Below are 56,427 nucleotides of genomic sequence, written 5' to 3'. Positions count from 1 at the left end.
GAACGAGGCCTCCCTATCCCTGGGGACGGCAATCTCGGATTCACCAAAGGAAGTTTTTATTTTCTTCTTGGTGTGACCGTTGCGCACATTAGCGTCAGTAGACTTTTGGTACTTGTCGTAATCAAGGTGGCTATCGAGCTCACCTTCGAGCATCTTTTCGATACCACGTTTCTGGATCTGCTTCAAAAAGCCCGTGAGCTCTTCGTGGGTTTTGAACTGCTTCAGAAAATCATCTGAAATTAAATCATCTTTCTTCATAATGTGTAAAAATTTAAAATTAGTTAAAAAAATAGCGGGGGCCGGCCCCCGCTATTTTTTTAACTAACACACTTTATGAGATAGTCCCACATTATACATGAATTGGCAACCTTAAAACCGCCAATTAATTATAGATGCCCCAGCGGGGCATCTATTTTTACTACCACTTTAAAGTCATTCGTTTTTTAAATGCCTATCAAACCACTTTTGAATATAATTTGTAAGATGTAATTGATTCTCGGACTGCAACAGGGCATGTTCTTCATTCTCATAAATGAGCATTTCAACATCTATTTTTTGACGGCGTAGTGAAAGAAACATTGCCTCACTCTGATGCCAATTTACGTGATAGTCTTTATTTCCTGTCCATATTAGTGTGGGTGTGTTAATTTTATGGGCATATTCTAAAGGGGAATTGTTTTTATAAACTTTCTTATCTTCATAAAATGATTTACCTATTCTCCATTGCTGACTCTCAAAACGCCAATGATCTGGTCTCCCGGAATTCTTCCCGACGGTATGGTAAAAATCCACTATATCAAAGACCCCTGTTCCTACCACAGCTGCCGCAAACAAATTTGTCTGTGAAATAATAAATGCCGTTTCATATCCTCCAAAAGAATGACCAATTAGGCCTATGCCTTTCTTGTCTACAACATCTTTTTCCAAAACATTATTTACAGCAGTGATAACACAGTCTGTCGCAGAAATCCCAGGTTCACCCTTTTGGATTAAAATATCAGGTTGCAAAACAAAATACCCAGCAGCCGTAAAGTTTTTATAATTAAATCCATCTGCATTTTGAAGGCTAGGGTTAATATAGGATTGATAATGATGAGACAGCAATTCATAAATACGTACAACCATAGGATATTTTTTACCTTGCTCATAGTTATCTGGGTAATGTAGCAAGCCATGTAAATGCTCTCCTTGCTTATTTTTATATGAAATAAGCTCCGTTTTTCCTACACGGAATTTATAATGCTGTTTATTGGACTGTACAAGCATTTTAATTCTGTTACCTACCTTTGAATACAATGCTGGTGGTTCGTTATTTTTCTCTTTTATAAAAACATAGCTATTTGCATATTTCGCTTTTCGAAGATCACTAATCTTTCCTGTATTTTTTTGAATCGGAGTGATTGTTCCGTTTGAATTCTGAATAGCGAATCCATAATTAAATAGAGAATCGCGTGTAATAAAGACGTCATCCTCAACTGTTTTATAAGTACTATTAATGCCAAGTGCCCTTGTATTATAAAAGCCATCGTACAGAAAATTATAGGCTCTATATGAAATGCTTGAAGACCTTCCATTGGTAAGTATTTGCGGAGAACTGCCATCGGGGTTGATTTTCCAGATATCAAACTCATCATAAACCAACAGTTCCTTGTCTCTTGTCCATTTCATATAGCCATAAGGAATAACATCTACCGAATGTGGTGGATGCTTGTAGTTTAAGGGAAAAGGAATGCCAACTGATGCATTACGATGAATATTGTTTTTAATATCATATATCCACCAACTGTTTTCTTTAAAATAGGCTAAGTACCTCCCACTAGGTTCAATACTAAGATAACCCACTGCAGTATCGAGTTTTTCTACTAAGAGCTTATATTCGCCAGTTTCTAAGTTTGTAATATAAAAATCAGATTGTGGAAACTCTAGATTTTGAGGTTCGTAGGTTAGTATATTATAACTTATTGCAAACTTTTGGTCTCCGGTAAGAATAACCTCTGGTTGCTTGTTGGTTCCTATCTGTGACACTTTTTTATCTAGTGGCCACCATACTGCCATTTTATCTATTTTATTATACTCCCAATCTAGTTTTTGTCTGGGATAAATCCATTTATCTGTGCCTTTCCATACCTGTACTTTTACTGAATCAGCATCATTTTTATCTGAAATTTGTTGTCGCATGTGATTCCAAAAAAAGATTCGCTCCCCATCTTTCGAAAAAGACAGATCGAGTTTGCTAATTTCAACATCTCCTAATTCTTTTAGATCAATATCATCGAGCTCTTTTAGAACAGGAGTTTCCCCATCTTTAAAAAAATAGAGTCGTTGTTTAGAATCATTGGAGCTTACTAAAAAAACCAATGTTTTACCATTTTCGTGCCAAGTGGGATAAAGAACGTTTGAATTTTCACTACTCAAAATGATGGATTGCTGCATATTGTGTAATCGAATTAACTCCACCTGAACTTTTTTAGCCTTATTTATAACAAGCAGGGCTGTACTTCCTGTGGGATCAAAATTGAAGTTCTGTACATTTTGTATTATGGTTGTTTTATTTTTTTCAACATCAAACAATTTTAAATAACCATTTTGTTTCTGAAGATTGAAGACCGCCAAAAACTTACCATCACTTGAAAATTCAAATCGGTCTGCTTGCGAGACATACTCCGTAATACCACTAGACATATTTAAAACTCCTATACCCTTAGCATTGTGTTTAAATGCAAAAAGCTTTGGCTTTTCACTCGGCTCAAATTGTCCGTTATTGGCATTTGGAAGTTCATATATTATCTTACCGTTTATGTCAATCACGAACAAAGTATCCATGGCTTGCTCATAGTCCAACAGGTAAGAAGACCATTTTCCGTCTCCAGAAATTTGCGGGAATCTCAGGGTGTGCCACATACTATAATCTTTAGGTTGCACCACGGGTTTGCTAGGCTCACTCTGCCCCACAAGGGGGCAGGAAGCCATAACAAACAAACACAATAAAAGGAATTGGCTAATTGCAACATTGATTTTTGAGTTTGTTAAAGAGAATTTCATTAGTATCCTAGGTTTTGAGGGTTCAAGTTTGGATTGAGTAAAAGTTCTTTTTGGGGTAAAGGGAAAAGCACGTCTGTAGATTTCCATCCAGTTTTTATGGGACCTAAAGTTTGTGATGCCACTTCCATTCTCTTGAGATCAAACCATCGATTTCCTTGTTCGGTAAATAGTTCATATTTACGTTGGCGCATCAATTCACTTCTTAAATCTTCTAAACTACTGGCAGTGTTAGGTGATAGACCTGCACGGAGTCGAATTATATTTATATCTTCTTTTGCCTCTTGCAGATTGCCCAATTGCATTGCCGCCTCGGCTCTTATTAAGTATTGTTCAGCTAGTCGAAAAAGAATGGAGTATTCTGAACTATTACCACCAAACATTCCTTGCTTGTATTTATAGGGATGGAACCAAGTTTCTGTACCATCTGTAATTCCGTGAACCCAGATATCCTTACGAAGATCTCCTGTTTCAAAGCCTTGCATAAAGTTTTCTGTTAGGGCATAGAGATATGGAGGTCCAAAATCGAATATAAAGACCTCTCCTTCCTTGGTTGCTGCCCCCGCAAATTCAGGTTTTAATTGCCATATAGTTGATGGACTTTCTTTTAAGAATACATCTTGTAAATGAGGTTGCCAAGTATACATACCGCTTGTTATTAAATTGTCACTTTCACTAAAGGCCTTATCCCATTGTTTTGTATGGATATAGAATCTTGCTAGCATTGCTGTGGCAACACCAGGAGAAGCACGTAATCGTTCTCCACTACTATCCATTTCTGGCAATAAACTTCTTGCAGTAATTAAGTCTTGTTCCACATCGCTATATACTGTTTCCAAAGGCATTCGAGACACTGTGGCATTTATTGAATGATCGGTCGTTTTTATATAGGGTATACTCCCAAAAAGCTGTGTCAAGTAAAAATGTAAATAGGCTCTTAAAAAATAAGCTTCTCCAAGAAAATGTTCTTTTTCCGATTCTGATAGTGGGGAAGTTTCCAAACCTTCAACAATAGCATTGACACTATAAATGAGGGCGTAACTATTGTTCCAAAAGCTTGCTATAGCACCATTGTCTGGTAAAACAGCGTGGTTATAGAATGCATAATCAATTGGTGAGTCTGCACGATAGTAGTCAAGCTCGTCTGCGTAGAGACCGAGAATTACATTCATTCCATCCGTACTACCAGATACAGGACTATTATCTCGAAGCCCGGCATAAATATTCGCCATAGCAGCATTTACAGTTGAAGCATTTTCAAAAATAGCTTCGTCTGACAGCAGATAATCGGGGAATTCGGGTTCAATGGATTTTTCACAGCTACTCATTTGGAGCATTAAAACTGCCAAAATCAGGTATCTGACTATGCCGAAAGCGGGTTGTTTTTCGTTACGTTTTATAAGTGACTTCATTTTTGTTGTATTTTAAAAAGTTAGTGTTAAACCTGCACTCATCCACCGTAAAGCGGGGATAAAGCCTTGGTTTTGTTCTGGATCTTGTCCTTTATAAGCAGTCCAGGTGTAAAGGTTTTGACCTTGGATGAATATTTTGGCATTGGAAGATTTGGTGATGATATTTCGAAGGTTATAGGTAATAGAAATATTTTTGAGTCTTAGATAGGAGGCATCACTAAAAGCAGCATCGCTTTGCGCCAAGTTATAGGCAGCCATTGAGCGCTCAAAATTAGAACCTGTGGTAAAAGCTTGTATATTGGATTGGTCTCCTTCTTGCGTCCAAGCATCTAATACCTCAACAGGTTGATTTGCCATTACTCCTGGAGTGACTCCCAAAGAATATATATTTAATGCATTCTGTTTGCTGTATTGGAAAAAGACATGCATTTCCAAATTTCCAAAAGCTATAGTGTTTGAGATACCGCCATAAAATTTTGGAGCAGTATCAACAATAGCTTGACTATCTTCGGGTACACTTATTTTTCCATCACCGTTAAAATCTTCAAATGTATAAACTCCTGTTTCGGGGTCAACCCCTGTAAAGTGAAGCACCTTATTTATGGTTATTGGTTCGCCAATGACGTAGCTGTTTATATAGGTACTGCTCTCTAAGTTTGGAAAAGCAAGGAGTTCATTTTTAGGTATTGTAAGATTAAAGGAAGTATTCCACGTCCATTTACCTGTATCAAGGTTTATGGAATTCAATTCAAATTCCCACCCCCTATTTTCTACAAGGGCATCCAAATTTGCAAGAATACTCGAAAAGCCAGTTGTTCCTGGTAACGGGACTTCTACTAACTGATTTGAAGATCTGTTACGATAGTAGTTTATGGTAGTATTTATTCTACTATTAAAAAGACCTAGTTCGACCGCTAATTCTGCCTTACGGTTTTCTTCCCAACCAAAATCGGGATTATACAAAGCTGTTGGATATAGCCCAATGGTACCATTATAAGGAATGCCTGTGCTGGTATAAGAGTTAAGATAACGATAATCCCCAATTTGGTCGTTCCCTGTTGTGCCGAAACTGCCCCTCAGTTTACCATAGTTCAAGAATGGCAGTGCTTTTTTAACTCCTCCTTCTTCTGAAAAAGTCCAAGCTGCCCCAACCGCACCGAAATTTGCAAAACGGTTGTTGGGTCCAAAGCGGCTTGACCCATCTCTACGACCAGTTAGGTTTATTATATAGCGGCCGTCATAGTTATAATTGAGTCTTCCAAATACTGCTTGATATTTGTACAGCTGTTCGGTATCATTTGTTACCTGAATAAAATTGGCTGCGGTCAGGTTTAATATTTGGCTATTATTTGCAAATCCCTCTGCGTATTGTGAGAAAGTATCCGTTTTCTCGTTTTGCGCGGAATAGCCCATCAAGACTTCCAATTTACTTTTAGGCATTTTATAAACATAGCTCAACTGCGGTTCTACAATCCAAGAAGTTCGAGAACCATCATTGGTGTAGATAGCAGAAGCACGACTATCAAAGCCATATTGTGGTGGGAATCTAGTATGTGGATTGGTACGGTACTCCGCTAGGTTGGAATCTTGATATCCTAAATTAGCTTTTACTGCAAGGCCTTTTAGTATTTTGACTTCCACAAGGGCATTTGCCAAAAGACTATTTCGTTTGGAAAGAAGGTCACCTTCAAGCGCTGCCATTGGATTGTTAAAAGTTCCATCTTCCCAATTAAGTGTACCGTCTTCATTATAAAGGTTAGGAGCATTGGGAGGTAATGTAAGGGCTTGATAACTTAAATCGGCACCTGGGAGGTTATTATTTTCATGGGTGTACGCTGTAGAGAGTGATACTTTAAAGCCTTCGTTTGGGGAACTATGACTTATTTTTGCCAATCCATTCATACGTTTGTAACGATCATCTTCAGGGAATACGGTGGATTCATTATGAAAGCCTCCACTGAGAAAATAGGAAGTGCCACGATTACCCCCTGAAACGGAAGCCTGATATTCCTGGAAATATGCTGTACCTCCCAAAAGCTCTTTTTGCCAATCGGTATATCGATTAGGATCCCAAGTGCCATTTACATCATATTCGTAAAAGGGATATTCGCTAATCCCATCATTACTAAAAGCCTGTGCTCTCATTTTCAAATATTGCTGCGTATTTAGGAGTTTTTGAGTATTCGCAATTTGTCCGATTCCGCTTTTTGCTGTAACTGCATATTTGGTTGCACCTATTCGATCTTTTTTGGTAGTTATTAGTACAACTCCATTGGCGCCTCGTGACCCATAAATAGCAGTAGCATCTGCATCTTTCAACACTTCAATACTTTCAATATCGGAAGGGTTTAAAAAGCTGAAGGGACTAAAATTACCGCCAGGTAAGATACCTCCTGAGACGTCTCTTGAACTGAGACTTTGAGACATAAAGGGGACGCCGTCAATCACATAAAGAGGATTATTACCCGCTGCAATGCTATTTTTACCTCTAATTTTTACATCAAAGCCACTCCCAGCAACTCCAGAGTTTTGGATGACCTGAACTCCTGCCATCCGTCCTTGCAAAGCTGCAAGGGGGTTGGAGACGGGTTGGTTTTCTATTTCGACAGCCGTAATGCGAGCAATACTTCCTGTTTTCTCTTTATCGGATACTTTATAATAGCCTGCGTTGATTACCACTTGGTCCAGGGCGGTGGCATCGGGTTGCATTACCACATTTATGATGGTTTGGCTTTCCACCGCTATTTCCTGAGATTTGAATCCCATATAAGTAAACACCAATGTATCGGAAGGATGTGCGATTATAGTGTACTGCCCATCCAAATCGCTCTGTGTGCCTTTGGTGCTGTTTTTTATGAGGATGTTTACACCAGCCATGCCAATACCTAGAGAGTCTGTTACGACTCCCTTTATATTACCTTGTGGAAAGGCTTTGCTAATTCGGAGGGTAATGGTAATGTAGTTCTCTTTTGTTGTGATAATATTAAAATTGGATAGTGGAAGGCAATGCTCTAATAGCTCATTTACCTTGATGATGCCTTTTTTAAGCTCTATTTTAGGCAAGCCTTTAAAAATATCTGATTGGTATATAAATGTACAATCTGTCTGATTTCCTATTATTTCAAAAACTTCATAGATAGTAACTTTCCTATCTTGATCAATCGTAATTTTTGGGTTTTGAGAAACCAGCGGATTTGATGCGAAGGCAAAAACGGTGGCACAACTAAAGAATAGTATGGTACACACTATTATTTTCGGGAGGTGGCTTGCTTGAATTGCAAGCATCTTTATTAATTTAATTTTCATAAATTTGTGAATTGATTGGTTAATATTCCAATTATAAAGGGAGTTGAGGTTTATACTTTCCAGGTAGTGACTCTTCTCCCTTCTTTTTTTATTTGATTGTAATGGATTTGTTTTTTATCTCATAGGCATTTATACTGTTAGTGTTTTGTATTCCGTTCAATATTTCTTCAATTGTTTGTTTTTTGCTTAGCAACCCGCTGAATTTTACTTTCTGTAGTTCGGGTAAATCGAAGGAAATCTGTACATCGTACCATCTGGAAAGGACTTGCATAATCTCTTTTAACGGCTTGTTCTCGAAGTAGAAATATCCCCTAACCCATGCAGTTGCATGACTTACCTCTACCAAAGACTTTGATAGTTGGTTTGTGTTATGGTTCCAAACAGATTGTTCTCCTGGGTGTAATTCTGCAAATTTATCTTCAGTAGCTATATGGACCTTGCCTTCGACCAAAGTGGTGTATATTTTTTCTTCATCGTTATAGGCTTTTAAATTGAATGTAGTGCCGATTACATTTACCTCTTGTCCTTTCGCAAGAATCTTAAATGTATCTCCTTGGTGTTTAGAGCTTGGGGAAACAAGCAAATAAGCTTCGCCATATAGCAGTTCTACTGTACGGGTCTCCCCTCTTTGAAAGGCGACGGGATATTTTATTTTGGTATCTGCATTTAACCATATTTCAGTACCATCTGCAAGCTTTATTTGGTATTGCCCTCCTTTAGGCACTACCAAATAATTAAAAACTGTATGGAGCTGAGCGTTCACAGGTTTATATTCTATTCTATCTCCCTTACTTTGGGCAACTTTATTTTTGAACGAAGTTTCAGGGTTTAGTGTTACTTGTTTGCCATCTTCTAGAATTAGCAACGCCTTATCTGTTCCTGGTTCAATGACGAACTGTACAGAAGTTTTTTGCTCAGATTTTTGAAGATGGTTGTAGGTGAAAAATGAGAATGAAAACAATAATAAGGCTATGGCGGCAGCCTTATATAACCTAGGTATTAGAGTTTTGGTTGGTTTCTGTAACCTTGTAGCCACTTTGCCCCAGTCCTTCTCAACATCAATTTCTTTCAATTTTCCCAGTTGCTCTTCTACGACCGGCTTGGATAGATTGTTTTGAATACGTTGCGTAGTTTCCTTACTCAAATAGTCTGCTTCCTTTAAGGCGGCGGTTCCTTCACTATTGAAAAGGGCTTTGGCTAATTTGTTTGCTAAGGCAAAAATGCGGTTGTAGATTGTCATTGAGATGCTTTTATACCTCTATAACAACAGAAATGGGAAAGTGTCTAAAATTAAATTGGAAAAAAACCCTGGCTTAAATAAAATTTTGCAAAAATATTCAAAATCCTAAAATTGATTGAAGTTCTTTCTTTTTTGCATTGCCCAAAAAAGAAACAAAAAAGTCTAGGCTGACGAAACTTTACCTAAATTTATCATTCGGCAGCTAAATTTTAGGAACTCGCTTGAATATTTTTAGTTAGCTATAAAAATTTTGAATGCTCAAACAGCCTAAAATTTTTAACGCTGCTCTCATTTCAAATTTTACGATAAATTTTCGATAGGCCACTCCTTGATTCGATTTAAAATTTTAACCCATTTAAACATTTACCTCCAGAAATAATAATAAAATGAGGTGTTTTGCAGAGATTAATAAAATTGTTTAGGACGCTATTGAATTTAATTACTAAATGTTTGACCTGATTTATCAGTTTATTTTCTTCGTTTACCCCATCCCTAAAGGGTGCGAAGAAAATAAACTTCATCCGTTTCATCCCTTTCAAAAACGTAACAAACTGTTGATTAGTTGAATATGTAAGGTTGGGCGATACATTGAGTATTCATAAAAATGAAAGAAGATATTTTAAAGGTGTCAATAGACCTTTAAGTTTTTGATATGCCAGGCTTTTTTGGGTTCTAACCGTGCTGGGGGTGATATTGAGTTCTTCGGCAATTTCATTGGTGGTATACTTGTTTAGGGAAAGCGTGATGACTTTTGCAGATTTTTTTGGTAGTGTTTCTATTGCTTTATACAGTTGGGCATAAGTTTCTGCGGTAACTATTTCTGAAAAAAAATAGTCTTCGGTCTTTAGTATCGACAAGTCTATTGTGGCAGCCTTGTCTATAGTTTTATAGTGCTTACTTTTTAGGTAATTAAGGCAATGGTTTTTGACGGTGGTGTAAAAGTAGGCTTTGGTAGTGTTGTGGTTTGTAAATATTGGTTGCTTCTCCCATATTTTTATAAACACCTCTTGAACGACGTCTTTGGAGGTATCCATATCGTTGAGGTATTTGTTGGCAAATAGGCACAGCGGTGGATAGAGCGCATCAAAGAGCGATCTATATTCCGTCAATTTCTTGATATGTGATTTACCATAAGGCATAGCATTGCGGTTTTTAAGGGAATGAATTTTCCCAGCGCTATCTGCACCGTTTTGTTTTTTTTAACAAGGCAGTTGAATCAAGCTACACCACAATACTCTCTGGCATTAAAAACCTGTAGAAAAAAGTAGGCGCGGAACTCAACTTACCGACTTGGGGTACTGGTATACCTGACAACGATAAGAGAGCCCACGCCCGGGTCGTGAGCAATCTGCTTATCATCTCGTTGTCTAAAAATTACCAGTTTTCAAGTCGAGATTCAAAGCGAAAGCTTCTAGTATTTTGCTCTTAGAAGAATCGCAAATATATGTTATTGTGACAAATATAATAAAAGTTTCCTTATGTAGTGTTTTAACACTACAATTTTTTAATCCAATTATTTGATATTCCTGCTTTAATACAGTTTTAATGGAGGAAAATCAGAAAAAAACTATTTTATGCATCCTAGGTGAAAACATAAAGAAATATCGGGAATCTAAGGGTTTTAGTTATAGAGAATTAGCACAATTATGTGATGTTGACCACAGCCAGATAAGTAAAATTGAAAAAGGACAGATTAGTTTAGAAGTGATTACTTTATGTGATATAGCCAATGGCCTTGGAGTTCATCCTAAGGAATTGTTGGATATTGAAATCAATATCCAACAATAAATTATTTCAAATCTGTCAATATCCAATATCTCTCCAAAAGTTTTCCTTCCTCAAAAGCAATCAGATTAATTATTTTATTCTTAGTTCTATTATACTCTACTTCAACAAAAAATTTAAATAATGAATATAATGTAAATGACATGTTGTATTTTTCAATGAGATTTTAGAAAGAATAGATATTGATAAAAAACATTATATTTGTAGGCTATCCAAGATTAAGCCCGTTCAATGTAATTTTATTGGGTAAATTTCGTCTGATAATTAACCTATTAAATACAATTAATTTTATAATATTCCAATAAAAATCTTTTTATATGAGTAAAATGGCATTTGAAGTTGATTCGAAAAAAGCTTCGGATATTGATGAGATTCGAATTAAAAACGGATCGATTGGAGCTACCTTAAATATTTTGACAGGAATGCAAGGGGAGTATTTTCTGCATTATTGTCCCTCATTGGAGATTTCTGGCTATGGTAAGACAGAGGATGAAGCCTTAGAATTATTGAGAAATGAATTGGAGGTATTTTGTGAAGATCTATTTGAAATGAACCAAAAGGAAAGAGAACATTATCTTATTTCTTTAGGCTTTAAAAAGCAGAAGTTTCATAATAAAAATTTCTCTAAAGCATATGTTGATGAAAATGGACGACTAAGGGATTTTGACGAAGGCACCGTTAAAAGAGAGCTTCTAGAAACTGCATGATTATGGGTGATTTTAGACCCATAAAAATGAAATTATTTCTCAAATTTCTAGAGCATCACGGTTGTTACCGTCACGGCGATCCAAAAGGTTCGCATTTTTTTTGGAAAAAACCTGGTTTGACCAGAAGAATTGTGGTAAGAGAAAAAGATAAAGACATTCCCCCATTCCACATTAAAACGAATCTTGCAACATTAGGGTTGTCTTTTGAGGATTTAGAAAATTTTATAAATAAAAATTCTAAAAAGAAAAAGGACAATTAAATGCTTTGTAGATTTCTGAAATTGATTTCTCCACCTCTAAGCCGTTTTTTTTCTTTTAATACGAAGTCGAGTTTCACGCATCAATTGATTCAAGTGATATTAATAAGATTGAACTTGGACAGAAAAATATTACTTTAAAACCTTTTTTGAAGATCGCTAATGGATTGAAAATACATCCTGAGGACTTAATTGATTTTGAAAATTAAAAAGATCATTTATAAGCTAGAAAACATATAACCATTTTTTCGTCGGAAAGGGAATCTAGGTATTCTGATGAAATGGTATAATTTTAAATCCTTGTTGTACGTACTTAAATTACACAAATGGCAGATACCTATAGAGTATTATTGCCTAATACCGTTTTAATTATTCGTATTCCTCCCAGTATTCTTCTAACCATAATTTATCACTTTCATTCAAATTGTATTTTAAACTTTCGGATATTAATGAAAAAATTCCTTTTATGCGTAAGTTGATTTTCACTCTATCGATTTTGTTGAGATTTTCATATAACTTTCCAATATTATGAAAAGCTTCTGGCTCTTTTTTTAATTTATTTTTCCAAAATTCAATTAAAAATGGAATTACTAAATAAGTTTCTATACTTCCTCCGTAAATTTTTAATTCTGGGAACAATTTAAAGTGAAATTCAATTGCTTCTTTGCTGTTCATACTAAGTGGACATATTAAATAAGCGACTGATTGAATATAACCAAAAATTGCTGGATTTGTTCTATTGACATGGTCTAGTAAGCTTTTAGATTCTTCACTATTATTAGGAAAGTTTTTTATAATATAATTTAACTCTTTATATAATTCTTTATTCGTAAAAATTTCTGAATATTTTCTTATGGTTTCCAAATACAATTGAACCAAATCAGAAATTTTTATTTCTTCTCTTAATAGCTGTTTAAGTAAATAAAATAACACTGGTACCACAGAAAACATTATCAAATCAAAATCTGAATCTTTTTTTGAAAGTCTAATCTTTTTTTGAAAACTTTCAACCAAATCCTTTTCAATTTGATTCTCAATCGTTTCTAAATCTCTTTTTAATAATTCTTGATTTAAATAAATATTTTCTTTTTGTAGCTCGAAGGCAGTATTTAATTCACCATTCATGATTTCATAGCCAATTAAATTGTTTAACATTCTATAAAATATTCCAATTCCATATTTATCTTTTAAATCAAAAATCTTTTGAGCCCAGTGCTTAGCTTTCACTTCATCATCAATCTTTTCAAAGAACTGAATAATTATAAATATATTTAGAAGTAATTTTTCGGAAAAATAAAGATCATTTAAATCTTTATTGTTGCTTATAAATCCTAAATAAGGTTTGGTGAAGTTATCTTCTGGAACTAAACCTGTTTCTGTCATCTTAGAGATATAACCAATGGCGTTGCCATATCTAACTTGTGTATTAATGTAAAAAGAGTTTTCTTGAAAAGAATTCAGCAATAGTTCATAACCTTCTATAAATTTTAAAATGGCTTCGTCATTTTTATTTAATAGAAATAATGAAGTAGCATACTCTCCAATATATTGAATATAGGAAATTTCATCAATAAAAATATTATCGGTCATAAAACCAAGACCTCTTTCAATAAATAAATGAGCTTTTTCAATATTTTTATCGCCATTTATTTTTCCAAGAGTTAAAAAGGTGTCAGCTTTTACAGTCACAAATTTTTCAACTTCTATATTTACAACTTCCGATAAATATTTTTCAGCATTTTCATTATTTTGATGATAGTGAAACTGTCTTCCTATTTCATCAGTAATAAGAAAATATGCTAGTTCTTGTTGAAGTGAATCTTTGAACTCGAGATAAAGTTTTTCAGCACTACTTATGTCGTGAAGCATTTCAGAAAGGATTATTATTTGCTCCTTAATGGCGAAAGCTTTTAATATTAAGATATCGAGTTCAAGAGATTTATTATAGATATAAGAAAAAATTTCTAAAACTCCATTCCAATCAGGTGTTAGTGATTTTTTTTCTTTAACTATAAAATTATGAAAAAGTTTTTCAGAAAATAAGTAAGCTTGCTCACTATCTATGTCATTGATGGACTTATCCATTTGCCCAACATTTTCAAACCATTTTTTAAGACTTTTGACATCATCAACTTTGTATAATAAAAGCCAAACCACATTTTTATCGAATTTAAGAATTTCGCTTTCTTCATTAATTTGCATTTCTGGCAATTGCCCATAGGCATAACTGTTTACATAAAGAGAAAAGTATTTAATGGCTTCTGAACTTTCTTCCTTAATATATGTGGTGGAAAGTATTAACGCAGGAAAATAAACATCAACCTTTTCTTTAAGTGCTTCATCAACTAATAATATTAGATCTTTTCTAAGAAAGTTTAAGTCTTTATCGTTGTCTCTTAATTTATTAAATTCAAAATTAACTTGAAGACTCCGAATAAGTAAACGAAGTATAAGATTCATTTCCTTCGGAATTGGATTAAAATACCACGTATAAAGTTCAAAATTAGAGTCAAAAAATTGATTTGGCTGAGATAAACAATGTTGCATAAACTTTAGAATTATAAATCCAGCATCATCATATTTTTTTGAGCTTATAAAATGCATAATGGCATCTTGAACATCGAATTGCGAAACCTTTTGTTTTGATAGTATAGATTTTCCTAAATTATAATTGATATTACACAATAATGCTTTAGATATATGTTTATCGCCAAGTCTTTTAAAAAGTGGAGAAATGAAATATTTATTTCCATCTCTCTGAACCCAACTACCAGTTACTCCTAATATTTTTTCAAAAGGTTTATCTATTTTCGGTTTACATTGTGCAACTACATTTATCTTACTCTCTGTCACATCACCTTTAATAACATTTAGTCTATAAAGAAGTTCTCGAGTATTTTCATCTTCAACTTTTAAAATAAATTTTGAAAGAGTTTCATCTGTTAAATCAGAAAAAAGTTGTCCAGTAAAGAAATCAAAAAGTTGTTCTTCCTTAATAACCCAGTTTGTATTTTGTAAATATCTACAGATAACTTGAAAGTACAGAGGATGTCCATTCGTAATGGCATGAAGAGCTTTTGTACTATTAAAATGAATGCTATTTGGATATGTTTTTATTATGTCATTACATTCCTTCAGATTTAAAAAAGGGATTTGTTTTTCAAAAACATTATTATTATGAACAGATTTTATGGAACTTGGAAGTGTATAATGTGAAGTTGAAATTATGATTATATTATATTCTACACAGTTGGAGATAAAAGAATTAAAACTATTATCGACACTGTTATGAATACCAAAAGTTGGTAAATTGTCAAGTATTAAAAGGTGTTTTTTTTCTTTAAAGAGTTTATCTAGCTTACTTTTTAATTCTATATCGGTATTAACTTCAAATGTCTTAAATATTTTTTCAAGAATAGATTTTCCATCACTATCATTAAAGCTTATCCATATTGTTTCTATCTCTAAATATTGAGCAATCAATATTGCTAATTGTGTTTTACCTGTACCATACATCCCATTAAGCATTATCCACTTTTTTTCTGTTTCCCTTAATAAGGTTTTTATAGTTTTAGAACGTTTTGAAATATTTGATGAAAGTTGTGGAATACTATCTCTGGTATATAATTGGTTTTCAAATTTGGGCAATGCTAAACCGAGCTTATTACCTATTCTATCAGTAATATGTGCAATAGACTCTTCACTAATATGTGATGTAATTAGAGGATTTTTTTTAGGCGTTTTTTTTAAAATATCCAGTGTTAAATCAATAATTGATTTCAGTACGATGGAGTCATTGTTTTCTGGTATAAGTATACTAAAATGGTCATCATCCGAATATACGACTTCTTCCTTTCTTCCAGAATAACCAATCGACGACTGATTTGAAACAATATTATCATTTTTTCCTTGAAAATAAATAGTTTCGGGTAAAGCATCCTTAACAGAATACTCAATCCAATCACGACTTATTTTATCAATAATTTTATTTAGTGGAGTGAGTTCATTTATATTGGGATTATTTAAGATTAATTTACCTAGATTAGCTAAGTTCGAGCCATTATGTGGTACTGCAAGAGAAATAAAAAGATCGATTTGCTTTTTATTTTCTACTGATAATTTGAGGATTGCTGACTTTGTAATGATGCCTCCCATACTATGGGCTATTATTACAATTTTGTCATATCTTTTAAAGAAATCAATTAATGTTGAAAATAAAATATCCTTTATGTCGTCAATTGAAAGGTTCTGCTTAAATTTTTTCTTTGAGCCTGTTATTAACCCAAAAAGCCATTTTATTTTTTCAATTTTATCAGTGAATTTTGTGAAATATTCGAAGTATGCAATATCATAGTTTAATTTTATGTCTTCATCTTCTTTAAGGTAATCAGGTATTCTATTCACTCCTTTTTCGACCCATGTTTCTTTTCCCCCAGTAAAACCATGAACTAAAAGAATTAAATTCTTATTTCCTTTTTTTAGTAAAAATTCTTTCATTGATTATGTTGAGAATGTTTATAACAAATTTACTTATATAATTTCGTAAATCAATCAGTGAATAAGACCAGTGAGTTGTCCACAATATGAGTTAATGCCAAATTTCGTTGCTCAAAGATAGCTCGGAGCGCGTGCCCCCCGTTAGTGTACTCCCCACACTTCGGGAGTATCTTGTTTCCTTTACCTCCTCTGAATACCGTAACAGATTAATAGTGAATATATCGAAGCAAGATGAACTCGTTATTCGCTAATCTGGTCCGATTAGTGCCAGTGATTCCGGTTTTATAGTGCCAGACAATTTTGGTTCAAAACTGTGGTACGTCTAGAGCTGTCCCCACCCAAAACTGCCGGAAAAGGCAGTTTTGACCTCCCCGGAGGGGAGGTAGTTGGGAAGTTTAAAGCGAAATGGGTATCGTGCTCTATTAAGGAGTTTTGGGGGGATGGATAAACTGGGGCGGTCGTTTGATTGAAAGTTGGGTAAATCGGTTCGATTTGCACCAGACATTCCGGTCCGAACTGTGCCAACGGTTTAATTTGTGCCACTTTCCAAAACAGTTGATTCAATTTGAGTTTGATTCGTGTCTTGACTTCGTCAATTACCTCGTTTTGAAAGATCAATTCTACGTGTCCACATTTTAAAAAGACAACCTATAGCAAATTCCCTTCATCTATATCTTACAAAGGTATAGGCTATTAAATTATTTCAGTACCTCCACTCTATCGCCCATTTAAAAGAAAAACATATATTTGGTGTTCTCCCCTATATAAACCCCCATCCGTTCGGTTTTTCATAATGGGAGGGTTTGAGTTGGTTTTATATTTGGAAATTTTAATATCTTAGGCATACCGACCAACCCGATGAAAGGTTTAAGCCTAATAACGTTAAAATATAAACCATTAGGGCATAATTTGAGAAAATTGGCGAAAAAAAGTATAAATAAAAAAATTAGAACTAGAGAACACGTCATCGCTGATTTTAGTGCTAATCATATAGAATACTATTCACTTAAAAATAATTTTTCTGTTGAGCACTTTGAAAAGGATTATGGGTATGATGTCAACATTTACACCTACAATGATGATGGTGAATTTGAAAATGGAACAATCTTTATCCAACTAAAAGCAACTGATTCACCCAAATTTGTCCGAAAAAATAAATACATCAGTTTTCCTATCGATAAAAGAGATTTAAATCTATGGTTATTTGAACCTTATCCCTGCATTTTTGTTTTATATGACGCTAAAATAGAAAAATCATATTGGATTTATATTCAAGCATATTTTGAGAAAATAATTGATTTTGATATTAATTCTGTAAAAAAATCATATAGTGTGAATATTCCAATTAGTAACACAATTAATGAAAATGTGATTAAAAATTTTCAAACGTATAAAAATAATATTTTAGACCAAATAGAAGGAAAAATTGAACATCTTGAATAGAAAAATTAAACATAAAGAACTGATTCAGTTATTGAAAAATATCGGATTTATTTACAAGCGCAATAATGGTCAACACTTGGTGTATTCTTATGATAAGTACAATGCAATTATAGTTTTACGACAGATTAAGCCTAACGATGAGGTTCCTGAATTCCACTTTGCTATGGTTAGAAAAACAATTATTGGAAAAGGAATATTGACAAAGGAACAATTTGAATCTGAACTAAGGAAAATATAAGCTTTTCCCTACTGGTACGCTTTTAGAAAGAGTGTCTATTTATAGTTCCATTTGTAATGCAATTTTTGAAACCGACAAATCATTATATTTGGTATTTCCGAATTAAAATGCTCACTCTTATGATTTTACGTAATGGGTAAGTTTATATTTGTTATATATTTTGAATCTTGGCGAAAGAAATTTTTAAAAAATTGAGTTTATTCAAAACTATTGACGTGAGAAGCCGAATAAAGTTGATGGTATAAACAAGTTAGTAACTCTCCCCTAAAAATTCGCATTAAACATGAAAATCCTCTATAACCATCAAGGTAAGATGTCAGAATCCAAACAATTCAAAATGTTTGAGAAGGACTTTGATCAAAACATTGAATTTTTAGATGACTTTACTAATTTAATAAACCTAAGTGGAAGAATAATTGCCTTTATTTCAGACAAGAATTTTCATATTGTAAATGCGAGGTTATTAGACAATTCCGTTCAAACTTTAAGGAGCATAAAGCTCTGTTGCTCCATTGGTAGCTTTTCCGATGCCAACACATTAGTTAGAAAACTTCGCGATGATTTATTACTGTACACTTATATTTTAACCGTTGTAAATAAGAGAAAACCTTTTACAGAAGAATCATTAGAGAATTTTAGTATGGAAAACCAAGAAGAGTTTCTAAAAAGCTTTTCCAATTTGCAATTTAATACAACATTGAACGATGATGAAAAGGCAGTTACTGCATGGCTCGAAAATAAGGTGTTGGAATTACCACGGAAAATTAGAATGAAGTTGAGCTTTGAAAATTATATGAAAGTTTTGCAAACAGACCCTAAAATTTCGCAAATACTCATTAATTATAAGCTTGGAAATTATTGGGAAATTTTGCGATCCAAACTCAATAATTATGTTCACAACAACGGCAGCCAATTTTCATCACATAATTTAATACAAATCCATAATCAACATTTAGAAATCTATTTTGGAAACGTGAACGTTAGAACATCATATATAATTACATTATTTTTAGTTTTAATTACTATGATTGAATCAGCTTTAATTTCTTCAGGTGATATGATTGATTATCTTGATTGTGGAATGGAACCGCCGGAAGATTGTCAATATGAAATTGCTGCTTTTATTCAATCATATATAGATAATAAGGTTGTTAAAATCCACCCAGAACTAAAACAATTTCTAAAAGATAATAATATAAACGGAATGAAAATAATATAGCCTCAGCCATTGGCATGGTACACACCCAATACCTTCTTTTTAGCTTCATCGGTAGCTATTTCAAGTGAGTTGACTTTAAGTCGATATTAAGTTGTATGTAAAAGTTAGGCCAAATAGCTCATAGATTATGAATCAAAAATGTTGGATATGTGGAAGTAATAGTGATTCTGGAGAGCATAAATTTAAAGCTTCTGATTTAAAACGAAACTATGGTAAAAAATTTAAGAAACATAATCTAACGTATATTTCTGGAAATGATGAGCCAATAAATCTTCAATCATATAAACCTAAGGAACTCATTTTTCCAAAAGTAATTTGTGTGAATTGTAATGTCAAAGTTACTTGTCCACATGATACAGCATATGATATTTTCGTTAAGTACATAGAAAGTAATTATAATCTGATGTTTACACAAAAAAGTATTGATTTTGAAAAAGTTTATGGCAGAAAGTGGTTGGATGGAAAAAAAGATTTATATCGATATTTTGCAAAACATGCAGGGTGTAAAGTCGTCACTGCTGGAACTCCATATGATTTAGGAGACTTAGCTGATTTTATTTTAGGGAAATCGCATTCGGACAATTTAAAAATTCATTTTCAATTGAAAGAGGGATTATACTTTTTAGTAAAAAGATTAAATGAAAATATTAAATACGCTCATGCCTATAATGGTTCAACAAGCTATTTTGGCGACAATATAAATGCTCTAAGCTACTGTGGGTGGTCGTCGTATCAGTGGGTTTCAACAAACTGGATATTGAGCCATAATATTAACAAATCCTCTAATGACTATAGCAATAATATTCAACCTTTAGAAATCAAGTATTTTGGACATTGTAAGCCATTTAATGAAAACATGAAATTTGATGAATTGTTGAAAAATGTTGAATATCAAGGCATAGAACGTTGGAGAAAAAAATCAGATATTTTATAAAGCTTATAAAATAGATCCCGATCTTGCTGAAGGCTCGCCCGTATCCTCGTCTGTCAATTAAAGTAGCATTAGTAGTATGCTTCATAGATTTTTTAAATAAGTAAAATTATTCAATTTGGTATTCTCCCCAATTTAAAAGCCCACTCTTATGGTTTTCCGTAATTGGTGGGTTTCAGTTTTTTTATATGTGCCCCCCCGCTGGGGCGCGATTGCATCGCGTTCCCTTTCTCACCGCAAAACACCTTGCCATATTAATAGTGGCTATTCCGGATCAAGCTGACCCACTTATTCGCTAATTCGATTCTATTTGTGCCAGTGATTTCGGTTTCATAGAGCCAGACAATTTTGGTTCAAACTGTGGTACGGCTAGAGCTGTCCCCACCCAAAACTGCCGGAAAAGGCAGTTTTGACCTCCCCGGAGGGGAGGTAGTTGGGAAGTTTAAGTTAACTTTTTGATGGGGAGGGTATTGGGAGATTTTAGATGATGATTTGTTGGGAGAATAGTGCGGATCTCATACGAACTGTTAAAAATCAAGTAGGGTTTTATTAAACGATTTTGAAGTGGCAATTTCGAAGCCTATTTTAGCTGCTTCTTTATGATTTCCTGTTTAAAATAATTTTCTAAAATATAATTGTTCATTTACTTATTTAAATAGGGATGCTTTAAATTTTCGAATGCTATTTTTCTGAATTCTAAAGTCTCGGGGGTTGGATATTTATTAAGATAATTGTAAACCACAATAGCACTATGTTTCAAAAATCTGTTGTATTTTTTTTTAGGCACGAAATACAGTTTTCTTGAACTATTTGTTTTAAAAATAATTCCTTGAAAAGACAAATGTTCTCCTTTCCATTTATAGGCTTGGAAAAAAGAGTCTGTACAGGAATGAATTTCCGTAATGGGCAGAAAACCATCTGCCATAGCATTTAAATCGACATTTTCTCTAATCTTTATTCTTTTACCTCGTCCTTTCAGGTGGAGTAGTTTACTTTCTACAATAGAATCTGGTACATGAAAAAACATAAAACCATGCTTTTTTAATTTACCGAGATTTACTTCTGAGTCCCTAATCATTTTTAAATGATGGAAATTATAAAGCTTTTCAAATCTATTTATGAAAAGAAAAAATCTAAAGGATGACATTACCAATATAAATTTTCTTCGTATTGAGCCTACTTCCTTAATATTGTCATCGGTAAAATGGATATTGAATTCCTTTCTCTTATTGCTATAGGCAATTGACAAATGCACGTTTTCTTTAAAAGCAGGTATATTGCAAATGAATCCTTTTTCCTCAGTGTAATTAAAACGTAGAAAGAATTTTCTTAAACTCTGTGCCATATCCAAACTTACATTACTTATTCAAAAAACACAACATAACATAAAAAAAGGTTATCTATTTAAGACAACCTTCTTTTAAAATGAATGATATAGAAGTGTTACAGCCTAATAGACTGAAGTTCTTGACCTAATGAATGTAACTCTCTTTCAATTTTTTTAGCTCTTTCTTCCGATATATAAATATCTTTATTTACAGAATATTGTCTCAAAAGACTTGGACTTATCCCTATTCTATTAGCAAAGGCAGATTTATTAATCACTTTTAGTTTGTTAAATAACTCTGACAATTCCAAGTGATATTCAAAACTAATCCCTTCTGATAATAATTGCAAGATTTTTTTATCATCAATATCTTGAGCTGTTTCAAGATATAATTCTAAAGCTTCTTTTAAATTTTCTTTTAATGCGTTTAAATCTTTTCCATCCGCAGTTACTACTCCCGGAATATTTTGAGTGGTGCCCCAATATACTCCGTCAGCAGATTTCTCTACTTTGACTTTGATTCCCATCTTTTCTCTCTTTTTAATTACTGCCAACGTGTTTGTACATTGTTAGTGTGACTAAGAACACACCTTTTTATTTTTTCCTTTGGAAAATCTGAAATTATAGATAATTTTAAAATCTTTGATACAAGTAGGGCTTACTTTACTTCAGCCCCGCTTGTTTTAAAATCGAACTAGTTGTTCCAACCGGTATATCCTTTTTAGGATGAGGAACAACAACTATTCCATTTTTTGTTAGATGAATAAATACATGGTGAGACCCTTTAATTCTATCTAGTTCCCAACCATCTTTTTTAAGCATCTTTATCAAAGATTTACTATCCATACTTCATATATCATTCATTTAGATCGCAAAGATATAACATTTATGAAACATATAACGTTTACGCAATACATTTTAATAAAATATTTCCTTTATATATACAAGTTAACTTCGCTTTATTTCGTAAGGATCGTTATATTTGATATTCTCCCCAATTAATAAGCCTGCCCATTCGGTTATCTGCGATGGGTGGGCTTATGATTAATCTGCTTTTGGAAAAATATTTTAATCCAACTTCTATTTGTTTCACATATTATGGACGAGTGTTATTTATTAGCTTGTTAGAGGTATTGATAAATAACAAAACAAATAATCTGAATTATGACAAAATTTAGAATTTCTTGAATATGGAAAAATAAAGATCATGTACTAACAAATTATGCATTTCATACCGTTGGAGAAAGTTCTATATCAAGAGTAAGTAAGAAGACAAAAAAGGAGGTAATCAGATTGTTGGAAACGTTAAGCGATGCTGCTACAACTTTGGTATGGAATTACAAACAATCAAAGGGGATTATTTGCGAAGATGTTGAAGTTTTAAAAGGAAGCCCTGGAAAATATGTAAGGTTAAGTCATAATAATAGAATAACCGATAACTTAGGGCAACTTATTGACTATGAATGGTCACCTCAATAATAAAATTAAGAGCGTAGTCCAAAAGAAGAATTGTTTTGAGATATTTGTTTGTCGGCATTGAAAGACATATTGTAAATGAAGAAAAAGGTCATTGAAACCCGATTTGCCTTCGCTTGTAAACAGGCTCTACCTCAGGTGACTATTGTTAGTAGGGATAAGGTATTACAACTAAACAAAGTTGGAAAAATGAAAATGCAAGGAAAGCAGAAAGCTATATATGAAGGTCTTAAAAGCATCGGCAAAGAAGTATCCAGTCTATATGCAGACGCTATTCTTATAAAACAAACAGATGAAATTGTATCCAAGTCTTATTTAATCGCGCATATTGCTCGAGAAATTGATGCAGGCCTTAGAGATGTATTAGCTCCTGAGGAAGCCCAACAAGAAAAACGAGAGGTTACTAAACACAAAGATAAAAATCATTTGGTGTCTATTCTGACAGCGCTAGACCTCCCAGATGATGACTTATTTGCAAAAGAATACTTCGGAGTCGCCAAGAAGTTTCCAAAATATGCTCATAAAAAGGGAGCATATGGAGAGCCTAGAAAACTCACAGAGTTTCTTTCATTATGGAATGATTATGAAGATATCCTTTCGAAGCTTATTGGAAGTTTTATTAATCAACTCAAGAGGATTGAACGGCTTGTTCAATATGAAGTGCCCAGCAAGCAAATACTATTGACTTTGCCGAATCTTTTAAATGATTTACAAAAGGAAAGGCATTTTTATACACAATTAAAAAAGGCCAGTTGGTTTGAGCCACTATATAAAAATGGATTCTTTTCACCAATAACTATAAGAGAAGATCAGTATTGGAATCAAACCGAATATTTAGAATATCTATCAATTGAGGTTAATAAGGGAACGCTACCTAAAGAATTTGGTAAGGTGTTGGTTAATTTAGTGGATGAAATTTTAACTTATTCGATAACTGTAGATTACGTGCATAATTACAGAATAAGGTATACTCTACTATTAATTCTAACGAACATTCCTAAAGAATATATTTCCGATAGGATTATGAGTTTAATTCCTCATTGTCTCCAAACCAAATATGAGAACATATTAGAAAGCAATCAAATTTTCCAATTTTATTATTCATTTCTTCAAGAACCCATTGTTCCAAACATCCAAGGCTTTTTAGACAAATTGACGAGAATAATATTTTCTCTTACAAAGGAGGAGCACTTTAGAGATAAGAGCAGTTATGAGAGCGGGAAGTATTTTTCTTTAGTTAGAGCGTATAGACTAAAGGAAGCCTGTGACAATCCTATATTATCTCAGGCTATTGCGGCTCATTGTTCAAATGATACCATACTTTACATAGCAGATAATTTGGAGAAATACCTAAAAGCATCTCCAGACTATTCTGCCACAAGTGTATTTGGAGCTACGAATTTTAATGATTACGCTTATTCGATAAAAACTAATTTCTCTATAATTCTAAAAAACACATTAATCGAGATGGCTAAAGCCTCTCCCGAACGGTTAATCGATATTCTTAAAACCCTCCTAAGCGAAAGATATAAGAATAATCATCAAATAATATCTATCACTCTTTATGTTATATCTAAAACTTGGTTCTCAACTAAAGCCATTTTCTTCGATTATCTGTCCAACCAAGATGAAAACAAATTATTTTCCACCTATTTGGTTAGTGATGATTTATACTTTTTTCTGGAAGAAATAGCAGAACGATTAGAGAAAGAAGATATTTCCATCATTAAGGAAGTTATTGATGCTGGATCCCAAGAGAATAGTTTTTTTAACAATGGGGGAAAGTACTACGATGACTTTAGGTTAAAATGGTATTCTGCACTTTCTGAAAATGAGTTTATAAAGACAGACTATAAAAGGTTGGCTACGGAACAATCACAGACTAAAGAGGACTTTCACCCAAAACGAAATGAATATGTAACTTGGGGAAGCATCTCACCGCTGACTAAAAAGGAAATCGAAGAAATGTCCATTGAACCCCTTATCAATTATCTTAAGTTTTTTGATCCGGAGAGGGCTTTCAGAAGCGCAAGCGTTGATGGCCTGGAGGGAAGTTTTGAAAAAGCTATCAAAAATAAACCTTCAATATTTATGGATAACACCATAAAATTTTTGGAAGTGCCCTATAGGTATATTTCCATAATATTCTATGCTCTCATTGATTTAAATAGGGAGAAACAAGAAATCCATTGGGATAACATTATTTTATTTATTAAAAAATATACTTCGCAACCAAATTTTGGCACTGATAACTTATCATTAAAAAATGTCTCTTTTCCGTATGATCCAACCCATCTAATAATAAGCATGTGCCGTTTACTTGATGAAGGTTTGAGAAACGATACCACTCCCCTTTCGGGGGATTCACTTTCTGAAATTTTTAAAATTCTGGTGAGATTTTGCAATCAATATGTCACGAATGAACTTCCTAAGAAACAGCAGAATAAGCTTGGTTCCGCGAATCAAGTGGTTAATTCGACCACTGGAGTAATAATTAGTTCATTGTTAAACTATTCGTTTAAAAATGCTAAGGTCACTCATAATACAAATACACCAAACAAATGGTCAAATGAAGAAAAGAAAATATATGACTCATTTGTAAAGAGAGAGGTCCAAGAGTTTTTTGTGATATTTGGTTGGCATCTTGGGAATTTCTTCTATTTGGATAAGGAATGGTCAAAACAACTCTTAAGCGTTATTCCGTCAATGAATGTGCAAACAAGAATGTCCTATTTTGGAGGACATATTATAAATCCTAATAGCTCAAGGTTTGAATATAATATCCTAAAACCTATTTATGAAGAGGCGATTATAAATAATTGGAAGATTGTTGATTCGACAATGGGAAATTCCCCTTTTGAAACTCATTTGCTTATTTTCTACTTATTTAACTATGAAAATTTAGAGGATGGAAGCCTTTTGGTTAGATCTTTGGAAAAGAAAGGCTTAGAATCGATAAGAGGATTAGTCCACTCTCTTTCATTTAGTTTCGAAAAGTACTACTTAGATCTTGATGTAAAAGAAAAAGAGAAGTTTATATCCAAAACCAAAAGACTTTGGGCTTATATTCTAAATATTCTCGAGAATAATAAAAATAAAGAGAGCCCTTCTAGAGAAAAAAGTTCTAAGGATTTTGGTGTTCTTTTAAATCTTTCTAAATACATTACAATTCTCGACGAAGTTACGACAGACCTTCTTATTCGTAGTAGCCAATACATAACCCGAGGCATAAACATTGAAATAATAATAGAAACCTTAAACAGATTAAAAGACAAGGGAAACAAGGATAAAAGCCTTAACCAAGCGAGTCAAATATTTGAGGTGTTAATATTAAAAGATGTTCGCTATGCCTCTACACTAGAGGATGAAATAACTGACTTTGTGGAGACTTTATATAAGTCTAATCTACCTGATTTGATAAATCGAGCGAACTTTTTGTGCAACGAGTTTGCAATTAATGGTCAGTTTACATTAAGAAAACTATATGAAAAATACAATCCTTAGACGGATTGGATTATAGTACTCCACTATCATTTAAACCACATTCAAGATGATTTAAGTTTTACTTGTTATCAAAAATGTGTGTTAATTTTTGATACCTGGTAAATTCGATTCTATTTATGCCAGTAATTTTGGTTTCATAGTACCAGTTCGCTTGTGTGAGAAAGCTTAAAACTTTTTGTTTTATGTTACTTTCTGGAGGGGGAGTTTTGTTGATCTGTGGGGGATGATTGGGGATTGGTTAATTTGGGATTGGTAAATTTGGGATTGGTTGATTTGGGATTTGGGGGATTATACACTTTACTAAATGGGGGGACGGTGGGGACTTTGGGGACGGGGGGAATTGGGGATGGTTCATTTGGGATTGGGAATTTGATTGGGATTGCTGAATGCATAATTATAAGAACTCCACTCTAGCATTTGTTCTGCTAAAGGGTCTATGCTCAACCAGATACTCCACTTAGGGTCATAATACCGCGCGCCATAATAATAATTCCCCGTCTCTGCATCCAGCTCCTTGGCGTTGAATTTGTATGGCGAGTTGTTGCTGTTCAGGTGTTCTTCCACTAAGGTCTCTCCAAAAGGCAAATACTTCATGTGCTGGGTAATCTCACCCGCTAAGTTAGTGATATAACTTGAGCTGCCCATCCCGATAGCTATCGGGAGGTCTGGGTGGTACCAGAAGGCGGCATAGTCCTCGGGTACGTGTACACCACTACAGTTATACCTTCCGCTACTGAAAAGAAACGGCGGCGGAAGTGGATCGGGGTTAAAGAGAGGATATCATTAAATTTTAATCCTAATCGAATAATATGTAATTTGATATTCTAAATATAAATCCTAAGAAACCTAAAATAACAAAAACCCACCAATACCTTTTAATTTCTTTATTTTGGTTTAATTTTGAGTATTTTATTATTAATCCAAAAACAACTCCTAATAAAGGTACGAAGATTTTAAAATATTCATTCATATTTAATTTATACTCATTTTAAGCTTAAGCATTTAGATACTTGAATGTTGAATATAAGAAAATAATAAAAATCATCAATAGCACACCTATAATTCTAATTATAGATTGAAAATTAGAGGCAAGTAATTTACCCTTATTATTGTTTTTTTTTCTTTTAATCCAATTTATCAAATGTAAAACTTGCAGAACTAAAGCAATAAGTGATACGATGCTAATTAATAATGTAATCATAGTTTATTTTTGAGAATTATCATATCCTCGTTCTATAAGTATTGGTTTTACTGTGGTAAAATTTGTTTCTAAAATTTGGTAAGCATCTTTTGAAATATCGGGAGTTGGGCCAGGGAGTATTCTATCAAAAGTCATATCTATAGCCTCTCCCCCTAAATAAAACCCTAAGTTTTTCCCCGCAGATTTATGATCTCCAGTCATTAAATTAATTCCAAACTCCAAAGCTGAACCAAATGTACTAACACCTTCTCCAATACCAGCAATTGCAGCACCCGGGGTAGCACCAACACCGCCAACACCAGCTCCAACAATAGCAGCACCGTAACCGACTATGGCAATACCATCTCCAGCAGTTTGTAAATCATTTGCAAAGGTCAATAGTTCCATTTTATTATGTTTAACCCAAGTTTGTGCTTCTTCAAAAAATGACCCATTAGATTGGATAAAAAAACCAGTCTCACCAACGGCTAATTCATCTCCCTTACCATAAGTTTGTCCTGTATTATTATCGGTAAAAACACCATTGTCCTGTAAAGAATATCCTTTACCAACTGCAACATCAGTAGCTTTTCCTAAATTCCAGTATCCTGCTTTTTCCGCAGACCCGTCGTGCCATTCATAATTACCATTTTCTAAATTTAAATACCAATCAACTTTACTCTTTCCTGTAGGATCTATGTATCTCAGAGGGGTGTTACTTACATAGGTATAGGCTTCCATAGTTTGCTCCCCTAACGGGTCAACACTTAACCAGATACTTCACTTAGGGTCGTAATACCGCGCCTCGTAATAGTAATTGCCTGTCTCCGCATCCAGCTCCTTGGCGTTGAACTTGTATGGCGAGTTGTTGCTGTTCAGGTGTTCTTCCACTAAGGTCTCTCCAAAAGGCAAATATTCCATGTGCTGGGTAATCTCACCAGCTAAGTTAGTAATATAACTTGAGCTGCCCATCCCGATAGCTATCGGGAGGTCGGGATGGTACCAGAAGGCGGTATAGTCCTCGGGTACGTGTACACCACTACAGTTATACCTTCCGCTACTGAAAAGAAACGGCCGCGGCAGGGTTATGGTTTTTTCAAAGTGGGCAAAAGCTTCCTGCACCGCTGTGCCGGCAGCATCTACTTTAATTTCCATGGCCTCTAAGGAGACCGAGGGGTTATCAGAGAAACAATAGGCACCAAGACCACGCTTGGAACCTATGACGCTTGCGATACGTTCGGTGCCAATGCCTGTGCTGAGCGGAGTCGAAGCATAATAGTGTTTGGTATACGAAATTAGTTTAGGATCCTTGACATCGCGCAACATTTCAGGAACAGGGAGCGTTTTGGCACTCAACTAGGGGCTGGGGTACAATATGGACTCCAGCCTATCGGCCTTTCCGGATTCCTTGGTGCTGTAACGGGGTATAGTTCCAACCATTAATTATGAGGAGACCACACGATGCAATCGTGCGGGAGCGGGGTATAATCGCCTGACCTACCGTTTGCAGTATTTAATGCAGCCGCATTATTAAAAACAGAACTCCTTCTTGTAACAGCTCCTGACCAAGAACTAGGATGATACATTCTATCGGAATACAACCAATGACCTTGTTTCCACATATCTTGTCTTAATAAAGCACTACTCCCTAAGACTTTCTTATAAGCTGCATAAGATGGGTATTCAGTTCTTCCATCAGGGTCAATATAATAGATAGGATTATTTAGAACATAAGCGTAAGGGCTTGCTTCTGGATGACGTTCTGCCAACGGGGTTGAATCTCGTGCCTTGATTTCTCCAAAAGAAAGGTACTCCATATGTTGGTTCACTTCGCCATCACGGGATTCGCGCGCCAGGGAGGGAAATCCAAAATCATATTTACAAAATTAATCACATCCTCTGTTTAGTATTTCAATTATTTCTTTATTTGGCTGTGAAACATTGTAGAGTTTTGCCTGTCTTGGAGATTTCACCAATATAGTCCTACCATCATCAGTTTTAACTTCAATGATATTATTATTGCATCCAATACAAACTTCTTGACCAATCTCATAGCCTTTAAAGCTGTCAATAAAAACAAGGTGCTCTTCTGATTGAACAGCAAAATAGACTCCCAAAGGACTTTTAATGAAATATTCTGTCATATTTGTTGACTCGATTTTAACAGTTATAAAATATTTAAAAGTACCCTCACCTTTCACAACATTGCAAATTTTTCCTTTTGTACGCAATGAGAACTCATTAAAATACGAGTCTTCAATTTGATTATTGTTTGCCTCGCAATTTTTAGCTATGAAAATAAACAAGAAAAATACCATTGCCAAAAAAGAGAAAGCACCTATAATTTTTTTATTAATTTCCATTTATAAAAGGATTGAAAGGGTTTTTGAATATTTGATTGGTGATTATATCAGTCCAAGATCTCTCCCGGGTAGGTTTAACTTGGTTCATCACTCTAGTAGTTCCAAAACCTCCACTTCCAAAAGCACTTGGACCTGGAACCATATCAATACTGCCTGCTACGCCAAATTCAAATACAGACCAGTCATCTCCTCTCGAATATTGTACAAATGCATCAGCTCCCAATAAGAAATCCCCACCTACGGTTGCAGATCCAAATCCGTATCTACCCTGAAAACCTTCAGGGCCGAAAGTGCCGTCTTCATTTCTAATACCAATAAGTAAACTTGCTTCCGAACTTAATGATATTGTGGCGTTCATTCCCAAATCAGCACTACCTTCAACACCGATGAATTCATTCCAATAACCGCCATATTCTTCGTCAAAAAACATTACGTTACTCTTTGTAATACTTGCTGTACCTCCATATCCAAGTCCACCCGAAGCCGAACCAGCCTTTTGCACACCTATTGCTATATCGCTAAGATTACAAATGCCCAAATCTTTAGTTTCATTTCCTCCAAAGTCGATATCAACATTAAATTTCACATCGGATCCAGGCGCTAAAATAGTTAAGGATGATCCATTTTTACCATTAAGTATAATATTATCCTCCACAAACATCCCCGTAGGATCCACAAATCGTACTGGATTTTGCAATGTACAAGCAAAGGGAGAAATTCCTGGATACTTCTCCGCCAACGGGTCAACGCTCAACCAAATACTAAACTTAGGGTCATAATACCTAGCGCCATAATAATAGTTGCCCATCTCCGCATCAAACTCTTTGGCATTGAGACGATTCGAAATTTTAATGAGTATTACATTTCAGTTTCGGAGGGTCGTAATATCCAAAAGCTTTATTGGTAATCTTTTTCTTGTATTTTTCTATATTTTTTTTACAAATGAAATAATTGACACTTTTCAAGCGGTCATCGAAAGTTATTACCCTTGTATCCTCAAAATCATTTGGTAATAAACCTAATTCTCTTTTTACATCCACTGAATCTAAAACACCATATTTATCCATCACATTTAAAACATCCTTTTGTAAAGGGGTAATACTATCATTCCAAAGAAATAAATTTTCATTTTCTATTGTATATCTGTTTGGGAAATAACTTCTTGGAACTTTGCCTAAACTATCTTCCACACGTAATGATATATCTCCATATTCAGGTAGAATTGACAATACAAAGGTGCTTTTGTTTAAATGTTTTTCTCTAATCAAAACAAAAACTTCAAAAGGTTTACCTTCTCTTTTCTTTAAGTAATATCGGGGGGTTTTATATGTATTTACAAAATCTGTGATAGCGTTCACTCGCGCATACTCTATCCCTTTTTCTCCTTTATACATAGCACTTTTATAACTGGTGCAATTAAAAGAAAAAACAAACAACGTCCCTATAATAATATTTCTAATACTTTTCTTCATTTCCTCCTGCTATTATAAAAAATGGTAAACTTGGATATGCTCCTTTGGCTCTTTTATCACGTTCAGAAGGAGTATGATCATTGTAAGGATGTGTATGAAAATGAGATTTTAACTCACCTCGGGTAAACCAACTTCTAGGCGTTTGAGATTCCGTCCTGGTACTTTTTCATATTTATAAGTAAGCACCCTATCAACATCATTACTGTTTTTATCTCTTCCTAATCGCACCCCTGCGATTTCTTTACCTATATAATCAGAAAACTCTGATATGAAAGTATCAAACTCCTTTAAAGTAGGTTGCCCCTCTCCGTTAACATCAAAGCTGCCGTTATTCTCTTTCAAGTTCAATCCGTCTTTGAGTATCCCTTTGCTGATTTTATCAACGGCAACTTTTTCTTTTCCTCTTTCAGATTTAGGAACTAAAAACCCTAAAAATCCTTCCCCTTTTATTTTTGCATTTCCATCACTGTCCGTCTTTACAATCCTATCAAAATCATCATCAGTCTTTTTAACCAATGTTATATTCCCTTTTTTATCCAACCCATAATCATTACAGGGCTTTCAGCCGTCATCCCCGTAGGGTCAACATATTTAACGGGGTTCTGCAAAGTATAAGCATAAGGACTGAACGAGGGATATTTATCGTACATCTGGTCTACCGACAGCATTATGCTCCACTTAGGGTCATAATACCTAGCGCCATAATAATAGTTGCCCGTCTCCGCATCATATTCTTTGGCATTAAACTTATATGGCGAGTTGTTGGAGTTCAAATGCTCCTCAACAAGCGTTTAACTCCACTTTTATATTTTTAATTGGACTCGTTGAATCTCGTTCCTCGATTTCGCCAAACGGCAAATATTCCATATGCTGCGTAATCTCTCCCGCTAAGTTAGTGATATAACTTGAACTGCCCAACCCGATAGCTATCGGGAGGTCGGGGTGGTACCAGAAGACGGCATAGTCCTCTGGCACTTGCACACTACTGCAGTTATACCTTCCACTGCTGAAAAGAAACGGCTGCGGCAGGGTTATGGTTTTTTGAAAGTGGGCAAAAGCTTCCTGCACCGCTATGCCGGCAGCATCTACTTTAATTTCCATGGCCTCCAAGGAAACGGAGGGTTCATCAAGCGGACAATGAGCACCAAGACCACGTTTGGAGCCTATGACGCTTGCGATACGTTCGGTGCCAATGCCTGTGCTGAGCGGAGTCGAAGCATAATAGTGTTTGGTATACGAAATTAGTTTTGGGTCTTTTTTATTCTCCATATTCTCCGGTATGGGGAGCGTTTTGGCACTCAACAAGGGGCTGGGGTACAATATGGACTCCAACCTATCGGCCTTTCCGGCTTCCTTGGTGCTGTAACGGGGTATAGTTCCAACCATTAATTATGAGGAGACCACACGATGCAATCGTGCGGGAGCGGGGGAAGCAAATTGATACCTACCATTCTATTATTGGTAAATATGAACGTGATGAAGTAAAGCCGACTATTGATGTGGTTAAGCGATTAGCCAATGTATTGGAAACTACCGTAGGTTATCTACTTGGCGAGACAGAAGAAAGAGAGCTGTTAAAAGACCCTACAATGCTCAGACGCTTGAATGATATTGCTAAATTTCCAGAGAATGACAAAAACTGTATTCTCTACACCATTGATGCAATGATTAATAATGTGAAGCTAAAAGGATTGAATGTGTAATAAAAAAGCCTTACCAGCTTACAGGGTGTTGGATTTCTATTTTTTTAAACTACACGTAAGTACTTTTCCCTGACCAATATATGCCGTCATCCGTTCGTCTTTGTAGAAAGATGCTGGTTTTAAATATAACGCTTCATTAAGTGGGTGGTTAATCCAAGTCAAGCCATTATCTTTTGATAGGTACATTACAGGTTTTGTGCCGCCAAAACCTCCAAGCATATTTTTATCAATTCGGGATGCAAGAACTACAATAACATCATTATATTTATACAACTGGTCGGGTGAGAATTTGGCATCATCTGAAAAGGCTTTTATTTCACTTGTCTTTCCGTCTTTATAGTGTTGCAATACTGTCTTATCGCCATCTTTTCCCAATAGCCAAAAATCTCTTTTTTCGCCAACTGCAAAATCTGTAATATTCAAATCCAATTGTAAGGAATCTATCTTATTGCTTCTATTGTCAATTGAATAAATCCAATCCATTTTGTCATTTCGCTTGTAGGAAAGAAAATAAAGGTTGTTATTTACTGATTCAACCTTTGCTATGGGCTTGCCCAATTTCAAGGTATCCCAACTCAAGCCACCATCTTGAGTTTTTAAAAATCCTCCATCACGAGCATATTTTGAAAATCTCCCCAATGCATAACCGACTGAATCATTCTCGAAAATCAAATCTTTAACAAGTAAATTTCCCATATCAAAAACTTTCTCCAATTCGTTAGTGTCGATATTCAACTTGTATAGAATAGATTTAGAGCTTGAAAATGATAATTTTTTGGTAAATACCTCATTGACAATATAGATATGATTACCCGAAATTGTGGCTACTCGATTTTCCCCTTTTATTCTTGTGCTCAACAATTCAAAATCACTATCAACTACACGCTTATAAATTATAGTCTCTTTTGTTCTATAATCTTGGGAATCGCCAACAGTACCTAAAATAAAACTACTTTGACCATTATCAATAATTGATTTATAATGCTCGAATACAGGGTCAATAGAACTGGTCTCACAATTCACCTCTTTACTTGTTGAGCAAGAGTAGTTTGCAACGAAAATGAATACATACAGTAAAAACATTATTCCTTTTATCATTTACACATACGTTTTATTACCACTCAAATGGTCTTGCCTTTCTTGCTTCATTGTATTTTCGAGCTCCATTATATTTGCCCATCATATCCACAATTTTTAATGCTTGTTTAACCCCAAGCGGACTAAATAAGTCTTTAAAATCTGGTGTAAGCCCAATATTCATTTTGTCTCCATCAGTAAGGTTATATAGCAAACTACCTTTTGTATATGCTGGAATGTGAGATTCAAATGCAAACTTTTGAAAAGTTCCGTTATCAAGTTCAATACTCGGATTATCTCGCAACCCAGTCTCCATTAAAACTTGAAGTTCAACAGATGTTTGGTCTAACCATTTTTTCCCCGCCTCTGATAAATTCCCTTTTGTTTCGTTATTAAATCTAACATTGTATTTATGTCCATATCCCAAATAATAATCTGGCGGTCGGGTATTATATTTATCAATATGTTCGGCATACCTATTTTCATAATATGCTGCACTTCCATCAGGCGTTTGCTCAGTATAATTAGCATCAACAGTACTTGGGTCTGCTCCATTGGTTAGCTGCCAACCATTACTTTCTGACATCGTCCAATCGTGACCAAAAGCTCCTGTTGTAGTCGAGCCTACATCAGCTTGGTCACAAGGAACGTACTCTTCGCCTACTTTCTGAAAACACCTACCATCAGGGTCTACATACATTATCGGATTGTTGGCAAATGCAGAATATGGCGAATAACCAATCTGTTTAGGAATATCTGCCAACGGGTCAACACTCAACCAAATACTCCATTATGGATCTTTTTTTAACCTTTTGTCCCTAATTTGGGCAGCTGCCTCTTTTGACATAGTTCAGACCTTTCAAATTTTTAGTACTATAAACGCTATAATCATCTTCTGTACTCCATATAGTCTTACCTTCGATAATCAAAGATGTTGGGATATCACTAACATTAACAGGAAGCTCCTGCATCCATTTGTGTTTTAACAATTGAAAACAGTAGCTTTCAGAAAGAAGAATCTTACGCTGTGGCTTCATTGGCTTCTTTAATGAAACAATTAAAAATTTTCTGTGGTTTCTTTCAACGGAAATCAAATAATAATTTTCAGTTGAGTCAATATTTATCACTCTGTAAGAATGACATTGTTGTGAATAAACTTGACCATTCGATATGATCAAAAAAAATAAAAATCCAAAAACCAAGCCTTTAAAGTTCATAATAATCAACCTTCTATAAAATTAGTCAAAAAGTGTTCTTTGTCCCCCTGGTTTTACCAATAATACCCTCACTCCTGAAAACGGCAGTCTAATTATTTCTCTTCTAATGGACTTTTTCTCTGCAATTTTACGATAGCCACCAGCAGGATAAATAACATTAGTTTCGTTGTGAGCCCTCAGGTACGCATCTTTTTGTTGCGGATAAGCCCCGGGGTCGTTCTTTGCGCCCAAATAAGCCTCTAATACAGAATGTTTTGCAATACTTCCTTCGGGCATTTCTGCAAACTCCTCTATTATTTTTGCTTGGTTCGGATTAAGTGTTTGTTTCGCTATAACATCTCCGTTTTTCTTTTGTCTACTTCCATTAAATACATCTCCAAAAATAAAGCTTCCACCTTCTTTGTTTCTTTCTGTAGCTTTTATTTTCACTGTTCTTTTTTCATCCTTAATGGCCTCAAGCAATAATTGGTCGGATTTTGTCTCTGCTTCCCCAGTGGCCGAGAGTTTTCCTGTTTTTTTGTCTCTAGTAATTTCTAGACTTGTTGAGGCATTTAATTGTTCAGTTGCTTTATCTGCCAATTTCCCTTTTATTATAACATCATCCGCTGACATCCCTGTAGGATCTATATACCTTAATGGATTGTTATGAGCGTAATGGTACGGCGTCCAGCTCGGATACTCCTCCGCCAGCGGGTCTACACTCAACCAAATACTAAACTTAGGGTCATAATACCGCGCCCCGTAATAGTAATTGCCTGTCTCCGCATCAAACTCTTTGGCATTGAACTTATAAGGAGAATTGTTACTGTTCAAATGCTCCTCGACTAGCGTTTAACTCCACTTTTATATTTTTAATTGGACTCGTTGAATCTCGTTCCTCGATTTCGCCAAATGGCAAATACTCCACCCTTCGACCAAGCTCAGGACAGGTATGTTCGTTGATTTCTCCAGCTAAGTTAGTAATATAACTTGAGCTTCCCATTATTAAAATTTATGTCATTATTTTTCTTGGGCAGTGACTTTATTATGCCAAGGATTGTCCGGGAGGAAGTTCATTGAGGAACACGGGCGGGACGCCCGCGCCAGCGGGGGCTTCTTATTTAGTTAATCAACGATATACTTAACTTTTAAGTCTCCATTGGGCCCTCTTTTTTCTCTAATCAATATTCCGCCACAACTCTTTCCCGTATACCCTTCCGAAGTTGGTTGTCCATAATCTCCTAAAGGTTGGGAATATAAATATTTCGTAGGGTCTAACTTATTTTCAACAACTCTTGCATACGCACTTGCAATTTTCCATTTATAACCATTTTCACCCCAACAAACTGAAAAGCCATCACCCAATCGGTCTACTTTAGACAAATCCAATAAAAGATAATTATCATCAGAAATATCTTTGTGTTTTCCATTCATAATATATCGCTTTTCCCCTTTTGTTATTACGGTAACAACTTGAGAGCCATCTAATGGTGAAATTTCGATATGATGCCATTCTTCCTGTCTTTTTTCCTGACCACAAGAGACAAGTATTACAGTAAACAAAACCAAACTAAAATATTTTTCTTTAATTGTCATTTTTTCTATTCTTTAGGTCCTGTAGGCCAGGGATTAGTAGCCTTTTTATATTCTCTTTTTCTATAATCTTGCCAAAACAGCTTATCGCCCATATTAAGTCCTATTTGTTGAGCTTTTGCACTTACTGGCGGTTCTTGTCCTCCCTGAAGTTCATTAAATTTCATTTTCGCAATCCAATGAGGTACACCTGCTCTCGCAGCCACAATACCTGCCGCCATATTTCCAAAGTCTCTTGCCGAAGCCATTTTCCTGTCAGATGTCATACTTCCTCTAGTTCTGTATATTAAAGCTTCTTGTACGCTAGCCTCTTCATCCAAACCTCTTGACTTAAAATCGTAGTGTTCATTTAGTGTTGCATTGTCTCTGTAATGAAAGACATTAGGGTCGTCTGCTATTATTTCATTGTCGATAAAATTTTGCCCTTCATTTGAGCGTGTATCTATAACAGCACCAACTACTGGGTCATTCTTTTCATTTACAAAAGAATGTGTAGTTAATGACTCTCCTACCTTTGTACCATCTTCTAAAACAACATCTGTACTACCATCATCAACCCAGTCTTTTACAGTATAAGTTCCGTTCCCGTTGTCTCCCACAATCGTAGTTTGTCCGTGCCTTCCATCTGGGTCAATAAACTTCAAAGGATTATTCCAAACGTAAGCATATGGACTTGTTCCTATGTTTGCAGGTGCATCCGCCAACGGGTCAACACTCAAACAAATACTAAACTTAGGGTCATAATACCGCGCCCCGTAATAGTAATTGCCTGTCTCCGCATCAAGCTCCTTGGCGTTGAACTTGTATGGCGAGTTGTTACTGTTCAAATGCTCCTCGACTAGCGTTTAACTCCACTTTTATATTTTTAATTGGACTCGTTGAATCTCGTTCCTCGATTTTGCCAAAAGGCAGGTATTCCACCCTTCGACCAAGCTCAGGACAGGTATGTTCGTTGATTTCTCCAGCTAAGTTAGTGATATAACTTGAGCTGCCCATCCCGATAGCTATCGGGAGGTCGGGATGGTACCAGAAGGCGGCATAGTCCTCGGGCACTTGTACACTACTGCAGTTATACCTTCTGCTACTGAAAAGAAACGGCTGCGGCAGGGTTATGGTTTTTCAAAGTGGGCAAAAGCTTCCTGAATTATTGAAACGCGGAATTTTCTTTACGGAAGAGTATAAGGAATATTAGAACTTCCTGAAAAAAGAAGCGCAGCGAATAAATTGTAATGTAGGAGATTTGGAAATTGATGACGACCATTTTGATTATGAAAAAGTAAAATGGTAAAATTACAAGTGAATTTTGGAGTGGGGATAAGCATTTTAATACTTTTTGCATTCTTTTCCTGCAGGAAGGATTTGAAGTTTGATAGCGAAAAATGAAAAAATGCGGGCGGAGAAAATATTGTGCTAGATATGAGAGCAAATATGGTAGCCGACTTGATTGAAAGTGGAATTCTTCTAAATAAAAGCGAGTCTGAAATAATTGAACTTATAGATAGCCCTTCCAGATTAAACAATAGAGAATCTGAAAACATAAAGTATTTTCCAGTTCAAGAAAAATACGGAACGGACATTGACCCAGAGGAAATGATTTTCTTGGAGATAAAATTTAACGAAAACGGAGAGTCAAATTTAGTTGAATTATTTTCGACAAAGTGATTTAGAAAAATATTGATCCCGAAAGCATAGAATATGTATTAATTGCACAACCCCATAAATTTTGAAAACCGAACTAATATAAGCCGCTTTGAACGGCTTTGTTTTTTTGGAGCCTTCTAAAAATGAAATAGACAGCGGTTCTATTTAACAAAAAACTTTATATTTGGTATTCTCCCTGATTAAAATGCAGTTTGTTACGGTTTTCCGTAATCAAATAATACTGCGTTGCATTATATTTGAAGTTGACAAACAAAAATAGCGTGAGGTATAAGTGCTATATATGTTGACTAGTAATATACCAACTGACTTTAAAATATAAATTATGAACTACCAAAAATGTCCAAATTGTGATAAATCATTAAATGGATTTTTTAGTGCAGATTTACTTCTTGAATCAAAAGTAAATTTCATTAATAAACATTTAAATCAGGATAAAGGAGCGTATTGTTCGAGTTGTTCAAAGCCCTTGTTAAATAGAATTGCAGATACATTTAGAAAGCAAAAAGCAGAAATTGAAAGTCGTCTGCAGCAAATAATACATTTTATTCCGGTAATGACCTGTCCTACACCAGTAAATTGGGAATATGAAGTTTTAGGAATGGTATCAGCGCAAACAACATCTGGAACTGGATTCGCTACTGAATTATCAAGGTCATTTAATGATTTTTTCGGCTCAGGTTCACAGACTACAAATAGAAAAATTGAAAGAGCCACCAATTTATGTAAGTCAGATTTACGTGTACAATGTGTAAGACAGGGTGGAAATGCAGTTATTTCAACTGATATTGATTTCAATGAAATTGGTGCAGGAAGTACTAATATGCTAATGGTTTGTATGGCAGGAACAGCAATCAGAGTTACTAATATGGAGAATTTTAGCACAAAAAACAGAGATACAATTATTGAGGTAATTGAATTAACCGAAAAATTGGAAGCGATATCTATTGAAATTAAATAGTGTATTTAGCCCTTTATTAAAATTTTACAATATTAAAACTCAAATTAAATGAAAGATACTATCCAAAAGATTATTCAAACAGCTATTCCAAAAGAATGCGTCTTTGATGCTCATTCAATTATTAATTTTCTAATCAAATATCATCCTGATATTTATTTATCTTCTTATAAACAAAATTGGACAACCGCATATTATCATAGTGAAATAAGTAAATTGATCGCCACGTATGAAACTGATTTGCTAAAAAGAATAGGTGAAAGTTGGTCCCAACATATTAATGGGGAATTCAGTAAGAATAAATGTTGGATAAAATTATAGAACAGTAAATGTATGTTTATTCCTTCTGGCGCGCTTTTAGAAAGAGTGTCTCTTTATCGTTGCATTTGCAATGCAATTCAGGAATTTATAATCCTACAAAAATCTTATATTTGGTATTCTTCCTGAATAAAACGCAGGCCATTATCTATTATATTTGGTATAAATCCAATCTATAAATTGTTTTAATATATTTTAAAGTGAAAAACCAACTGGAATTTTATAGAGAAATTCACGCTAATGAATTATTAAGAAAAAATGAAATTGATGCTTCAATTGGTTTTCCTACCACCTTATTAACTTTACTTATCGGTGGAGGGTTTTTCATTTTTAAGGATGAAAATTTTCACCCACATTACACTGACAATGAAATTATATTAATCGTTATCACGGTCTGTACAATATTGTTCATTCTCACCATTTTAATAGCTATGACCTTTTTGATTAGAATGTATCTAAACCGTTTTCGGAAATACAAATACCTACCTTGTTCGTTGGATTTGATAAATCGAGAAGACGAGCTTTTTAAACATTACTTAGCATTCTTTAAAAATAATGGAGACAAAAAGGCAAAGAAAAAAGCGATAAGTTATGCCACAGCTGCGTTTGAAAAGGATTTATTAAAATATTATGTTGAATTTGCAACCGATAATCAGTTAGTAAATGATGGTAGAATTAAGGACTATTATTGGTCAAGGAAAATATTAATAGGATCCATTGTTTTAATAACTATAATTGGAATATTAATTTTAATAAAATAAAAAATGTCAAATCAAAAGCCACCACCACCGCCACCGCCACCGCCAGGAAGAGAATTGGGCCAACCACCAATTTCACCCAGGACGCCAAGGCCACTTCCGCCTCGTCCAAAGCGGTAAGCATCAAAAATTATAACTAACTTTGTAACATGGTTACTACGGAAAAATACACTTTAAATCAGTTACGTGACTATTCCTCTTTGTTTAGCAGAAGTGAGGTTGAGCAATGGGCGACAGGTAATTTTTTTTCAATTAACAAAAAAATTAATCGCTATGATACTAACTGGATTTCCTATAAAAACGCTACTTATCTAAGCTATCTAAAGCATTTATATAAAATTCTTGAACTTCATTATCCCAATGAATATATTTATAAAAACTCATTCTTAAACGAATGGTTACTACAAGAATTAGGAAAGTCCAACTCTAAAGTATTTAATGAATTTCGTGTTGGCAATGCCATTGCTGATTTGGTTATGTTCAATGGGCACTCCAAGGTATTCGAGGTAAAATCTGAATTGGACTCAGATAATAGATTGGAGCTTCAATTAGAAAATTACCATCAGGCTTTCAACCAAGTATTCATTATAGTTCCTGAATCTAAGCTTGCTACTTATTTGAAGTATAATGAAAAGGTTGGAATAATTACTTACAATAATTTAAGAGGAAATAAATTTGAGCTAGTCCGTGATGCAGTCTTAGACTTTCAGATTAATCCTGAAGTAATTATGAATATTTTGCGAACAGCAGAGTATAAATCGCTGGTGCAATCATATTATGGGATGCTGCCTAAAATGACAAGTTTTAGTCAATATGATATTTGTAAAAAGCTAATTAAGGAGATACCTGTTCCTAAATTGAATGATCTGTTTATACAGACAATGAAGAGTAGAGTTTTTAAACCTGAGGTTTCGAAAAAAAACTACAAAGAACTAAATCAGATTAATCTTTCCTTAAAATTAAATAAAAAACAAAAGGAACGGATGATTCTCAATCTGAAGTCACCATTAAATATGTAAAGTATGTATTATCCAGTTTTAAGGGCTCGGCAATTTGAACTAATTATGTTACGGGAATTGGCAAGGGAAAGGGTGCTAAAAGATTATATTCTTCCAATCCTTGAACCTGTTAAAGAAAGTTATAATAACTTAAATCTTGCTTTACGAGAATTCGAGCAATCTAATCAGCATGCTTATTTAATATTAAATCCTGAGTTTGGTCAAAAGATTGGGGATACTCTTTACTATCTCGATTATATCCACGACCTTGAACTAGATCTTTTTATTCCGGCATTTCATTACAGGAATAATCGCGATTATATTATTGAGAATATTAAAAAATTTGATCTAAAGGATATCATGTTACTTTGTGGAAATGACATCAGTATGGAAGATGAAGAATTTAAACATCTTGCAGAAATGCCCCAAATATCTTCAATTACAATGAACGATCCACAAAGAAATCGTTCGTTGGATCGCTATATTAAAACTCTTCGCAAAACATATATTCGACTGGATGATTTATTTGAGAAACAAGTGCGAAATAGTGATTTCTTGGATATTCAGGAACACAGGTTTTCTGAAGAACATTTGTTTTATGATGAGGAAAAATATAATGGATTTGCGGATTATACTGTTTTACCGAGTGAATTTATTGATGGCGGCAGTACTCCTAGAGCTGTTGTTATTCATCTTACCTATATGAAAGAAAATGGTCAGATTTGGATCCGACATTTTACTTCTGAAACCAACGATTCTATTGCCAACGTTCAAGGTAAGTTTGCAGAAGCTGCAAAAAAGGCTGTTGAATTTTGCAGGGAAAACGAATTAACCAACTCTGCCATCGCAGAATTAGAAGATTATTATGACCGGGAGCATTACCCAGGATTAGGCGTTGTGAAAAAAATCGGGATTAAAAATCACCTTCTTGTAGTTCAGAAGTATTTAAAAAGTAAGTAGATGAAAGTTTGCGCCAACTGTTTTGCGGATAAAGAGATTAAAGGTTTTATATCTTCCTTCCAAACTATTGGTGAATGTAAAATTTGTCTTTCTAGTGCTGTACATCTAATAGACCTAAAAGAGCTTTTGGATTTTTTCCAAGAATTAATTGACAATTTCGAAAAATCGGAGAACGGCGAGCCATTACGATCTAAGATTCAAGCCAATTGGAGTTTCTTTAGTTCTCAGAAAACCGCGACAGAAATTCTTAATAGAATCCTTCCTGAAATTAATACGGAGATAATAAGTTCTGATGATTTAGTGGAATACTCTACCGAGATTACTGATAATTATAATCATTGGGAAACCGTAAAGGAGGAGTTGAAATGGACAAAAAGATTTTTTATAAATATTGAAGACTTGGGATGGGATGGTTTTTTCAACACCCAATATAAACTAAAACAAAGTGACAGACTATTTCGCGCGCGAGTGCATCACACCAGCGATCAACCAGCTATTGATACAACTAATATGCTAAGTCCTCCACGTCAAAGCACTTTAGGTGGTCGTGCGAACCCGATGGGAATCCCCTATTTATATTTAAGTGATAATGAAGAAACCGTATTATATGAGGTTAGGGCATCCTACTTGGATGAACTAAGTATTGGCACATTTCAACTTAAACCTGAATTTGAAAGTTTAAAAATTGTAGATTTTACTGAAGACACCTCTCTATTTCAACCAAGAACGGTGAGAGAAACAATTATGGCTAGGTTATTCAGGGATCGTATAAGTATTGATCTTTCCAAACCAATGCGCCGATATGATAGCGAGATTGAATATATTCCTACTCAATTTATCTGCGAATTTATAAAGGTTTTCACTGGAGCTGGAGGTATTCGATTTAGAAGTTCACTTCACCCTGATGGGAAAAACATTGTTTTATTTGAAGATAGCAAAGTGAACTGTGTTTCAGTGAAAAAGATAAAAATTACAAGTTTGAGGCTGAGGGCGGTAGAGCTTAAAGAAGAACTATAGGACTATCTCATAAAGTGTGTTAGTGTCTTAATCCATAATCTCAGGTATAATGCAATTGAATTGAGTAATAGAATTTTTACTTCACAGTTATTTTTTAACTAACCAATGTTTGCAAGATTCTAAAAGAGTTTAGCTCTAAAGTCATTAATCCAAATTAACCAGTTTCTAAAATTATTATATATTCCTAAATGTCTAAATCCTGATCATTAATTTTAGTTTGAAACTCTTCTAAAAACCATTCGAGAGATTTATTTTTCCTTCCAAGTTCCCTTCTTAAAAAATTCTCGTGCCCGCTTATAGAACTCTTCTTGGCGTTGAGCATCTTTGTAATCGTGTCCCACGCGTTCTGCTTCCAGTACATACTTAATTCGTTTGGGAAATCGGTTGGGGGAACTTCTGATTTCTTCAAGAAATTCTTCAAAAATTGCTCCTTCAGGTCGTTGTTCTTCTTTAATAAGGAGAGCCTCCTCTCTTCCAAAACTTTCTTGTTCTTCTTTTTCAAGCTTTCCAAACGTTCGAGATATGGCTTGCTCTTTAATTCGTAATCCTGCAACAATTCGTTCTTCGTCGTTATAAGCTTCTGATAGTTTTTCCTTTCTATCTCTAAATTTTCCTCTAATTCGTTCTGTAATTTCTCTATTTCTTCTTGTAAAGTTTTCAAATTCTTCTGCTTCAAGTTTTCTATGGTTTGCAGCAAGCTCGTCTTGTTCTTGTAATAATTCTCCGATAGAGTTTTCTCTTGTTCTGATAAGTTGTCCAAATTCGCTTGAAAGTTTTTCAAACTCAACTCGTAATTGTTCGCTATCTTTTCTAAATCTTTCTCTAACAGCTTCCTCAGTCCATCCATTTTCGAGCTCCTCTCTTTTATCGCTTTCAATTCTTGATTGCGTTGTCTCAAGTTCTGATTTCTTTGATTTATATCGTCTTTCCAAATCGTTATACTTGCGTCTAAGTTCTTCTTCTCGTGTTGTAGTTTCTCCTTCCGCTTTTCTAAGCTCAATATGTCGCTTTGTAAATTGTGCTCGTACTTCTTTATCAATTCCAACTTCCAACTCTTCCAATCTCTTTTGCTCTCCTCTTGTAGCTTTCTCAATTCTTGATATTTCAGATTCAAGGTGTTGTTCAGTTCTTCTGTACGATTCTGATTGAAGGAATTTTTTAATAGATCGTAACGTGTTATTAAGTCTTGCCTTGCGGCAACTGATGTCTTCTTCAAAAATTCGTCTTTGGTCTTCATCAAGTTCCAATATTCCTTCTGAAGTTCTAGAGGAAACTTTTTTATAGTTGGTGTTTGCTTCGATTTCATTGTATTCCCACTTTACACGTTTAGTTGACTTAAAATTATCTTCTATCTCTTGTTCTGAGGACTTAGGAACGATAATGCTAACAGTATCAATTCCTAATCGTCGTAGCTTAATTTTCTTTTCTTGATTTACTTTATGAGTAATTACCAATTCTATCAATAAAATTGGTTCCCCATTGGCATCAAAGAAAACAACATCAGGCCTTATTAATAAATATCTATCTTCTCCATCTGGGTTTTTGCCAAATAGTACTGCACCTTCCTTATCTTCATAAAAAATAAGTTGGGATTTTACTTTATGTGCATTTATAAATTTTGGTTTTTCAAGAAGCATTGGTATCCCGTCCTCTCCTTTAGGTGGGTATTTATAAACACCGGGCACTTTGATGGTTTTTAACCTTTGTAGTATATCTGTGGCTAATAGCTCTCTGTATTTTCTATTACTAAATGTACAGGGAGTTTCGTCTTTTGTAATATCTACCGGAACATGTCTAAAAAAAGATCTATGATTAAGGTTCTTTTTCATTTTGACAGCCTCCATTTCTTTATCGCAACCTATACAGAAATACCCTTTACGACCACTAATAGCATGGTCGATATAAAGATGATTTCCTTTTACATCCTTTGCCCAATCATTATTGGTTTCAATATCATATTTTTTTTCTTCTAAAGGCATTACTCCATTAAGGTTGTATTTGCAATTAAGGATTAAGATTCATTAATATCATTAATTGTATAATCCCCTACCCTATTCCCTCTATTTATATCAATTTCCCTTATAACTTCCGTATATTCATTCACAAATTTAATTACTTGTGAAACTGTCTCTTCAAGTAAATCTTTAAAGGTCTGGGAGTTCTCATCATTTAATTTTAGAAGTAAATCACCGCTATTTAAATGAAGTGGATTGTTCTTAGGTGTTTTAATTAATCTGATAACTGGCCAATATTTACTTAGATATTTATCAATTGACTCATCTGCAAAATCAATGTTAATCTCTTGGGTTAGTCTGTCAAAAATTCCAATAAAAATCCTACCATTTTCATTTCCTTTGCCACTGAATGATTCAATTCCAAAACGCATGGTCAAATCTTTGGAATTATCTAACTCGATCCAAATTTGCGAAAAATGAAAATCTGCTGCGTTTCCACTCACTACCCTATAATTGCTATCAATCAACTTATTTCGTAAATTTCCTATTACAGCTTGCCTAAATGATTCTCGGACATTATATATAAGTTTATCGAAATTACTGTGTACATACTGGGCAGCTTCATAATTGTTTAGAATGCTTTTGGTAAATTCCATTTCGTGCGTTTTATCCATGGTGTTGGTTAGTTTTTTAAGTAGTAGAATATATTTCTTTATTGATATTGATAATATTGAGTCAGGTTGTAAATGCTGTTGACAAACACTGAGCCACTCAATTATATCTTCTTTATAACTAATCTTTCGAATATTTTTTAATTCTAAACTTTGGTAGCTATATTCACTAGGATCCGTTCCATACAGAGTTAAATAACACAATTGAGTTTTTGACTCATTGTGTTTACTGTATCTATATAATTGTTTTCTTTGATCTTTTGCATAAATCTTATTTTCAATGGCAAGAGTATGTCCTGAATCAAAAATTATAAGTATATCTATAAAACCACCTCGCTCATAATCCGCATCAATAGAACCAATGTGATATTCTTTGATTACTCTTGTATTATTCAAATCTCTTCCCTTAAATTCATAACCTATCTTTTCTAAGAACTTTTCTAGAAATAAACTTTTGGCATAATGATTATATGCTGGATCTAGTAAGGCGGCAAGAATTGCAGAATGAGTATGAGTTTCATTAGACTCCATTCCCATTACACTAAACAGGTTAAAATCCTCTCCTTTTTCTCTTAATTTCTCTTTATGTCGTTTCGTTATTGTTCTAACTTCCTGTAAAAAAGGATCGACATTTTGTTTAATCGTAGTTTCGTTCATATATTATCTTTGTTAGTTTTTAAGCACTCCACTCCCCAAACTGCCCCTCTGCTTGAAGCATTATCTCCTGCAAAATCTCATTCAACTGAGAAATAGAAATTTTACCACGCAGCTCTTTTTTAACCGCCAAGCGTATTGCAGCCTTAGCATTTTCCTTTTTTGTCCAATCCAGTTGCAGATTTTTCTTCACGGCTTTTACCACGCCGTGAACAATGTCTTGAATTGGGCCTTCTTCTTTAATAATGTCCTTTTTAGCAGCGAGTATATCGTAAAACGCCAATTCCTCATCTGTAAGTCCTAAAGATTGTTTTCGCTCGTCCTCTTGTTGCAAGTCTTTAGCGCGTGCTACCAATTCGGCTATAGTAGCGTAGGAATCAAGGGCATTGGAATGATAGCGGTCTATCACCTTTTCCAATTCCTCTTTTAATGAAGTATATTTCTTTATGTTTTTATGTAGTCGAAGTTTTATTTCGTCCTTTAATATGTTTTTTATCAACTCAATCTTAAGCGCCAATCCATTTTTTTCCTGTTTAGCTCCCAAAAGAAAGGTTTCATCCAAAATAGAGATATCAGGCTTTTCAATTCCCGCCATCGCAAAAACATCCACAATATTCTCGCTCTCTATACTCTGACTAATTAGCTCCTTTACTTTTTCTTTCTGTTCGTTGCGGATTGAGGTCACCGATTTAGCATTACGTATTGCTTTTGAAACGTGCTGCATAAACAATACATCCACTGCAAACTCCTGTATGGCTGGCTGACTCTTTACAATACTTAATAAGCTTGTAAGCGACTTTTCAGCTTTCATAAAATCTTCTGAATCCTCATCACTCTTGAGAATGACATTTATCGCCTTTTTCACTAAAAGCAATTTATCGCCGTCGCGCAAAACTTTCCATTGTGAATAATCTATTTCAGAAGGAATAAATACCCTACACTTTTCAACCTGATTAAAAAACAACTCCAAGGCTTGCTCGATATCAATAGTAGGTTGCCCGTGACCACCTTCTTGTGTATATTTCTTGGTTGCGGTTTTCAGGTTATCGCCTATACCAATATAATCTACAATCACCCCATTTCGTTTATCGCGGAAAACTCTGTTGGTTCGTGTAATTGCTTGCATCAATGTATGTCCTCGCATTATCTTGTCCACATACATTGTATGCACACAAGGCGCATCAAAACCTGTTAGCCACATATCGCGAACTATAACTATCTGCAATGGATCCTCAGGATTCCGAAACCGCTTCTTCATTGATTCCGTGGCATCTTTTGTTCGCAAATGTTCATTCCAAGAAAGGGGATCCTTACTGATATTTCCAGTCATAATTACCGCCACTTCGGGGCATTCTTCCAATGCCGTAAGGGCATTATACATTTTCACGCAGTTTCTACGGCTCATACAAACTATCATGGCTTTCCCTTCTAGTGTATCTGTTCGCTCGGTAAAATGACCTAATATATCTGCCGCAACTTTGTTTACTCTATCTTCCGATCCTGCTGCATCCTCAATTGCCGCCCAACGTAAGGATGGGTTTTCTTCGGCAGTTTCGCCTAATTCGTCCACATCTTCGTCTATGGCTTCATTCCATAAATGGAGTTTCGCCAAACGGGGTTCGTAAAATATATTTACTGTAGCATTGTCGTCCACAGCTTGTTTTATATCATACACGTGGATAAGATTTCCAAAAACCTCAACAGTGTCTGCATCCTTACTGTCTATAGGCGTACCCGTAAAGCCGATAAAGGAAGCGTTTGGTAACGCCTTCCGCAGGTTACTAGCAAACCCATCCAACAGCCCATATTGGGTTCTGTGGGCCTCGTCTGCCATTACAATTACGTTTTCACGTTCGCTTAAAATAGGATGCTCTAGCTCTCCTAACTTTTCATCGGTGGTCTGTTTTAAACGGAACTTTTCAGTAGTAGTAAAAATTACCCCTCCAGCTCCGGCAGAAAGTAATCTGCGCAGGTCGTCCGTGCTTTTAGCATGCTGTACCTCCCCTACCAAATCTTTTGCCAACACAAAGTTTTCATAGAGTTGGATGTCCAAATCACTTCGGTCAACCTGCACGATAATCGTTGGATTTTTCAATTGAGGCAAACTTCGCAAAATCCCTGTATACATTGCCATACTGATACTCTTGCCACTTCCTTGGGTATGCCAAATTACACCAATTCGCCCATCGCCATAAGGTCTAACGGATTTCTTGGCGGCATCCACTGCAAAAAGAACTCCAAAGAATTGGTGATACTTTGCCCCCTTTTTAATAAGTGTGCCGTTATGGTCTTCGTGAAAAATAAAATTCTTAATATAGTTTAGCAACCGCTGCTTTGGGAATAGCCCAAACAACAGGGCATGCATCTGAAAATCGTCTTCCTGAACTGTGTCAACGCCATTAATGCTTTTCCAAGCTGCATACCATTCCATAGCTGAACTGTACATACCGTGTTGCGCCTCATTCCCATCGCTGATTATGGTAATGGCGTTATACTCAAACAACACCGGAATATCTTTGATATAATGCCCAATCTGGTTGTGTGCTTCCTTTAGGTTGGTATTGTCGTCATACCAATTTTTAAGTTCAAAGACAACGAGTGGTAAACCATTAACGTAGATTATAATATCAGGTCGTCTCTTGTTTTTGCCTGTAATGCTGAATTGGTTTACCGCCCAAAACTCATTGTTGGTGGGCGTCTCAAAATCTATAGGATAGATATGAACAGCTTTTTCTTGTCCATCGGCATCTTCATAGGCATATTCCTTTCCTTTGGTAAGTTTTAGATGAAAATCACGATTCCGATGGGCCAAGTCTGCACCCACATTATTGGTAAGCTCGGCTACTGCAAGTGTCTGTATCTCTTTGGGAATATGTGGGTATTGTCTTTCAATAAACTCCAATAGCGGCTCCGTAAGCACCACCTCTGTATTATTCTGAGGCAAGCCAGTGCCCAACTTGTGGACATACCCCAAATCTGTTAGCCAATCTATGGCGGCTTGTTCTATGGTAGCTTCTCTTGTCATACTAACTACCTGCGCAGGCAGGTATCTTTTAAATTATACTGCGCTTTCAATTTTTTCCTCAAATTCCTTCAACCGCACTTCCCCACTTATCAATTTTGGCAAAAGGGTGTCGCGGAGTTGGGTTAGGGTTTGGTTTTCTTGAATGTTCATCTTTATATTTATAAAAAACCTATTAATATCTTTCTGAATTTTCTCCATTACGTCATTTGGAGGCAATAAGACTTTAATGTTTTTAAATGTTGAAGTTGTTATAGTATCGAAAACAGAACCATAAGCTACATTTAAAAAATGCCTCATTAAGGAATCTATCAATAAATAGGTGGTCGCTTGAGAATATTTTGATTTTGAATAAACTCCATAGCAAGATTGGTTCATAGCCATTGGTTTTGCGATCATCCCAAATTTCCCTACAGAACCTCTTGCAACTAAAATAACTGAATCTTCCGGTAAGATTTTTGTCGAACTATTATCAAGACCTAATTGAGTGATTTTCTTTTCAGTATCATTTATATAAATATTACCCGAATTGCCTATATCTTTTGCTGACACCCATTCAAATTTTCCATTCCAATAATCCTTTTCAGTTGTTTTAGGTGTTCCTCCACTGAGTAAATCAAAAAGTTCTAGGAATTCATGCGTTGTCCATCCCTCAGGGATCTCCCCCAGTTCACTCTCCACAAACGCTCCATCCTGAAAAGGTCCAAAATCCACGAACCAATGCTTATAAAGTGCCATTGCCATTTCCTCCAAGGTCTTGTTAATGGCCCGGTTGTTCTCTATTTTATCGTCTATGGCGGAGAGGATTTGGGCTATTGCCTTTTGTTCGGGGAGGGGTGGGAGTAATATCTCTAAATCTCTGATTTGGGCAGGTGAAATGTTAGCTTGGTTTGCACTACCTGTTGCATTTAAAGCAAGGGAATAATTAATTTCATATCTATTTAAAAAATAGCAGACATAATCAAAATCTGCCACATCATTATCAGTTATATAAATCTTTCCGACACGTTGATTTAAAAGTGCAATATCATCTAATCGATATGTTCCCATCTTCCCAACAGCTGAACTCATCACGTTAACTGTTGAACCTGTCATAGAGATAAGGAAATCATTTCTTTTGATGACATATTTTTCAAGCTTGTCATCAAGTTTTCCTGAATAATATCCTGCACCTTCCAAAACCACATTTGGAGAAATAATATTTTTAATTTTAATAACTGGAATTCCAGAATCTTTCAAATCTTTCGATTTAAAAGCGTATCCATTTTGAACGTCTGCAAAGTCTCCTAGTTTATATGTTTTCCAGTTTTGGGGCATTAAAATTTTATTTGAATTCGATTAATTTACTTTTGATCTCAAAGACTAATTCCATTAAATCGTGATAATAACCAATATTACTATCATAAGGGTATAATTCAGAAAATTTTCTAAAAACAGCGATTTTATTAATTCCTCCACTTAAATGAACTTTAAAATGGGGATTAAGAGTGTCTAAAATTGGTAAGGGATATTCTTTGATTTCAATTGGTGAAAATTTTTTCTTCCATTCCAATGTATCTTGTTGCTCTGTATAATATGTGTTATAAGCTGTGATATAAGCTTCCTGATTTAACATATCTTCCATTGTTCTTACGGAATCATCCTTCAATCTTTGAATTACTGTAAAATAGTCCCAATTTGGGTTATCGGAAATATTAGTTTTAAACTTTGGTTTTACTATCTCTTTTTTCGCAGCGTGATCAGAATCCATAAGAACCAACCCTTTTAAATCAAGACTGTTTAAATACCTGACTGAAGGGATGATCTCTGTTACAGTATCTGCACTGAATATATTGGTCCAACTAAGAGGTTCGAACTCCTCTTCCTCGTGGATTATATAATGTAGTAAATACTTATCTGAATTGCCTTCAACTACAATATTAATATCGTTGATTAAAAAAGAGTCATTAAGAAGTAAACCAAGCTCCTTTCGAAGAATTTGATATTTATTCTGATATACTTTTGTTATAATTTCCGTTCCCTTAGTAGTATCTCTTCTTACAAGTATTAGATTATCAGGTTTCTTTCTATAGGCCAAAAAAGGATTGTGTGTTGAATAGATTACTTGCTCATTTAACGCGAAGTCTTCAAAAATCTTTATTAAATCTCGTGCTCCTTCTGGATGTAAAGACACTCCCGGTTCATCAAGTAAAAATATATTTTTTTTAATCTGAAACGCGTTGAGATAAGTATTGTTAATTAGAAAAGAAAAGAAGTATTGGAAACCTACACTCCTTTCTCTTAAGGAATAGGATCTATTTGACGAATCTACTATTCTTAAAAGAAATTTATCTCCTGAATATTTTAGATCAATCCTAATTGAGTTGTCTTGGGAATAGTTTTCTTGCAATAAATCAGTTATTTTTTGACTTATTGTATAAAGTTTGTCCTCTAACTTCTCAATATTGTTTGTTTTCAATAGCTTGAGGTCATTAACACCACCAATTGCAAAGAGTCTTTTAAAAGTCTCAAAGGAACCTTGATTCTGTTGTAGTTCCTCAAGAGAAGTCGGTGATATGACCAAATTTTCAGAAGTAATTAATTCAATGTGCGGAATGACTTCTTCCCAAATTTTATTTTTTATATTTTTCATATCTTCATCACTATAATTCTCTTTTAAATTATAGGTTCGGTTATTACCAGCAATAAGGTCTAATGCAGTATTGATTTCTTTATTCCCATTAATTTTAATTCTTATCCATTTAATGGCGAAGTTTTTTTTGGGAATTGCTTTATTGTTGGTATCGAAGCTTAAAGGAAGAATATTATTTACCTGCGTCTGTTCCTCATCATTAACTAAAAAATATCCAGTGATTGCAGGAAAATCATCCTTGTCATACCTATTTGAGTTTTTATTTGTATGGGCTGATGTGAGCTTGTTTTTTGAAAAATTTAAAAAACTCACAGCTTCTAAAATTGCTGATTTGCCCGATTCATTTTTTCCGACTAAACAAGTTAGAGAATGTAAATTAAGATTAAGCCTCTTTATGGATTTAAAATCCTCAATAAGTATTCTTTCTAAAATCATATCTCAAAATTTTTCAAAATTCTCCAAAATTCTTTCCTGCAATTCATTTCCCTTTTCAAACTGCTTTCCAAGCTGCGCTTTTAAAGTCTCCATTTTGTCTTCAAAAGGAATTCCATCATCCTCCACGGCTTCACTGCCCACATAAATCCCCGGGGTAAGTTTATAATCTTGTTTCTGTACTTCTTCAGTGGTGGCGCTATAGCAGAAACCGTCAACGTTTTCATAATTGGTAGCTTTTTTCACTTCGTTGGGAAGATTCCGCCAACTGTGATAAGCATCACTAACTCTTTTAATATCTTCATCGGTAAACACACGTAGCTTCCGGCTTTCCATAGTTCCCATTTTACTGGTATCTATAAAAAGTATTTCCTTGGTACGTTCTCGGTGAATTCCATCCCTACCATCGCGATTTTTGCTAAGGATAAAAATACAGGCTGGTATGCCAGTGGTTAAAAACAACTTATCGGGTAATCGCACAATACAGTCAATCATACTGTTGTTTATCATAAACTCCCGCACGTTCTTTTCTCCTCGATTGTTACTGGTCATCGCGCCATTTGCCATAACAATAGAGGCAGTGCCCGAATCGCTTAAATGACTCCAAAAAGTCTGCATCCACATATAATTGGCGTTCCCATCGGTAGTGAAATCTTCTTTGGGGCCAAACAGTCGCGGATCGTTTTCAGGCAAGTCTTCGGGATGCCATTGGCTTACATTAAACGGTGGATTTACAATTATAAAATCAGCTTTTAAATCTGGGAATTTATCCTGCAACAAAGAATCGCCAAGCCGAACATCAAAAGAAAGATCGCGTAGGGCCAAGTTCATTTTGCAAAGTCTCAAAGTACCATCATAGCGTTCCTGTCCATAGATAGAAATATTCTTCTTGTCTCCTCCGTGCGCTTCCAAAAACTTTAAGCTCTGCACAAACATTCCTCCAGATCCACAAGCGGCATCAAAGATTTTGCCCTCAAAAGGTTCAATCATTTCCACCATCAATCGTACAATACTCCCAGGAGTAAAAAACTGCCCCGCACCGGAACCCTCAGCGATGGCAAACTTTCCGATATAATATTCGTACACCCTGCCAAGAATATCACTCTCCGGATTTTCTTTCACCGAAAGTTTTGGGTTTGCCAATAGGTTTATCAATCCTGCCACCTGCTTGGCGGTCAATTGGCTTTTTACGAAAATACGTGGTAATATTCCTTTTAAGTCGGGTCGGAAAGTAGCCAAAGTTTTATCCAGCAGATCGAAAGCATCATCCACTAGAACTTTTATATTATCCTGCTCGGCATTGTCCTGTAGAAATTGCCAAGTAGCTTTCTTTGGAATGATATAAGTGTTTTTGGAAAGATATTCATCCGGATCCTCCAATACATAGTTTTGCTCTTCCTTATCCAAAGTGTAATAATCAGATTCCTCATCATTAAGAAGCTCCACCAAACGCTCCTTCCGCAATTCATATCGTTCAGAAATATGTTTTAGGAATATTAAGGGAAGTACGTAATCTTTATATTGGTTTTCAGCAACGGCGCCACGAAGTTCGTTCGCAGCCTTCCAAAGTTCCTGTTCAAAATTTATATCGGCCTTGGGGGTGGTTTTTGTCATTCGGGAATTGGTTGAGTTGGGTTTTATCTTCAAATATAAATCAATACAATTTTTATTCCTTACGGGATTCCTCATTGAGAACAAGGCAGTATTGAATCTGTTCAAATATAAGATTTATTTTAGGAATGCTTTAACACTCTTATGCGATTAAAGCGATGGTGATAAAAATTGTAATTCGTGTGTTTACTGTGTCTTAGGCTTTAATTAAGAAAAAAGTAGCTATCCATAAGTATAGAAATGTCCAATTCTTGGTTTGATCGTGGGCTTGTCAAAACCAGATAGCGTTTTTGATTTTTAAAATATTGATCTAAACTGGCTTTGTACAAAAAAATCATTTTTGTCCGACAAAAGACTTACGATTTGTGAGGGGACTTGGGGGACGGTGGGGGCTATAGGGATGGGGAATTTTGGAATTATGATGATGATAATTGCTGTTTTTTCAAACTAAGTTACGGGAAGGGTGCAGAAATATGCAGAATTATGCAAAAAGTGTCTGTTTATGTTTTGAGCGCTGATTTTAAATGAGTTGTGTTGTAGGTTTGAGTCATTGTTTAACATTAAAATTTATAATTATGGCAAAACAGAAAGGGATTTTAAAGCTAAAAGGTACTATGGGAGATATTACCTTTTACAAGACTCAAGACGGGTATATGGCTCGTGAGAAAGGTGGGCTTGACAAGAACCGTATTATGACGGATCCTGCTTTTAAGCGTACTCGAGAGAACGGGATGGAATTTGGAACTGCTGGTAAAGGAGGCCAATTGATTAGAAAGGCCGAGCGACTTTTAATTCGGCAGGCCAGTGATAACCGTTTAGTTTCGAGATTGGTTCAGCAGCTTATGACAGTAATTAAAAGTGATAGTTTGAATGAACGCGGACAACGCAGCATTCAAGATGGAGATATGGGATTATTGGAAGGTTTTGATTTTAATCAAAAAGGAAAGTTGAATACTGTTTTTTTTAACGGCTATTTACCCAGCTTTGATCGTGCAACTGGCGCATTTGACGTGGCTATTGCAGCCTTTGCTCCCGATGAGACCATAGATGCACCTCGAGGAACGACGCATATTCAATTGGTTGCCGGGGTTTGTGCTCTTGATTTTCCAGGAAGAACTTTTGAAGAAGACCACACTTTGTCTCCCATAATTCCGTGGGACAACCAACCACAGTCTGCATTAAACCTAGTTGCTACTATAGGCGGTGGGGGAACGCTTCCTGTTATTCAGTTAATTGGGGTAAGTTTTTTCCAAGAGGTGAACGGGGAAATGTACCCCTTACGTAACGGTTCTTTTAATGCGCTGGCAATAGTGGGCGTGGATCAGGTATAAGAAAAAACTTAAGTTATGGACTTATATCTGCACAGAACACATTATAAGAATGGGACAAACGGGATATTATTTCATAAGCATCTTTTTTTGTGCTTTTGTATAGAGTTGCCTTGGATAGTGAACAAGCGTAATATTTCGTGTATACCCGATGGAACCTATGAAATGGAGCCTTTTTATTCTCCGAAATTTGGTCATCATTTGAGGATAAAGAATGTACCTGAGAGACTTGGTATTCTTATGCATCCAGCCAATGATGCGCTAAAAGAACTGCGAGGATGTATCGCTCCAGTTTCGCAACTCACTGGTATTGGAAAGGGATTGGGGTCAAGACAGGCCTTAGAAAAGGTTATGCTGCGTGTGGAAGGAGTACTAGAGCCAGGAGAAGTATTGTTCTTGACGATTACTTCTGAGCATTCGGGGAGGTGATCTTCGGTACAAATTTCAGCTTTGCTACGCACGCTGAAATTCACTCAGATACCTTTGTGT

At 35.0% G+C, this 56,427-nt stretch carries 51 protein-coding genes; 19 read left to right on the top strand and 32 right to left on the bottom strand.

From position 1 onward, the window contains the following. The 6 genes from BLW28_RS13015 to BLW28_RS12985 form a co-directional block, all read right to left on the bottom strand. On the bottom strand, nucleotides 1-258 hold a 258-nt coding region (locus BLW28_RS13015; RefSeq protein WP_177165894.1), incomplete at its 3' end, for a transposase. Nucleotides 259-432: 174 nt separating this feature from the next. Next, a complete protein-coding gene (locus BLW28_RS13010) occupies nucleotides 433-3,042 on the bottom strand; it encodes a S9 family peptidase (protein WP_159431779.1) in 2,610 nt (869 codons plus the stop codon). Then, complete coding sequence (locus BLW28_RS13005) at nucleotides 3,042-4,451, bottom strand: RagB/SusD family nutrient uptake outer membrane protein (protein ID WP_073220573.1); 1,410 nt, start codon at nucleotides 4,449-4,451, stop codon at nucleotides 3,042-3,044. Before BLW28_RS13005 ends, BLW28_RS13010 begins: the two co-directional genes overlap by 1 nt. A gap of 12 nt (nucleotides 4,452-4,463) precedes the next feature. Next, nucleotides 4,464-7,757 (bottom strand): SusC/RagA family TonB-linked outer membrane protein, encoded by a 3,294-nt coding sequence (locus BLW28_RS13000; protein ID WP_083540790.1) that lies wholly within the window; start codon nucleotides 7,755-7,757, stop codon nucleotides 4,464-4,466. A gap of 88 nt (nucleotides 7,758-7,845) precedes the next feature. Next, nucleotides 7,846-8,997: a FecR family protein gene (locus tag BLW28_RS12995; RefSeq protein ID WP_073220576.1), complete on the bottom strand. Its 1,152-nt coding sequence runs from the start codon at nucleotides 8,995-8,997 to the stop codon at nucleotides 7,846-7,848. A 596-nt stretch (nucleotides 8,998-9,593) separates the two neighbouring features. Continuing rightward, complete coding sequence (locus BLW28_RS12985; protein ID WP_073220582.1) at nucleotides 9,594-10,136, bottom strand: RNA polymerase sigma-70 factor; 543 nt, start codon at nucleotides 10,134-10,136, stop codon at nucleotides 9,594-9,596. 406 nt (nucleotides 10,137-10,542) lie between these two features. Here BLW28_RS12985 and BLW28_RS12980 point away from each other — a divergent pair, with 406 nt between their 5' ends. The 3 genes from BLW28_RS12980 to BLW28_RS12970 all read left to right on the top strand — a co-directional run bounded on the left by BLW28_RS12980 (nucleotide 10,543) and on the right by BLW28_RS12970 (nucleotide 11,749). Continuing rightward, the gene (locus tag BLW28_RS12980; protein WP_073220586.1) at nucleotides 10,543-10,785 is read left to right on the top strand and encodes a helix-turn-helix domain-containing protein; all 243 of its coding nucleotides are present in this window, start codon (nucleotides 10,543-10,545) and stop codon (nucleotides 10,783-10,785) included. A 314-nt stretch (nucleotides 10,786-11,099) separates the two neighbouring features. Then, nucleotides 11,100-11,489 carry a hypothetical protein gene (locus BLW28_RS12975; RefSeq protein ID WP_083540792.1) on the top strand — a complete coding sequence of 130 codons (390 nt, stop codon included), beginning with the start codon at nucleotides 11,100-11,102 and terminating at the stop codon, nucleotides 11,487-11,489. A gap of 26 nt (nucleotides 11,490-11,515) precedes the next feature. Beyond that, complete coding sequence (locus BLW28_RS12970) at nucleotides 11,516-11,749, top strand: type II toxin-antitoxin system HicA family toxin (protein WP_159431780.1); 234 nt, start codon at nucleotides 11,516-11,518, stop codon at nucleotides 11,747-11,749. 366 nt (nucleotides 11,750-12,115) lie between these two features. Here the strand turns inward: BLW28_RS12970 and BLW28_RS12965 are convergent, their stop codons facing one another. Next, a complete protein-coding gene (locus BLW28_RS12965) occupies nucleotides 12,116-16,243 on the bottom strand; it encodes an alpha/beta hydrolase (protein ID WP_073220589.1) in 4,128 nt (1,375 codons plus the stop codon). Between the two features lie 858 nt (nucleotides 16,244-17,101). Between BLW28_RS12965 and BLW28_RS12955 the strand changes: the two genes are divergently transcribed. The 4 genes from BLW28_RS12955 (at nucleotide 17,102) to BLW28_RS12940 (ending at nucleotide 20,077) form a co-directional block, all read left to right on the top strand. Beyond that, nucleotides 17,102-17,686 (top strand): DUF4365 domain-containing protein, encoded by a 585-nt coding sequence (locus BLW28_RS12955; protein ID WP_083540797.1) that lies wholly within the window; start codon nucleotides 17,102-17,104, stop codon nucleotides 17,684-17,686. After that, nucleotides 17,679-17,924, top strand: a complete 246-nt coding sequence (locus BLW28_RS12950; RefSeq protein ID WP_073220595.1) for a type II toxin-antitoxin system HicA family toxin — start codon at nucleotides 17,679-17,681, stop codon at nucleotides 17,922-17,924. Before BLW28_RS12955 ends, BLW28_RS12950 begins: the two co-directional genes overlap by 8 nt. Before the next feature lie 283 nt (nucleotides 17,925-18,207). Continuing rightward, entirely contained in the window at nucleotides 18,208-19,143 is a 936-nt protein-coding gene (locus BLW28_RS12945) for a hypothetical protein (RefSeq protein ID WP_143036886.1), read from the top strand. Nucleotides 19,144-19,270: 127 nt separating this feature from the next. Then, nucleotides 19,271-20,077 (top strand): hypothetical protein, encoded by an 807-nt coding sequence (locus BLW28_RS12940; RefSeq protein WP_073220602.1) that lies wholly within the window; start codon nucleotides 19,271-19,273, stop codon nucleotides 20,075-20,077. Between the two features lie 640 nt (nucleotides 20,078-20,717). On the opposite strand, the gene BLW28_RS15645 is transcribed toward BLW28_RS12940, so the two are convergent. The 3 genes from BLW28_RS15645 to BLW28_RS12925 form a co-directional block, all read right to left on the bottom strand. Continuing rightward, nucleotides 20,718-21,101 (bottom strand): hypothetical protein, encoded by a 384-nt coding sequence (locus BLW28_RS15645; RefSeq protein ID WP_143036885.1) that lies wholly within the window; start codon nucleotides 21,099-21,101, stop codon nucleotides 20,718-20,720. Between the two features lie 416 nt (nucleotides 21,102-21,517). Next, entirely contained in the window at nucleotides 21,518-21,928 is a 411-nt protein-coding gene (locus BLW28_RS12930; protein ID WP_073220732.1) for a type II toxin-antitoxin system HicB family antitoxin, read from the bottom strand. A gap of 136 nt (nucleotides 21,929-22,064) precedes the next feature. Continuing rightward, complete coding sequence (locus BLW28_RS12925) at nucleotides 22,065-22,247, bottom strand: type II toxin-antitoxin system HicA family toxin (protein ID WP_073220610.1); 183 nt, start codon at nucleotides 22,245-22,247, stop codon at nucleotides 22,065-22,067. Nucleotides 22,248-22,694: 447 nt separating this feature from the next. Between BLW28_RS12925 and BLW28_RS15640 the strand changes: the two genes are divergently transcribed. Next, on the top strand, nucleotides 22,695-22,880 hold the full coding sequence (locus BLW28_RS15640) for a hypothetical protein (protein WP_143036884.1): 186 nt from the start codon (nucleotides 22,695-22,697) through the stop codon (nucleotides 22,878-22,880). A gap of 75 nt (nucleotides 22,881-22,955) precedes the next feature. Then, the gene (locus BLW28_RS12920) at nucleotides 22,956-26,381 is read left to right on the top strand and encodes a hypothetical protein (RefSeq protein WP_073220613.1); all 3,426 of its coding nucleotides are present in this window, start codon (nucleotides 22,956-22,958) and stop codon (nucleotides 26,379-26,381) included. A 351-nt stretch (nucleotides 26,382-26,732) separates the two neighbouring features. Here the strand turns inward: BLW28_RS12920 and BLW28_RS12915 are convergent, their stop codons facing one another. The 10 genes from BLW28_RS12915 to BLW28_RS15890 all read right to left on the bottom strand — a co-directional run bounded on the left by BLW28_RS12915 (nucleotide 26,733) and on the right by BLW28_RS15890 (nucleotide 32,665). Beyond that, nucleotides 26,733-26,975, bottom strand: coding sequence for an RHS repeat domain-containing protein (locus BLW28_RS12915; protein ID WP_073220616.1), 243 nt, complete (start codon nucleotides 26,973-26,975; stop codon nucleotides 26,733-26,735). A 610-nt stretch (nucleotides 26,976-27,585) separates the two neighbouring features. Further along, on the bottom strand, nucleotides 27,586-28,302 hold the full coding sequence (locus BLW28_RS12910) for a hypothetical protein (RefSeq protein ID WP_073220619.1): 717 nt from the start codon (nucleotides 28,300-28,302) through the stop codon (nucleotides 27,586-27,588). A gap of 39 nt (nucleotides 28,303-28,341) precedes the next feature. Next, complete coding sequence (locus BLW28_RS16015) at nucleotides 28,342-28,887, bottom strand: RHS repeat domain-containing protein (RefSeq protein ID WP_143036887.1); 546 nt, start codon at nucleotides 28,885-28,887, stop codon at nucleotides 28,342-28,344. Between the two features lie 113 nt (nucleotides 28,888-29,000). Beyond that, a complete protein-coding gene (locus BLW28_RS12900) occupies nucleotides 29,001-29,378 on the bottom strand; it encodes an RHS repeat-associated core domain-containing protein (RefSeq protein WP_073220625.1) in 378 nt (125 codons plus the stop codon). 69 nt (nucleotides 29,379-29,447) lie between these two features. Next, nucleotides 29,448-29,924 carry a hypothetical protein gene (locus BLW28_RS12895; protein ID WP_073220628.1) on the bottom strand — a complete coding sequence of 159 codons (477 nt, stop codon included), beginning with the start codon at nucleotides 29,922-29,924 and terminating at the stop codon, nucleotides 29,448-29,450. Further along, on the bottom strand, nucleotides 29,914-30,771 hold the full coding sequence (locus BLW28_RS12890) for an RHS repeat-associated core domain-containing protein (RefSeq protein WP_262481118.1): 858 nt from the start codon (nucleotides 30,769-30,771) through the stop codon (nucleotides 29,914-29,916). Before BLW28_RS12890 ends, BLW28_RS12895 begins: the two co-directional genes overlap by 11 nt. Nucleotide 30,772: 1 nt before the next feature. Then, nucleotides 30,773-31,396 carry an RNA-binding protein gene (locus tag BLW28_RS12885; protein WP_073220634.1) on the bottom strand — a complete coding sequence of 208 codons (624 nt, stop codon included), beginning with the start codon at nucleotides 31,394-31,396 and terminating at the stop codon, nucleotides 30,773-30,775. A gap of 108 nt (nucleotides 31,397-31,504) precedes the next feature. Then, a complete protein-coding gene (locus BLW28_RS12880) occupies nucleotides 31,505-31,912 on the bottom strand; it encodes a hypothetical protein (RefSeq protein ID WP_143036883.1) in 408 nt (135 codons plus the stop codon). A 2-nt stretch (nucleotides 31,913-31,914) separates the two neighbouring features. After that, complete coding sequence (locus tag BLW28_RS15895; RefSeq protein WP_073220640.1) at nucleotides 31,915-32,169, bottom strand: RHS repeat-associated core domain-containing protein; 255 nt, start codon at nucleotides 32,167-32,169, stop codon at nucleotides 31,915-31,917. Nucleotides 32,170-32,176: 7 nt separating this feature from the next. After that, nucleotides 32,177-32,665: a hypothetical protein gene (locus tag BLW28_RS15890; protein WP_200791527.1), complete on the bottom strand. Its 489-nt coding sequence runs from the start codon at nucleotides 32,663-32,665 to the stop codon at nucleotides 32,177-32,179. A 122-nt stretch (nucleotides 32,666-32,787) separates the two neighbouring features. Here BLW28_RS15890 and BLW28_RS12870 point away from each other — a divergent pair, with 122 nt between their 5' ends. Further along, nucleotides 32,788-33,099, top strand: a complete 312-nt coding sequence (locus tag BLW28_RS12870) for a helix-turn-helix domain-containing protein (RefSeq protein WP_073220646.1) — start codon at nucleotides 32,788-32,790, stop codon at nucleotides 33,097-33,099. Between the two features lie 36 nt (nucleotides 33,100-33,135). On the opposite strand, the gene BLW28_RS12865 is transcribed toward BLW28_RS12870, so the two are convergent. From BLW28_RS12865 to BLW28_RS12835, 6 genes are all read right to left on the bottom strand, one after another. Beyond that, nucleotides 33,136-34,197 carry a beta propeller repeat protein gene (locus BLW28_RS12865; RefSeq protein WP_073220649.1) on the bottom strand — a complete coding sequence of 354 codons (1,062 nt, stop codon included), beginning with the start codon at nucleotides 34,195-34,197 and terminating at the stop codon, nucleotides 33,136-33,138. A 16-nt stretch (nucleotides 34,198-34,213) separates the two neighbouring features. Further along, nucleotides 34,214-34,954, bottom strand: a complete 741-nt coding sequence (locus BLW28_RS12860) for a hypothetical protein (protein WP_073220652.1) — start codon at nucleotides 34,952-34,954, stop codon at nucleotides 34,214-34,216. Between the two features lie 40 nt (nucleotides 34,955-34,994). Continuing rightward, nucleotides 34,995-35,393 carry a hypothetical protein gene (locus BLW28_RS12855; RefSeq protein WP_073220655.1) on the bottom strand — a complete coding sequence of 133 codons (399 nt, stop codon included), beginning with the start codon at nucleotides 35,391-35,393 and terminating at the stop codon, nucleotides 34,995-34,997. 21 nt (nucleotides 35,394-35,414) lie between these two features. Further along, nucleotides 35,415-36,206, bottom strand: coding sequence for an RHS repeat domain-containing protein (locus tag BLW28_RS12850; protein ID WP_073220658.1), 792 nt, complete (start codon nucleotides 36,204-36,206; stop codon nucleotides 35,415-35,417). A gap of 291 nt (nucleotides 36,207-36,497) precedes the next feature. Continuing rightward, on the bottom strand, nucleotides 36,498-36,968 hold the full coding sequence (locus BLW28_RS12840) for a hypothetical protein (protein WP_073220664.1): 471 nt from the start codon (nucleotides 36,966-36,968) through the stop codon (nucleotides 36,498-36,500). 5 nt (nucleotides 36,969-36,973) lie between these two features. Then, nucleotides 36,974-37,792: an RHS repeat-associated core domain-containing protein gene (locus tag BLW28_RS12835; protein WP_073220668.1), complete on the bottom strand. Its 819-nt coding sequence runs from the start codon at nucleotides 37,790-37,792 to the stop codon at nucleotides 36,974-36,976. Nucleotides 37,793-38,381: 589 nt separating this feature from the next. On the opposite strand from BLW28_RS12835, the gene BLW28_RS12825 reads away from it, so the two are divergent. The 7 genes from BLW28_RS12825 to BLW28_RS12795 all read left to right on the top strand — a co-directional run bounded on the left by BLW28_RS12825 (nucleotide 38,382) and on the right by BLW28_RS12795 (nucleotide 43,633). Continuing rightward, complete coding sequence (locus tag BLW28_RS12825; RefSeq protein ID WP_092842574.1) at nucleotides 38,382-38,627, top strand: hypothetical protein; 246 nt, start codon at nucleotides 38,382-38,384, stop codon at nucleotides 38,625-38,627. Nucleotides 38,628-38,949: 322 nt separating this feature from the next. After that, nucleotides 38,950-39,585, top strand: coding sequence for a heavy metal-binding domain-containing protein (locus tag BLW28_RS12820; RefSeq protein WP_073220675.1), 636 nt, complete (start codon nucleotides 38,950-38,952; stop codon nucleotides 39,583-39,585). Between the two features lie 48 nt (nucleotides 39,586-39,633). Further along, on the top strand, nucleotides 39,634-39,903 hold the full coding sequence (locus BLW28_RS12815) for a hypothetical protein (protein ID WP_073220678.1): 270 nt from the start codon (nucleotides 39,634-39,636) through the stop codon (nucleotides 39,901-39,903). Nucleotides 39,904-40,100: 197 nt separating this feature from the next. After that, nucleotides 40,101-40,661 (top strand): hypothetical protein, encoded by a 561-nt coding sequence (locus BLW28_RS12810; protein WP_073220682.1) that lies wholly within the window; start codon nucleotides 40,101-40,103, stop codon nucleotides 40,659-40,661. Nucleotides 40,662-40,807: 146 nt separating this feature from the next. Beyond that, the gene (locus BLW28_RS12805; protein WP_073220685.1) at nucleotides 40,808-41,677 is read left to right on the top strand and encodes a sce7726 family protein; all 870 of its coding nucleotides are present in this window, start codon (nucleotides 40,808-40,810) and stop codon (nucleotides 41,675-41,677) included. A gap of 3 nt (nucleotides 41,678-41,680) precedes the next feature. After that, nucleotides 41,681-42,616 carry a sce7725 family protein gene (locus BLW28_RS12800; RefSeq protein ID WP_073220688.1) on the top strand — a complete coding sequence of 312 codons (936 nt, stop codon included), beginning with the start codon at nucleotides 41,681-41,683 and terminating at the stop codon, nucleotides 42,614-42,616. Then, nucleotides 42,617-43,633, top strand: a complete 1,017-nt coding sequence (locus BLW28_RS12795) for an RES family NAD+ phosphorylase (RefSeq protein WP_073220692.1) — start codon at nucleotides 42,617-42,619, stop codon at nucleotides 43,631-43,633. Nucleotides 43,634-43,881: 248 nt separating this feature from the next. On the opposite strand, the gene BLW28_RS12790 is transcribed toward BLW28_RS12795, so the two are convergent. The 6 genes from BLW28_RS12790 to BLW28_RS12765 are packed head-to-tail and all read right to left on the bottom strand — an operon-like array spanning nucleotide 43,882 to nucleotide 54,613. Next, nucleotides 43,882-45,612 carry a coiled-coil domain-containing protein gene (locus tag BLW28_RS12790; RefSeq protein ID WP_073220695.1) on the bottom strand — a complete coding sequence of 577 codons (1,731 nt, stop codon included), beginning with the start codon at nucleotides 45,610-45,612 and terminating at the stop codon, nucleotides 43,882-43,884. A 32-nt stretch (nucleotides 45,613-45,644) separates the two neighbouring features. Further along, nucleotides 45,645-46,916, bottom strand: a complete 1,272-nt coding sequence (locus BLW28_RS12785) for a PDDEXK-like family protein (RefSeq protein ID WP_073220697.1) — start codon at nucleotides 46,914-46,916, stop codon at nucleotides 45,645-45,647. 19 nt (nucleotides 46,917-46,935) lie between these two features. Beyond that, nucleotides 46,936-49,938 carry a type I restriction endonuclease subunit R gene (locus BLW28_RS12780; protein WP_073220700.1) on the bottom strand — a complete coding sequence of 1,001 codons (3,003 nt, stop codon included), beginning with the start codon at nucleotides 49,936-49,938 and terminating at the stop codon, nucleotides 46,936-46,938. 33 nt (nucleotides 49,939-49,971) lie between these two features. Continuing rightward, nucleotides 49,972-51,252, bottom strand: coding sequence for a restriction endonuclease subunit S (locus BLW28_RS12775; RefSeq protein WP_073220703.1), 1,281 nt, complete (start codon nucleotides 51,250-51,252; stop codon nucleotides 49,972-49,974). Nucleotides 51,253-51,259: 7 nt separating this feature from the next. Beyond that, complete coding sequence (locus tag BLW28_RS12770; protein WP_073220706.1) at nucleotides 51,260-53,002, bottom strand: ATP-dependent nuclease; 1,743 nt, start codon at nucleotides 53,000-53,002, stop codon at nucleotides 51,260-51,262. A gap of 3 nt (nucleotides 53,003-53,005) precedes the next feature. After that, nucleotides 53,006-54,613, bottom strand: coding sequence for a type I restriction-modification system subunit M (locus BLW28_RS12765; protein WP_073220709.1), 1,608 nt, complete (start codon nucleotides 54,611-54,613; stop codon nucleotides 53,006-53,008). Between the two features lie 572 nt (nucleotides 54,614-55,185). On the opposite strand from BLW28_RS12765, the gene BLW28_RS12760 reads away from it, so the two are divergent. Continuing rightward, nucleotides 55,186-55,941, top strand: a complete 756-nt coding sequence (locus BLW28_RS12760; RefSeq protein WP_073220734.1) for a hypothetical protein — start codon at nucleotides 55,186-55,188, stop codon at nucleotides 55,939-55,941. Nucleotides 55,942-55,956: 15 nt separating this feature from the next. Beyond that, nucleotides 55,957-56,367 (top strand): DUF5675 family protein, encoded by a 411-nt coding sequence (locus BLW28_RS12755; RefSeq protein WP_073220712.1) that lies wholly within the window; start codon nucleotides 55,957-55,959, stop codon nucleotides 56,365-56,367. The last annotated feature ends 60 nt before the right edge of the window (nucleotides 56,368-56,427 follow it).

The sequence above is a fragment of the Aequorivita viscosa genome, assembly GCF_900106795.1.
In the GTDB taxonomy this organism is placed as follows: domain Bacteria; phylum Bacteroidota; class Bacteroidia; order Flavobacteriales; family Flavobacteriaceae; genus Aequorivita; species Aequorivita viscosa.
This window is presented reverse-complemented; position numbering and strand designations above follow the sequence as displayed.

Coding starts and splice junctions, on each gene's coding strand:
- BLW28_RS12940 (WP_073220602.1), top strand. CDS start 19,271: ATGAATCAAAAATGTTGGATATGTGGAAGTAATAGTGATTCTGGAGAG.
- BLW28_RS16015 (WP_143036887.1), bottom strand. CDS start 28,887: ATGTTGCGCGATGTCAAGGATCCTAAACTAATTTCGTATACCAAACAC.
- BLW28_RS12900 (WP_073220625.1), bottom strand. CDS start 29,378: ATGGAGTACCTTTCTTTTGGAGAAATCAAGGCACGAGATTCAACCCCG.
- BLW28_RS12855 (WP_073220655.1), bottom strand. CDS start 35,393: ATGAACTTTAAAGGCTTGGTTTTTGGATTTTTATTTTTTTTGATCATA.
- BLW28_RS12995 (WP_073220576.1), bottom strand. CDS start 8,997: ATGACAATCTACAACCGCATTTTTGCCTTAGCAAACAAATTAGCCAAA.
- BLW28_RS12770 (WP_073220706.1), bottom strand. CDS start 53,002: ATGATTTTAGAAAGAATACTTATTGAGGATTTTAAATCCATAAAGAGG.
- BLW28_RS12965 (WP_073220589.1), bottom strand. CDS start 16,243: ATGAAAGAATTTTTACTAAAAAAAGGAAATAAGAATTTAATTCTTTTA.
- BLW28_RS12895 (WP_073220628.1), bottom strand. CDS start 29,924: ATGGAAATTAATAAAAAAATTATAGGTGCTTTCTCTTTTTTGGCAATG.
- BLW28_RS12815 (WP_073220678.1), top strand. CDS start 39,634: ATGAAAGATACTATCCAAAAGATTATTCAAACAGCTATTCCAAAAGAA.
- BLW28_RS12785 (WP_073220697.1), bottom strand. CDS start 46,916: ATGAACGAAACTACGATTAAACAAAATGTCGATCCTTTTTTACAGGAA.
- BLW28_RS12840 (WP_073220664.1), bottom strand. CDS start 36,968: ATGACAATTAAAGAAAAATATTTTAGTTTGGTTTTGTTTACTGTAATA.
- BLW28_RS12870 (WP_073220646.1), top strand. CDS start 32,788: ATGAGGAGACCACACGATGCAATCGTGCGGGAGCGGGGGAAGCAAATT.
- BLW28_RS12795 (WP_073220692.1), top strand. CDS start 42,617: ATGAAAGTTTGCGCCAACTGTTTTGCGGATAAAGAGATTAAAGGTTTT.
- BLW28_RS12930 (WP_073220732.1), bottom strand. CDS start 21,928: ATGGGAATCAAAGTCAAAGTAGAGAAATCTGCTGACGGAGTATATTGG.
- BLW28_RS12970 (WP_159431780.1), top strand. CDS start 11,516: ATGAAATTATTTCTCAAATTTCTAGAGCATCACGGTTGTTACCGTCAC.
- BLW28_RS12790 (WP_073220695.1), bottom strand. CDS start 45,612: ATGCCTTTAGAAGAAAAAAAATATGATATTGAAACCAATAATGATTGG.
- BLW28_RS12985 (WP_073220582.1), bottom strand. CDS start 10,136: ATGCCTTATGGTAAATCACATATCAAGAAATTGACGGAATATAGATCG.
- BLW28_RS13000 (WP_083540790.1), bottom strand. CDS start 7,757: ATGAAAATTAAATTAATAAAGATGCTTGCAATTCAAGCAAGCCACCTC.
- BLW28_RS12825 (WP_092842574.1), top strand. CDS start 38,382: ATGAGAGCAAATATGGTAGCCGACTTGATTGAAAGTGGAATTCTTCTA.
- BLW28_RS12805 (WP_073220685.1), top strand. CDS start 40,808: ATGGTTACTACGGAAAAATACACTTTAAATCAGTTACGTGACTATTCC.
- BLW28_RS12910 (WP_073220619.1), bottom strand. CDS start 28,302: ATGGAAGCCTATACCTATGTAAGTAACACCCCTCTGAGATACATAGAT.
- BLW28_RS12885 (WP_073220634.1), bottom strand. CDS start 31,396: ATGAAGAAAAGTATTAGAAATATTATTATAGGGACGTTGTTTGTTTTT.
- BLW28_RS15645 (WP_143036885.1), bottom strand. CDS start 21,101: ATGTTTTTTCATGTACCAGATTCTATTGTAGAAAGTAAACTACTCCAC.
- BLW28_RS13010 (WP_159431779.1), bottom strand. CDS start 3,042: ATGAAATTCTCTTTAACAAACTCAAAAATCAATGTTGCAATTAGCCAA.
- BLW28_RS12765 (WP_073220709.1), bottom strand. CDS start 54,613: ATGACAAAAACCACCCCCAAGGCCGATATAAATTTTGAACAGGAACTT.
- BLW28_RS12760 (WP_073220734.1), top strand. CDS start 55,186: ATGGCAAAACAGAAAGGGATTTTAAAGCTAAAAGGTACTATGGGAGAT.
- BLW28_RS12820 (WP_073220675.1), top strand. CDS start 38,950: ATGAACTACCAAAAATGTCCAAATTGTGATAAATCATTAAATGGATTT.
- BLW28_RS12915 (WP_073220616.1), bottom strand. CDS start 26,975: ATGAAGTATTTGCCTTTTGGAGAGACCTTAGTGGAAGAACACCTGAAC.
- BLW28_RS12800 (WP_073220688.1), top strand. CDS start 41,681: ATGTATTATCCAGTTTTAAGGGCTCGGCAATTTGAACTAATTATGTTA.
- BLW28_RS12980 (WP_073220586.1), top strand. CDS start 10,543: ATGGAGGAAAATCAGAAAAAAACTATTTTATGCATCCTAGGTGAAAAC.
- BLW28_RS12975 (WP_083540792.1), top strand. CDS start 11,100: ATGAGTAAAATGGCATTTGAAGTTGATTCGAAAAAAGCTTCGGATATT.
- BLW28_RS12755 (WP_073220712.1), top strand. CDS start 55,957: ATGGACTTATATCTGCACAGAACACATTATAAGAATGGGACAAACGGG.
- BLW28_RS15890 (WP_200791527.1), bottom strand. CDS start 32,665: ATGGAGAATAAAAAAGACCCAAAACTAATTTCGTATACCAAACACTAT.
- BLW28_RS12780 (WP_073220700.1), bottom strand. CDS start 49,938: ATGACAAGAGAAGCTACCATAGAACAAGCCGCCATAGATTGGCTAACA.
- BLW28_RS12920 (WP_073220613.1), top strand. CDS start 22,956: ATGAAGAAAAAGGTCATTGAAACCCGATTTGCCTTCGCTTGTAAACAG.
- BLW28_RS12955 (WP_083540797.1), top strand. CDS start 17,102: ATGAAAGGTTTAAGCCTAATAACGTTAAAATATAAACCATTAGGGCAT.
- BLW28_RS12775 (WP_073220703.1), bottom strand. CDS start 51,252: ATGCCCCAAAACTGGAAAACATATAAACTAGGAGACTTTGCAGACGTT.
- BLW28_RS13005 (WP_073220573.1), bottom strand. CDS start 4,451: ATGAAGTCACTTATAAAACGTAACGAAAAACAACCCGCTTTCGGCATA.
- BLW28_RS12865 (WP_073220649.1), bottom strand. CDS start 34,197: ATGATAAAAGGAATAATGTTTTTACTGTATGTATTCATTTTCGTTGCA.
- BLW28_RS12925 (WP_073220610.1), bottom strand. CDS start 22,247: ATGGATAGTAAATCTTTGATAAAGATGCTTAAAAAAGATGGTTGGGAA.
- BLW28_RS12945 (WP_143036886.1), top strand. CDS start 18,208: ATGAAAATCCTCTATAACCATCAAGGTAAGATGTCAGAATCCAAACAA.